Genomic DNA, 55,923 nt, shown 5'->3' with positions numbered 1-55,923 from the left:
CTGCGTCGACGGCGGCGCCCGGCGGCGTCACCGACAGGACGACATCGGCGACGGCCACGGCGTCCGCGAGGGTGGGCAGCACCTCCAGGCCGGCCGCCTCGGCCAAACGGCGTGACCGCGCCGACCGGCCCTCAAGCGTGGTGACCACCCGCGCTCCGCCGCCGAGCAGGGCCGTACCCAGCCCCGAACCCATGAAGCCGGCACTGACGATCGCGACCGTGGTCATCGACGGCCCGCCTTTCATTGATCACACAGCTGGCTGACAGCTCCAACCTAGGCCGCTCTGATTGCCTTGATCCAGCGCGCGGCCCGGCGCCCGGGTCAACCGAACCCAGCCCGGTCCCGGGCCGCCCGCTGCGGACCGCGCCACGCCACACCGACCCAGCCGACCCCCGGGCCGCGCGCCGCGGCCCCCGCCCGCCGGAGTCACCTCAGCCGCGGCAAGTAGGCGGACCACACCTTTTTCGGCACGACCATGCGCCACGCGTCGAGGACCAGCTCGGTCATCCGCTCCTGGTCGAGCCGGGCCATCCAGGCCTGGACCCAGTTGAAGCGCAGATCCGACTCGCGCGGCAGGTGGAAGATCTCCGGCTCGGCGGCGACCAGCGCCGCCCGCTCCTCCTTGGGAAAGCCGAAGCCCATGACCGTCTCGTCGCGGGTGAACGCGACATAGACGATCGCCCCGACCCGGAACTTCACCCGGTCGTGAATCAGATGCTCTGAGCTGCGGGGCAGGTCGCGCGCAACCTGCCGCACGTCGTCGACGGTGACCATGCGCCGACCCTACGGCGGGGGTACGACATTTCAGGGCCGGCGACGCGGCTTCGGCACCGACACCGCGGTCGTCTGCTCCTCGGGCTGCGGCACCTTCGCCCGGAACACCCGGTCCGGCGGCAGCAGGTACGTCTTGGCCTGCACCAGCTCATCCGGAACGGTATGCCGCCCGGACGACACCGGCTTGTCATCGGCCAACGGCACGTCGGCCGAAGCGGCCACTGACGGCTCGGCCGGAACGTCGGAGGGCGGACCCGGCGGAACGGCCGGCCGTGGCGCCGCGAAAGGCCGAGGAGCCGGGAACGGCTGATAGCTCACCCCGCCGACCGCCCCCGCTTCGGGCCGGACGTTACGCGGCGGCGGTGGCGGCACCGGAAAACTGGCCTGCGAAGGCGCCGCCGGCCTCGGCGCCGGAGCCGGCTGCGGTGAAGGCCCGGCAGCCGCCCGAGCCGCCAACCGGAACGCCTTCTCGTACCCCTGCCGGTAGGCCTCGACCCGTTCCCGCCCCGCCTGCCGTTTCTCTTGGAGCCTCCCGGCGGCATAACCGCAGCACGCGAAGAACACGGCCACCAGAATGAAGATCAGCACAGAGTCGCCGGGCGCGGTCATGTACTGATTGTGACCAAAAGGATAGACCGGAAGCTATGGCCCGTTTGACCTACCCCAATCGAATTAACTGGAAGGCTCAACTTCCGAAACCGGCCCGAGCAGGGCGGCCGCACAGGCCCGAACCTCATCCACGAAAAGCGATGGCTGCTCGAAGGCGGCGAAATGACCGCCCCCCGGCAGCCAATACATCATCAGGTCGCCTCCACCGCCGCGCGCTCCCGCGCGTCGACCGGCGGCAGCGGCGCCACCAACGGCGGCATCAGGTGCAGCCCGATCACCCGGGACGGGTGCCGCAGCCCCAGCGCGGTACTGATGCTCGTGCCCCAGTCGTGGCCCTGGGCGATGAACCGCTCGTAGCCCAGGTCGCCCATCAGCGTGGCCCACGCGCCGGCCACCCGCTCGACGCCCCACCCGGCCTCCGCCGGGCGGTCGCTGAAGCCGTACCCCGGCGATGACGGGCAGACCACGTGGAACGACGAGGCGAGCTGCGGTCGAGGGCTCGGGCCACCTGGTCCGCCGCAGTCGAGCCCGCAGATCGCCGACGGCCCCGGCGTCGTACGCGATGGTGAACGGCGTCATGTCAGCCGCCGATCGTCGTGCCCGCGGCCACGGCCTCCTGCAGGCCTCGCGCGGCCAACCGGTCGGCGCGCTCGTTCTCGGGGTGCCCGGCGTGACCTTTCACCCAGTGCCATTGCACGTCGTGCTGACGGACAGCCTCGTCGAGGCGCTGCCACAGGTCGACGTTCTTGACCGGTTGCCTGGCCGAGGTCTGCCAGCCGTTGGCCTTCCAGCGCGGCAGCCATTTCGTGATGCCGTCCCGCACGTAGATGCTGTCGGTGTAGAGCTTGACCGTCATCGGCGCCCGGTTCAGCGTCTCCAGGGCCCGGATCGGCGCCATCAGCTCCATCCGGTTGTTCGTCGTCGACTCGGCCGAGCCCCCGCACAGGTCCTTCTCCTTGGCGCCGTAGCGCAACACCGCCCCCCAGCCGCCCGGCCCGGGGTTCGGGGCGCACGCCCCGTCGGTGTAGATCTCCACGACGCTCATGGGAGCACCTTAGTAAAGAGTGAGCACGGCCATCCTGATCGCGGGTGCGGCCGAGCCGGTGAAGCCCGGGACGTAAGGTAGGGAAGTTGCGCTGAGTGAGGGCGGGCGGTTTTGACTGACGACGCGGTCCAGGTACGGGACGTGGTCGTGCGCTACGGCGACACGACCGCGGTCCACGGTGTGTCGTTGACCGTGCCCCGCGGCCGGGTCCTGTCGCTGCTCGGGCACAACGGCGCCGGCAAGACCAGCCTGCTGCAGGTCTGCGAGGGCTTCCGCCGGGCCGACGGCGGAGAGGTACGGGTCCTCGGCCTCGACCCGATCGGCGACCACGACGCGCTGATGCCCCGCCTCGGCATCATGCTGCAGTCCGGCGGCGTCTATCCGTGGGCCACGGCCGGCGAGATCCTGCGCCTGTTCGCCAGCTTCGCCGCCCAGCCCCTGGACGTCGAGATGCTGCTCGACCGTCTCGGTTTGCGCAAGTTCGAGCGTACGAGGTTCCGGCGCCTCTCCGGCGGCGAGCAACAGCGCCTCTCGCTGGCCATCGCCCTGGTCGGCCGCCCCGAGCTGGTCTTCCTCGACGAGCCGACGGCCGGCATGGACACCGAGGCCCGGCACACCACCTGGGAGCTGATCGAGGAGTTGCGCGCCGACGGTGTGTCGGTGCTGCTCACCACGCATCTGCTGGACGAGGCCGAGCGCCTGGCCGACGAGGTGGTCATCATGCGCAACGGCCTGGTCGCCGCGACCGGCACCCCGGCCGAGCTGACCGCCGCCGCGGGCATCGACCTTCTGGAGGTACGGGCTGAGCCCGGCCTCGTGCCCGACGGCCGCCTCGCGCATCTCAAGGTCACAGAGTCCAGCCCGGGGGAGTACGCCATCGCCGGCGCCCTCGACGCGGCCGCGATCGCCGAGGTGCTCGGCTGGTTCGCCTCCGCCGGCGCCACCGTGACCTCGCTGAACACCCGCCGGCGAACCCTCGAGGACGTCTACCTCGCCCTGACCAAAGCGGAAGCGTACAGATGAGCACCTTCGCACCGGCGCCGGGCCGGGCGCCCATGCGTACCGTCCTGTCCAGCCAGATCAAGATGGAGCTGGTGCTGACCGCCCGCCGCGGCGAGGCGGTCGTGCTCGCCATGGGCGTGCCGCTGCTCGTGCTGCTCGGCGCCGGCCTCACCAAGGTCACCAACGTGCCCGGCGACGACCGGCTGGCCTTCGTCGTGCCCGGCGTGCTGGCCTTGACCGTGATGTCCACGGCCTTCACCGGCCAGGCGATCACCACCGGCTACGAGCGCTCGTACGGCGTGCTGAAAAGACTGGGCGCGTCCCCGCTGAGCCGCCCCGGCCTGCTCTTCGCCAAGACCGCCGCCGTGCTCGGCCTGATCGTGCTGCAACTGCTGGTCCTGGCCCTGGTCGGCGTCGCCGTCGGCTGGCGTCCCCACTTCGGCCAGATCCTCCCGGCGCTCGGCGTCACCGTCCTCGCCACCGCCGCGTACAGCGGCCTGGCCCTGCTGCTGGCCAGCATCCTGCGCCCCGAGACGACCACCGCTGCCGCCACCCTCATCTACGTCCTGATGCTGGCCGCCGGCGGCATCATGTTCGCCGCCCCCGCCCTGGGCACCTTCGGCTGGTTCCTGCTGCCCCTGGCCGCCCATGCCGAGGCCCTGCGCGCCACCCTCTCCCACGACTCGTCGATCCCGCTCTCGATCTGGCTGAGTCTGGCCCTCTGGGCGGTCGTGTGTGTCACCGCCGCCGCCCGCACCTTCAAGTGGGAGTGACCCCGGACCTTCGGGGCCATCGCGTTGTCAGGGGGCCTGATGTCGCCAGCTTCATGCGAAATCCCAGGCTGCGACAGGCCTCGGCGGAAGCGGGGGTGGTGCGAGTCGCACTACAGCCGATTCAGGGCGACAGGGAGTCCACTCTCCAAGGGCCGGACCGTTCTGGCCGCCGAATGCGCGGTGGCTGAGTGCGCGACCAAGCCCGTCGCCAAGGGCCTCTGCCGAAAGCACTACTACCAAACCCCTGATCAGAAGCAGAAGGCGGCGGATCGCGCGCTGCGGGTCAAAGAGTCGAACGCTCGGGCGCTGGCGGCTACGACCCCACCGCCACCCGGTCTCGCCTGCGCGGTGATCGGTTGTCGGCGGGAGAAGCAGTCGAAGGGCTACTGCGACCATCACTATCGACGGATGCGCCTCACCGGTGAGCCCGGACCGGCTGAGGTCAAGTCGGTGCGGCCTCCTGGCGACCACGTGGCGTGTTCGGTCGGCGGGTGCGCCGATCGCGCGCTTGTCCGGGGTTGGTGCGGCGCTCATTACCAGCGCTGGCGCCGCTTCGGAGACCCGCTGCACTTTCCGGAGCCCATGGACAGGACCTGTTCCATCGACGGATGCGGGCGGATGTCGAATGCGCGCAAGCTTTGCGCGGCTCACTATCGGCGCTGGCAGCTATACGGCGACCCGCTGATCACCCACTGGTCGTCGCACACGGCCAAGGACGGGGACCGGCGCTGTGCCGTGACCGACTGCGACCGCAGGACCTATGCGCCCGGCGTCGAGTTGTGCAACATGCACTACCAGCGCAAACGCAAGCATGGCGACGTGAACATCCGCAGTGTGCCGCGAGTCGCGACGTGCGTGACCTGTGGCATCCGATTCGATCCGGGCGAGGGACGCGCTCGAAAATACTGCGGTCGGGCGTGCAAGCCGAGCGGGCGGATCGCGGGAAGCGTGAACATGCGTCGCTGGGTCGACAAGCTTGGCGATGAAGAGGGCTGGAAGTGTTGGTTGTGCGGCGAACCGGTGGATCCGGGTCTCTTCTGGCCGCACCAGTACGCGGGCTCGGTCGACCACGTCATTCCCGCGTCGCGCGGTGGCACCGATGAACGCCGCAACTTGCGGTTGGCCCACCTCACCTGCAACTGCTCACGAAAGGACAAGGCCATCGCGGAGAGCGACTGAGCCGAGGTCGCCCCCCGACATTGCTGCGGCGGCGTCCATCGATCGGTTGACAGCCGTTGACGGCCGCTCGGTCGTATCGATCAACCCCTTCGGGGCGACACCATCTAAGGCATGAACGCCATTGAAGTACGGGGGCTTCGCAAGTCCTACCGCGGCCAGGAAGTGGTCCGCGGGATTGATCTCGAGGTGGCCCGGGGTGAGGTGTTCTCGCTGCTCGGCCCGAACGGCGCCGGGAAGACCACGACCACCGAGATCCTCGAGGGGCACCGCAAGCGGGACGGCGGCGAGGCGCGTGTGCTCGGCGCCGATCCGGCCACGGGGGGCCGGGAGTGGCGGGCCCGGATCGGCATTGTGCTGCAGGACGCCGACGACGCGGCGGATCTGACCGTCGCCGAGATGGTGCGGCACATCGCCGGCTTCTATCCGAGCCCGCGCCCGGTGGCCGAAGTCATCGACCTGGTCGGCCTGGCCGAGAAGAGCAAGAGCCGCATCCGGCAGCTGTCGGGCGGGCAGCGCCGCCGGCTCGACGTCGCGCTCGGCATCGTGGGCCGCCCGGAGCTGCTGTTCCTGGACGAGCCGACGACCGGGTTCGATCCGCAGGCCCGGCGGCAGTTCTGGGATCTGATCCGGGAGCTGGCCGCCGAGGGCACCACGATCATGCTCACCACGCACTACCTGGAGGAGGCCGAGGCGCTGGCCGACCGGCTGGCCGTGCTGGCCGAGGGCCGGATCCTGGCCGAGGGCACGCCGACCACGCTCGGCGGCGGCGCCAAAACCACCAAGGTGTCCTGGCGTGAGGGCGGTGTCCTGAAGACCGAGCAGGTCGAGGACCCGACCGAGCTGATCCGCAAGCTGGTCGCGACCGAGGCCGACCTGCGCACCCTGACGGTCACCCGGCCCACTCTCGAAGACGTCTACCTGAACCTGATCAAGGGGAACAAATGAGCACCGTGAGCCTGGGGGCCAGCCGTGGCCACGTCGAGCTGCTGCAGTTCCTCCGCGACCGCACCGCCGTCATCTTCACGTTCGCCTTCCCGGCGATGCTGCTCCTGCTGTTCGGCACGATCTTCGGCGATCAGTACACCGACGCCGGGGTCAGCGCCAGCAACGTCTTCTCGGCCAGCATGATCGCGTACGGGATCCTGTCCACCGCCTTCGTCACGATGGGGGCCGGCCTGGCCATGGATCGCGAGGACGGCACGCTGAAGCGGCTGCACGGCACACCGATCACCGCTACGTCGTACGTCCTGGGGAAATTGATCCTGGTCTTCGCCCTCAGCATCGCCGAGGCGGTCGTGCTGATCGGCGTGGGCGTGCTGGTCTTCGACATGGACCTGCCGGACGCGTCACACTGGGTGACCTTCATCTGGCTCTTCCTGCTCTCCGTGACGACGTGTTCGTTACTCGGCATGGCGGTCAGCGGGATCGTCAAGCACGCGCGTACGGCCGGGGCGATCTTGAATGTGCCCGTGGTGGCGCTCCAGTTCATCTCCGGCGTCTTCATCTACCCCGTCACCCAGCTGCCGTCGTGGCTGATCCAGGTCGCGTCCATCTTCCCGGTGAAGTGGATGGCGCAGGGCTTCCGCTACGTCTTCCTGCCCGACGTCATGAAGGATCAGGAGCCGGCCGGCCAGTGGGAACTCGGCCGTATCGCCTTGGTCCTCGGCGCCTGGGCTGTGATCGGATTGGTCCTGTGCCTGATGACGTTCCGCTGGAGCCGCGACAAGTGACGCCCGAGGCTCATAACGGCTACCCCGGGGTCTGGGAGATCTTCCTCGGGGTGGTCACCGTGGTCGTCTCACTCGCTGTGCTTCTGTCGTACGGGTTCCCGCTGTGGCAACGCCTCGTAGCGGTCGGCGCGGTGACCGCGATCGTCGTCCTTCACCTGGTGTGGGGCCGGGCCGTCATGCGCGGCGACCGCGGCCACCTGCCCCTGCTGACCGCCGAGCTCGTCCTGTTCGCGATCGCCATCGTCGTCGTACCGGTCACGAACTGGCTGCTCTTCGCGATCATCCCGCTGATCTTCCAGATGGTCCGGCTCCGCCAGGCCGTCGTCGCGATCATCGTGATCGTCCTCGTGCCGCCGGTGGCCGACCTGTTCCTGCGCCCCGAGCAGGTCATCGGCGACCTGATCATCGCGACCATCTCGGCCGCCTCCGGCATCTGGCTCGGCGTCTGGATCACGCGGGTCATCGAGCAGAGCCTCGAACGCCGGCAGCTGATCGCCGACCTCGAGGCGAGCCGCACCGAGATCGCCCGGCTCTCTCGCGAAGCCGAGCGCACCCGCATCGCGGCCGAGATCCACGACACCCTGGCCCAGGGCTTCACCAGCATCATCACCCTGCTGCAGTCGGTCGACCCGGAGCTGCGCGACGAGCGGCTCGCCCTGGCCGTCCGGACGGCCCGGGAGAACCTGGCCGAGGCCCGGGCCCTCGTGGCGGCGCTGTCACCCTCGGCGTTGGCTTCCGCTTCACTGCCCGAGGCCGTACGCCGCCAAGCGTCCCGCTTCGCCGAGGAGTCCGGCGTCCCCGCCACCTTCCGCACCAGCGGCGACGAACGCACCCTGCCGACCGCCGTGGAAGTGGTGTTGTTGCGCGCGGCCCAGGAGGCGCTGACCAACGTCCGCCGCCACGCCGCCGCCCACGAGGCGGCCGTGCTCCTGGCCTACACTCCGTCCCGCGTCCGCCTGGTCGTCCGCGACGACGGCTGCGGCTTCACCCCCGGCGCCGCCGACGGCTTCGGCCTGTCCGGCATGCGCCAGCGCGCCGAACAGGTCAGCGGCTCCCTCCACGTCCGCAGCGACCCGTCCGCCGGAACAACAATCGAGCTGGAGGTCCCAGCGTGATCCGCATTGTGTTGGTCGACGACCATCCGGTGGTGCGGCACGGGCTGCGCGGCATGCTCGAAGCCGAGCCCGACCTGACCGTCGTGGGCGAGGCCTCCTCCGGCCCCGAGGGTGTCGAGGTCGCCCTGGCCGAGCACCCCGACATCGTCCTGATGGACCTCCGCATGCCCGGCGGCGACGGCGTGGCCGCCACCGAACAGATCGTCACCCGCGCCCGCGACGTCCGCGTCCTCGTCCTGACCACCTACGAGTCCGACCGCGACATCCTCCGCGCCATCGAGGCCGGCGCCGGCGGCTACCTCCTGAAGGACGCCTCCCCCACCGAACTGGCCGACGCCGTCCGAGCCGCCGCCTGCGGCGAGACCGTCCTCGCCCCCAGCGTCGCCTCCACCCTGGTGCGCCAGGTCCGCAAACCCGCCCCACCGAGCCTGTCCGCCCGCGAGACCGAAGTCCTGCGCCTGGTCGCCAAGGGCCTGACCAACGCCGACATCGGCCGCACCCTCTACATCTCCGAAGCCACCGTCAAGACGCACCTGCTCCGCACCTTCGCCAAGCTGGACGTCACCGACCGCACGGCCGCAGTGACCACCGCCATGAATCACGGCCTGCTCTGAGCAGACAGGTTCTTCACGCGCCGGGGCCTGGCCGCACACGTCGAAGACCTGATTCACACGTCGAAAGCCTGGCGGAAGTGGTCGAGCGCCTTCCCGGAGTCGCCCGAGGCCCAGCCCTCGAGCGCGACCACGCCCCCGTAGCCGAGTCGGTGGAGAGCGGCCGCCACGGCCGGGTAGTGGATCTCCCCGGTGCCCGGCTCACGCCGGCCGGGCACGTCCGCGACCTGGATTTCGCCGATCAACGGCAATGCGCGCTCGACGAGCTGGATGAGATTCCCCTCGCCGATCTGCGCGTGGTAGAGGTCCAGATTGAGCCGCAGATGCGGGCTGCCGACGGCCTCGACCAGGGCCATCGTGTCCGAGGCGCGGGCGAACGGCGTGCCCGGGTGGTCGACGGCAGTGTTCAGGTTCTCCAGGGTGAAGACCCGGCCGGCGCGCTCGCCGAGCTCGGCCAGACGCTCCAGGGTGCGCATCGCGGTGAGCCACATGCGAGGCGTCACGACGGCGGCCGGCGCGACCGGCAGGCCCGCGTCGTCCAGGCCGGTGCCGTGGACGTTCAGCCGGGGGCAGTCGAGCCGCTCGGCGACCTCGAGCGACAGCCGCGCGGTCCGCAGCAGCTCCTCGGCGCCGTCCGGGTCGGCCAGCGTTCCGGTGAGATAGCCGGTCATCGACGAGACCGTGGCGCCGGTCCGGGCCAGCGCGTCGAGGTCCTTGCCGGCCCAGCTCCACATCTCGGCCTCGAAGCCGAGCTCGGCGATGCGGGCCACCCGCTCGGAGAACGGAAGGTCGAGAAAGACCATCTCGGCGCAGACCGCCAGCCGGAAGCCGGTCATGCCGCCACCCGCACCGGGCGGCCGGTGGAGGCGGACTCCGCGGCCGCCAGCGCGATCGCCAGGGCCGCCCGCGCATCCTCGCCGGTGGCCACGGGGGCACGCCCGGGCGCGGGTTGGCCGCCCTGGACCGCGTCGGCGAACGCGGCCAGTTCGGCCACGTAAGCGTCGCCGAACAGTTCCTGGTCGCTCTGCATCGTCGCCACGCCGCGGCCGGCGGCCGAGGAGAAGACCATGGCCGTACGGCGGGCGTCCCCCACGGTCGCCGCGCCGGCCGAGCCGAAGACCTCGGCGCGCACGTCATGCCCGTACGCCGTCTCGAAGCACGCCTCGGCGAAGCCGGTGGCCCCGTTGTCGAAGCGCACCAGGACCGCCGCCGTGTCGCGCAGGCCGCGCTCGCGCCAGGACGGCTCGACCAGGGCGTCGGCCGTCGCGTAGACCTCGATCGCGGTCGCGCCGGGGTTCAGGTACCGCAGCACGTCGAAGTCGTGGATCAGCGTCTCGAAGAAGATCGTGTCCGGCGGGACGCGGGCCGGGTCGAACCCACCGGGGTCGCGGGTCAGCGACCGCAGCAGCCGGGGCGAGCCGATCTGGCCGCCGTCGAGCAGGGCCCGGGCCGCGGCCCAGTCGGGTGCGAGCCGCCGCTGGAAGCCCACCTGCAGCACGACTCCGGCGTCGCGGGCGGCGGCGATCGCACGGTCGGCGGCGGCCAGGTTCAGCGCCATCGGCTTCTCACAGAACACGTGCTTGCCGGCCCGGGCCGCCGCCACGACCAGCTCGGCGTGGAACCGCGCGGGTGCGGCGATCACCACTGCGTCGATCTCGGGGTCGTCCCATACCTGGGCGGCGTCGGCGTACCAGCGGTCGGCTTCGGCTCCGGCTTCGGCCGCGTCGGCCGCAGCGGCATCAGCCCGGCCGGCCACAGCGACTCCGGCCGCCCCGGCCGGGTCGGCAATGGCGGTCAGCCGGGCGCCGGGCAGGCGCCGGCTCAGGGTCTCGGCGTGAAACAGGCCCATCCGGCCGGCTCCGATGACAGCAAACCTGGAACGTTCCATAAGCGCATCCTGCCGGTTGGCCTTGGAACGTTCCAGCCCTACGATGTGCACATGGCGAACACCGGGTCCCGGCCCACCCTGTCCGACGTGGCCACTCGCGCCGGCGTGTCCAAATCACTGGTGTCGCTGGTGATGCGCGACGAGCCGGGCCCGAGCGCCGAGACGCGACAGCGGGTCCTGACAGCGGCCGACGAGCTCGGCTACCACCCGGACAGCCGGGCCCGCCTGCTGCGCAGCGGGCGCAGCCGCCTGCTCGGCGTCGTGTTCGGCATCCAGCACGCCTTCCATGTCGACCTGGTGACCGCCCTGTATTCGGCGGCCCGCGACTCCGGCTACGAGCTGGCCCTCAGCGCCGTCACCCCGGATCGCGACGAGGCCGAGGCCACCGCGAGTCTGCTCGCCGACCGCTGCGAAGCCCTGATCATGTGCGGTCCGGTCACCCCGGCGACCGGCCTGGCCCGGCTCGCCACCCGGCTCCCAACGGTCGTGCTGGCCCGGGACGCCCGCGGCGCCGACGTCATCCGTACCGCCGACGCCGAGGGCCTGCACCAGGCCGTCGACCACCTGACCGGGCTGGGTCACCGGCGGATCGCGCACATCGACGGCGGCCGCGCGCCCGGCGCCGCCGAACGCCGCCGGGGCTATCGCGATGCCATGGCCGCCCACGGTCTCGGCGACCACGTCCAGGTCGTCGGCGGGGGCCTCACCGAAGAGGAGGGCGCCACCGCCGCCCGCGCGCTGGTGCGGCAGCGCACACCGCCGACCGCGATCACGGTCTTCAACGACCGCAGCGCGACCGGCGTGCTCGACGTCCTGGCCCGCGCCGGCCGGAAGGTGCCCGAGGACATCAGCGTCGTCGGCTACGACGACAGCAACCTGGCCCGCCTGGCCCACGTCGACCTGACCACGGTCGCCCAGGACGTCACCACCATGACGAAGCTGGCCGTGGCCCGCGCGGTCGACCGCATCGACGGCGCCGAGGTCACCCGGCGCGCCCAGATCGTGCCGCCCCACCTCGTGATCCGCTCGACGACCGGCCCCGCGCCGGCCTAGCCCTCACAGGAAGCGCCAAGCAGCGCCACAGGTCAGGGCGAGGCGGAACCCGCAAGGTGGTTGAGGTGTCAAGCAACAGGGAGGCCTCATGAAGCGGGAGACGGGACTGCGGCGCACGGCGCTGCTCACCGGTGTTCTGGTGGCGGCGTCGGCGGTGGGGACCGCGGCCGTGGCCGCGGCTGCCTACGCGTCTGACAACAGCGGCCAATCGACGACGGTCACCGACAATTCGGGCTCATCGAGCGGCGACTCGTCGGCTGACAATTCGGGCACAACGACCGGCGACTCGCCGTCGCTGTCCACCGACAGCGGATCGAGCGACAGCGGCAGCAGCGGCGCTACCTCGGGCGGCTCGTGATGCCTCTCGTCGAGACACTGCCGATCGGCGCCGACACTGCACAGTGGACCGTCTGGGGCACCGTGGCCCGCGTCGTGATCACCGAGCCCTCGCTCATCGATGACGCGGCCGCGCTGGTCCGTGGCGAACTGGCCGCCATCGACCTGGCCTGCAGCCGGTTCCGGCCCGATTCCGAGCTGCGCCAAGCGTCCACCGGCCGGCCCACCGAGATCAACCCTCTGCTGACCGAACTCGTCGCCGCCGCACTGAGGGCCGCCCGCGACACCGACGGGGACGTCGACCCGACGATCGGCGCCGCCCTGAGCGGCCTCGGCTACGACCGCGACTTCGCCGCCATCACCGGCGAGCGGACTGCCCCGGCCGTACGCGTTTTCGCCGCCCCCGGCTGGCGCGCGATCCGCCTGCGCGACAACCGGTTGACCGTCCCTGACGGCGTACAGCTTGACCTCGGCGCGACGGCGAAGGCCGTGGCCGCCGACCGCTGCGCCGCCCTGATCTCCGAGCGCCTCGGGGCCGGCGCGATGGTCGCCCTGGGCGGCGACATCGCCACGGCCGGCCCGGCCCCCGACGGCGGCTGGCGGGTCCTCGTGCGGGACAAGCCCGGAGATCCGGACCAGGCCGTACGCCTCCCCGCCGGCGCCGCCGTCGCGACCTCCAGCACCGCCAGCCGTACGTGGGGACACCTGCACCACATCCTCGACCCGCGCACCGGGCTGCCCGCGCCGACGGTCTGGCGCACGGTGTCGGTCGCGGCGTACTCCTGCCTGCGTGCCAACACCCTGAGCACGGCCGCCGTCGTCCGCGGTCACCGCCAGGGCGGCCTCCTCCGCGGCGTGCCGAGCCGCCTGGTCACGCCCGGTCTCGACGTGGTCCGGCAGGGCGGGTGGCCGGCATGACCGACGCCCTCTGGTACTTCGCCCGCGGCAGCGGCGTGGTCTCCCTGGCGCTGCTGACCGTCGTGGTCACCCTGGGCGTCGGCGCGCGTTCCGGGCGTACGGCTTTCCATCTGCCCCGCTTCGCCGTGAACCTGTTGCACCGCAATGCCGCCCTGCTGGCCGTGGTGTTTCTGATGCTGCACGTGGTGAGCCTGCTCTTCGATCCGTACGCGCAGTTGAGGGTCTTCGATCTGGTCCTGCCCTTCGTGGGGAATTACCGCCCGTTCTGGCAGGGGCTGGGCACGCTCGGTTTCGATCTGATGATCGCGATCGTGGTGACCAGCCTGTTGCGGCAGCGGCTCGGCGCCCGCACCTGGCGGGCCGTGCACTGGCTGGCCTATCTGTGCTGGCCGGTCGCCCTGATGCACGGCCTGGGCACCGGCTCCGACAACGGCACGGTCTGGCTCTGGATCGTCTCGATGCTCTGCGCCGCCGTCGTGCTCGCCGCCGTCGTCTGGCGCCTCACCCCGAATTTCACCCGTTTCCCGCACCGCGCCGAGCGCCGCGTCGCGTCGCGCCTGCACCCCGCTCGCGACTTGGAGAAGGTTCGATGATGTCGCGCTTTTCGCGTTCCCTTGGCGGTTCGATGGTCCCGTGCTCTTGGCGCTCCCTCCGCGGACCGATGGTCCCGTGCTCTTGGCGCTCCCTCCGCGGACCGATGGTCCCGTGCTCTTGGCGTTCCCTTGGCGGTTCGATGACTCCGTGCTCTTCGCGTTCTCTGGAGGTTCGATGACCAGCGTTGCTGAAGCGCCCACCGGTGGTGCGGTGCAGCGCCGGCTGCTGGCCGGGGCCGGGGACGGCCGGCTCGAGACGCATCTCGCCGAGCACGGGCGGCTGCCCACTGTGGACGCCAGCCAGCTCGTCGGGATGGCGCGCGACGCCGGCCTCACCGGCCGTGGCGGCTCCGGATTCCCGTTGTGGCGCAAGCTCAACGCGGTCGTGGTCTCCGGCCGGCCACCGGTGATCATCGCGAACGGCGCCGAGGGGGAGCCCGCCTCCGGCAAGGACAAGGCTTTGCTCGCGTACCAGCCGCACCTGATCCTGGACGGCCTGCAGCTGGTGGCCCGGGCCGCCCGTGCCGGCACGGCGTATCTGTACGTGCCGCGCCCGTCCGCCTTCCGGGCCGCGCTGGACGCGCGCCGCTCGGCCGGTCTGGACGCCGTGCCGGTGACCCTGGTCGCCGCGCCCGACGCCTTCGTCGCGGGGGAGGAGTCCGCAGTCGCCTCGGCTGTCGCCGGTCGAGGCGCGGTCCCGGTCGACAAGCCGGCCCGGCTGCCCGACACCGGCACCCTGGTGCAGAACGTCGAAACCCTCGCCCACCTGGCGCTGATCGCCCGCTACGGCGCGGGCTGGTTCCGTACCGCCGGGACCTATGACGAACCCGGCACCTTCCTGGCCACCGTCACCGGCGCGGTGGCCGCCCCCGGCGTCCTGGAAGCCGGCTACGGCGTCACCCTGGGCGAGCTCATCGCGGCCGCCGGCGGCCCCACCACCCGCCTGTCAGCCGTCCTGGTCGGCGGCTACCACGGCGCCTGGGTCCCCGCCGACCCCGCGCTCCCGATCAGCCGCGCCGCCCTGGCCCCCTACGGCGCGACCCCCGGCGCCGGCGTCGTGATGGCCCTGCCCGCCGGCGCCTGCGGCCTGGCCGAGACCGCCCGCATCGCCGGCTACCTGGCCGACCAGTCCGCCGGCCAGTGCGGCCCCTGCGTCAACGGCCTGCCCCGCCTGGCCGCCACCCTCAGCGACCTGGCCGCCTTCCGCGCCCGCCCCGGCCTCCCGGCCGAGGTGGACCGCCTGACCCGCCTGGTCGCCGGCCGCGGCGCCTGCCGCCACCCCGACGGCACGGCCCGCCTGATCGGCAGCGCCATGCGCGCCTTCGACGCGGACGCGGCCGCCCACCTGACGGGTCGCTGCCTGGCGATGAAGACCCCCTCATGACCCGCCTGCACATCGACTGGACCGCCTGCGACGGGCGCGGCCTCTGCGCCGAACTCGTCCCCGAGCTCCTCACCGAAGACGACTGGGGCTTCCCGATGGCCCGCGACGGCAACCCCCAGCCTGCCGTCCCACCCCAGCTGGAGCCCTCCGCCCAGCGCGCCGTCGATCGCTGCCCGATGCTCGCCCTGCGCCTGCTCCGCGACACCGAACGGCCTTCCGGTCGTCCAGGATTCTAGGACCGCCGGCTGTGGGTGGCCGAGGTTGTCCACAGGCCCGCGCGTTGTCCACAGGCCCGCGCACGATCTTGCGGTTTTTGGGGAGGATGGCTGTAGAGGCGGGGGCCCCCTGGGAGGGCGGGCGGCCGGTGCGGCGTTTCGTCCGGGTTGTGGGGAGTCCTTAAGATCGGTCGATGCTGAGGGTGGTGCGGCTGGTCTTGGCGGTGCTGGTGAGCGCGGCCGCCCTGCTCGGCGCCGTTCGCCTGGTCGCGCCGGCTGACGGCGATTCGGGCGTACGTCGGCAGTTGGCTTTTCTGCGGCAGCAGCTGGAGTCGGGCGCGGCCGAGGACGCGCAGCGGCAGTTCCCCGAGGGTTACTTCTTCCTGTACGCGCTGTACGGCCTGACCGCCGTCGACCTGGACCGGGTGGGGGACGCCCGGTGGGCCCTCGCCCGGCTCGAGACCGACGCCGGCCGGGCGCCGTTCGCCGGCGACATGCCCCTGAGGTACGGCGTCTTCTACCGCGGCTGGGTCAACTGGCTGCGCGGCGGCATTCTCACTCTGGAGCGCGACCCGGCCGAGCTGAGCCGTTTCGAGGCCGACTCGGCGGAGATCGCCGCCGCGTTCGACGCCTCGCCGACGCCTTTCCTCGCGTCCTATCCCGGCCGGGCCTGGCCGGTCGACTCGACCGTGGCCATGGCCTCGCTGCGTCTGCACGACAAGCTGCTCACCCCGGCCTACGACGCGACGGTGATCCGCTGGGTGGCCAACGTTGAGGCCCGCCTCGATCCGGCGACCGGCCTGATGCCGCACACGGCCGACGCCGACACCGGCGCGCCGACTTCCGGCGCTCAGGGCACCTCGCAGAGCATCATCCAGCGTTTCCTGGCCGAGATCGACCCGTCGTTCGCCCGCCCGCAGTACGACCTGTTCCGCCGCTGGTTCCTGGCCGCCCCGCTCGGCCTCGGCCCGACTGTGCGCGAGCACCCGGTCGGCACGGACGGCCCGTCGAACGTCGATTCCGGCCCGCTCGTCCTCGGCGTCAGCCTTTCCGCCACCGTGGTGACGATCGGCGCGGCCAAGCTGCAGGGCGACGAGTCGCTCGCCGACGGCCTGGCCAACTTCGGCGAGGTGGCCGGGCTTGCGATCTACACCCCTGGGACCAAGCGGTACGCCCTGGGCGCCGCCCCGATCGGCGACGCGTTCCTGGCCTGGTCGAAAACTGCCCGTCTATGGGTTTCTGATGATTATTCGTCGCCAAAGCGCCAGATATCCGTTTGGTGGCGGCTGCCGCTCCTAGCCCTCTTCCTGGCCGCCGGAGTTGCTCCGTGGCTGGTCAGAGCGATGTGGCGACGGCGCTCTTCGATGCTGTGATGCGCTCTTCAGGCCGATTTAACCCGAAAAAAGCGTTCCGCCATTAACGGGTCGATACGCCGGTTAGATTACGGAAGGCGCTACCTCACGCGCTGCTCAGACCGGCTTGGCCGGTCCCTCCGAGCCGCCCTCAGGTGCGGTGCCCGAACAGGCAAACCCGTCGCAAGGCGGGGACGCAAAGCCAGGGGCCTCCCCCGACGGAGGCAGCCCAGCCGCCGAAGGAGAAAGAAAGACATGCGCTCTTCCACAGCCCATGCAGCCACGAGCGGCTCGGTTCCGTTCATGCTGCGCGGCCCCAAGTCCGCCCGGCGCATCCTAGCGATCGCCGTAGCGGGCGCGATCGGCTTCGCGCCGGCCGTCATCGCCACCTCGCCCGCCTACGCCGCTCCCGGCACCATCACCCGGGTCGGCACCGGCGACATCGAGGTGACCGAGGGTGGCAAGATCGAGATCAGGCTCAGCCGTGAGACCGGCGGCGCGGTCACCGAGCAGGCGGTGAACTGGACGGCGACGGGCGGCAACGACCCCAAGGCCGACTCCGACGACGTCACCGCGATGAGCGGCTCGGTCACGTTCCCGGCCGCCGCCAGCGCGACGTCGCCGCAGACCCAGACCGTCTCGATCCAGACGGTCAACGACACGATGGACGAGTTCGACGAGAACCTGGCCGTCACCGTCAACCTGCCGGGCGGCGGCACGATCGACGTCAACGCGCTGATCAAGGACAACGACGCCGCGCCGACCTACAAGCTGATGGTCGACGACGCGAGCCCGGACGAGGGCGCCGGCTCGGTCAAGGTGTCGGCCATGCTCGCCGCTCCGTCGGGCAAGCCGGTCACCATCCCGATCACCACCACGCCGGGCACGGCGAAGGCGGGCACCGAGCTGGACTACGTCCAGGTCGCGGACGACGCCGCCCTGGAGGTCGCGCCCGGCGACTACGACAGCGGCACGCCGGTCTCCATCGCGATCAACGACGACCACCTCTACGAGGAGCCGGTGCAGTCGTTCACCGTCAAGAGCCTGACCGACCAGTCGGTCACCGGCACGCAGACGGCGACGGTCGGCATCCAGGACAACGAGGACCAGCCCACCATCAATGTCTCGGTGTCGGCCGCGGCCGTCGAGGGCGCCGACCTCAGCTACGACGTCGCGCTCAGCGGGCGCTCCGAGCGCCCGGTCACCGCGACCTGGACCACCGCCGACGGACCCGGATCGGACTACACACCCGACCCGGCCCACCCGGAGGGCCGGGCGACCGCCGGCGACGACTACAACGGCGGCACCGGCACGGTGACGTTCCGGGCGGCGACGGCCGAGGACGACAACACCGGGGGCAACATCGCGCAGACGGTGAAGATCCGCACGCTGCGCGACTCGATCGACGAGGTCGACCCCGAGGACCTGCACCTCACGCTCTCGAAGCCGATGATCGGCAAGCTGGGCGACGACACCGTGGCCACCGGCCGGATCACCGACGACAACGACCCGCCGGAGGTGCGCCTGCTGCCCGCCACCCGGTCGGCAGCCGAGGGCAACTCCGGGATGGTCAAGCAGACCTTCACCGTCCGGCTGGACAAGGCCTCGGGCCGCAAGGTCGTCGTCTCCTACATGACCAGCGATGACACGGCCGTGCAGGGCTCCGACTACATCTCGGCTTCCGGCAAGCTGGTCTTCCTGCCGGGGGAGACGGAGAAGACCTTCTCGGTCAACGTCGTCGGTGACACGGTGAACGAGGCCGACGAGACCCTCAAGGTGACGCTGGGCGTCACGGGCGGTGTGGCCACGCTGGCCAACCCTTCCGCCACCGGACCCCAGACTTGGACGATCAAGAACGACGACACCGTGCCGACCTACTCGGTGTCGCCGCTGACGGTGAAGGAGGGCAACGAGGGCAACATCGCCGCGCTGCCCATCAAGCTCAGCGCGCCGACCGCCACGAGCGCGGTCTTCGAGGTGACAGTCCCGGTGGTGACGCCGGGCCAGGGCGTGGCCACGTCGTCCGGGACCGGCCTCGGTGACATCGACTACGTCGAGCCGAACGCCCAGGTCATCATTCCGGCCGGCCAGACCACCGGCTGGGCCTACTTCCTGGTCAACGGGGACACCGTCTTCGAGGGTGACGAGTCGCTCACCATCAAGGTCACGCCGGACACCGACACGGCCCTGATCGTGAACGGGACCGACAAGACCGCCCGGGTGACGATCACCGACGACGATGCGGCGCCGTCGCTGAAGCTCAACGACGTCGACGCCGAGGAGGGCGACGACGTCCAGCTCACGGCGACCACCATGGGTGCGGCCCAGTACGACGTCAACTACAACGTCACGCTCAAGGGCGGCTCGGTCAACGGCAGCACCGCGGCCTCGGCGAACGACTTCACCGACCCGGGCACGATCGGCGTGACGATCGACGGTGGCACCATCTCCGGCACCACGCAGAACGTGGGCCAGACGGTCGCGATTACCGACGACGAGGCCAAGGAGCCGGCCGAGACGATTCTGCTCACCGGCAGCGCCTTCGGCACCGCCGGCAAGGTGGAGCCCGGCACGCTGACCATCGCGGCCAGCGACGGCGACGAGACCCCCGAGCAGCCCGGCCAGGGCGGCAAGCCCACCATCATGGCCCCGCCCAGCCGCAACGGCTCCGGCCCGGTGAGCATCACCGGTATGGCCGGCAAGGACGCGACGGTCGAGCTCTGGGGCGCCCCGGTCGGCGGTGGCAAGCTGGAGTGGATCGCCAACACCAAGGCGAGCGCGACCGGCATGTACTCCTTCTCGCGGACGATCTCGCAGGGCATGCGGTTCGTGACGCAGTCGATGGAGAAGAACTCGGATGAGGTCAAGGTCTGGGTCAACCAGTGGCCGACCCTCACCGCGAGCTCGCCGTCGAAGGGCCGCGTCACGGTGCTCGTCAAGAGCAACCCGAACGCCGCCGGCAAGAAGGTCGTGGTCCAGCGCTGGACCGGCCCGAACACCTGGACCAACATCCTGGTGAGCAAGGCCAACGTGAACGGCGCCTACACCGCGACGACGACCGCGCCCTCGGGCACGGTGGCCCTGCGGGCCTGGATCGACGGTGACCCGGAGATGGGTGTCAACGGTGGCTGGTCGGCCATCGTGCGCCCGGTCATCAAGTAAGCACGAGCGGTAGAAAGACGGGGGCGGCCGATCGGCCGCCCCCGTCTTGCTAATCCACTTCGGCGACGGCCTGGGCGAACTGGGCCGAGTACAACCGGGCGTAAGCCCCGTCGGCCGCGATCAGTTCGTCGTGGGTGCCCTGTTCGACGATGGCGCCGTTCTCCATCACCAGGATCACGTCGGCGTCGCGGATGGTCGACAGGCGGTGGGCGATGACGAAGCTGGTCCGGCCCTCGCGCAGGGTGGCCATGGCCCGCTGGATCAGCACCTCGGTGCGGGTGTCGACCGAGCTGGTGGCCTCGTCCAGGATCAGGATGCTGGGCTCGGCCAGGAAGGCGCGGGCGATCGTGATCAGCTGTTTCTGGCCGGCGCTGACGTTCGAGCCCTCCTCGTCGATCACCGTGTCGTAGCCGTCGGGCAGCATCTTGACGAACGCGTCGACGTGGGCCGCCTCGGCCGCCTCGCGTACTGAGTCCATGTCGAACGAGTCGGCTCCGTAGGCGATGTTCTCGGCGATGGTGCCGCCGAACAGCCACGTGTCCTGCAGGACCATGCCCATGTGCTCGCGGAGTTGCTCGCGGGGCATGGTGGCGATGTCCACGCCGTCGAGCGTGATCCGCCCCGATGTCACGTCGTAGAACCGCATGAGCAGGTTCACCAGCGTCGTCTTGCCGGCCCCGGTGGGGCCGACGATGGCGACCGTCTGCCCCGGGCGTACAGCCAGGGAAAGCTCCTCGATCAGGGGCTTGTCCGGCAGGTAGCGGAACGAGACCTTCTCGAAGGCGATCTCCCCGCGCACCCGGCCCAGGTCGACCGGCGCCGGGTCGGGGGTCTGCTCGGGCGCGTCGAGCAGCGCGAAGACCCGCTCGGCGGAGGCCACGCCCGACTGTACGAGGTTGGCCATGCTGGCGATCTGGGTGAGCGGCTGGCTGAACTGGCGTGAGTACTGGATGAAGGCCTGGACCTCGCCCAAAGTCAGCGCGCCGGACGCCACCCGCAGGCCGCCGACGACCGCCACCAGCACGTAGTTCAGGTTGCTGATGAACATCATGGCCGGCTGGATCAGCCCCGACATGAACTGCGCCTTGAACGAGGACGCGTACAGCTTGTTGTTGTGCTCCTCGAAGGTCTCCCGGGCCTCGTCCTCGCGGCCGAACACCTTGACCAGCGAGTGCCCGGTGAACATCTCCTCGATGTGGCCGTTGAGGCGACCGGTGGTGGCCCACTGGGCGACGAAGTTCGGCTGCGAGCGCTTGCCGATCCGGGTGGTGACCAGGATCGACACCGGCACGGTGATCAGCGCGATCAGCGCCAGCATCCAGGAGATCCAGAACATCGCCGCGAGGACGCCGACGACCATCAGCAGCGCGGTCACGAGCTGGGCGAACGTCTGCTGAAGGGTCTGCGCGATGTTGTCGGTGTCGTTGGTGGCCCGGCTGAGCACCTCACCGCGCGGCTGCTGGTCGAAGTACGACAGGGGCAGCCGGGCCAGCTTGGCCTCGACCTGGTTGCGCAGGCGATAGACGGCGGTCTGTACGACGTGGGCGGTGATCCGGCCCTGGAGGACGCCGAACAGCCAGGCCACCACGTACAGGACGGCGACCCAGGTCAGCAGGTGGAACAGCTTGTCGAAGTCGATGCCCTGGCCGGGCACGAAGTTGATCGCGGAGAGCAGGTCGGCCTGGGTGTTCTCGCCCCGGGCCCGCATGGCCGCGATGGCCTGCTCCTTGGTGACGTCGCCGGGGATCGACTGGCCGATGAAGCCGGCGAAGATGATGTCGGTGCCCTTGCCCAGCAGGTACGGGCCGAGCACGGAGAGCACGACGCTGCACGCGCCGAACAGCAGCACCAGGCCGACCAGGGCGCGCTGCGGTTTGAGCAGGCCGAGCAGGCGCTTGGTCGAGCCCTTGAAGTCCTGCAGCTTCTCCGGCGGCCCACCGGCCGCCATCATCCGGGCCGCCGGCGGCCCACCCATGGGAGGCCTTCTGACGGGCGCGGTCATGCGGCGGCCTCCTGCTCAGTGAGCTGGGACAAGACAATTTCCCTGTACGTAGCGTTGGTGTCCATGAGTTCGGCATGGGTGCCCGTCCCGACGACCCGGCCGTCGTCGAGCACGATGATCCGGTCGGCGTCCCGGATGGTGCTGACCCGCTGGGCCACGATCACCACCGTGGCGTCGGCGATGTGATCGGTCAGCGCGGCCCGTAGCGCCGCGTCGGTGGCGTAGTCGAGCGCCGAGAACGAGTCGTCGAACAGGTAGATCTCCGGCCGGTGGACCAGCACGCGGGCGATGGCCAGGCGCTGCCGCTGCCCGCCGGAGACGTTCGTGCCGCCCTGCGCGATCGGCGCGTCCAGGCCGCCCTCCATCCGCTCGACGAAGTCGCGGGCCTGCGCGACCTCCAGGGCCTCCCACAACTGCTCGTCGGTCGCGTCCGGGTTGCCGTACCGCAGGTTGGATCCGATCGTGCCGGAGAACAGATAGGGCTTCTGCGGCACGAGGCCCACCGTCTTGGCCAGCAGCGCCGCGTCCAGGTCGCGGACGTCGACCCCGTCGACCAGTACCCGCCCGCCGGTGGCGTCGAACAGCCGCGGCACCAGGTTGAGCAGGGTCGTCTTGCCGCTGCCGGTGCTGCCGATGACCGCCGTGACCTCGCGCGGCCGGGCGGTCAGGGCGACACCGCTGAGCACGGCCGCCTCCGCCCCCGGGTAGTGGAAGTCGACGTTCTCCAGCTCCAGATAGCCGTGCCGGCTGAGCTCGGTGACCGGCTGGGCCGGCAGCTTCACGCTCGACTCGGTGCCCAGCACCTCCTCGATCCGCTCAGCGCACACCTCGGCCCGCGGAATCATGACGAACATGAAGGTCGCCATCATGATCGACATCAGGATCTGCATGAGGTAACTGAGGAACGCGGTCAGCGCGCCGACCTGCATCGAGCCCGAGTCGATCCGGTGCCCGCCGAACCACAGCACGGCCACGCTGGACAGGTTCACGATCAGCATGACGGTCGGGAACATCAGCGCCATCAGCTTGCCGGCCTTGAGCGACACGTCGGTCAGCTCGTCGTTGGAGGTCTCGTAGCGGTCCCGCTCGCGCTCGTCGCGGACGAACGCGCGGATCACCCGGATGCCCGTGATCTGCTCGCGCATCACGGTGTTGACCCGGTCGATCTTCTTCTGCATCGAGCGGAACAGCGGCCGCATCCGCACGATGATCAGCGCGACCACGCAGACCAGGACCGGCACGATCACCAGCAGCATGGCCGACAGCGGCACGTCCTGCTTGAGGGCCAGCACGATGCCGCCCACGCACATGATCGGCGCCGACACCATCAGGGTGAAGGTCAGCAGCACCAGCATCTGGATCTGCTGCACGTCATTGGTGGTCCGCGTGATCAGCGACGGCGCGCCGAACTGCCCGACCTCGCGGGCCGAGAACTCCTGCACCCGCCCGAAGATCGACGCCCGCACGTCGCGGCCCACGGCCATCGCCGTACGGGCCCCGAAGTAGACCGCGACGATCTGCGCGGTGATCTGCGCCAGCGTCACCAGCAGCATCCACCCGCCGATGCGCATCACATAGCCGGTGTCGCCCTTGACCACGCCGTTGTCGATGATGTCGGCGTTCAGGGTCGGAAGATAAAGAGTCGCCAGGGTCTGTACGAACTGGAACAGCACCACCAGCCCGATGGCGCCCTTGTACGGCCGTAAGTGGCCGCGAAGCAGTTGGATCAGCACTACTACTGCGCCCCCCGTGTGAGTAATCCGTCGAGCAGGAGCGAAACCGTCTCCGCCCCGCTGAAGTTGGCCGGGTCGCCGAACGGCCCGAACGTGTTGGCCCCGCAGAACATCAGAAGCAGGGTCGCGACGGTCCCCGCCGGCTTGCGCAGCCGGTCGGCGTCCGCCCCGATGACCGCCACGATCGCCTCGTGCAACGCCTCCCGCCCCGCCGTCATCCGCTTGACGGTGTCGGGATCCTGCGCCGCGATCACGAGCTTGCGCGCCGCCGTCATCAGTTGCGCGTTCTTGGCGAACCGCACATGCACCAGATCAGCCGCGACCGCCAGCCGCTCCCGCAACGGCGCCGCCGGGTCGATGGCCCCCAGCGCGGCCACCGTCGGCTCCGGATCCAGCGCCTTGATCACCGAACACACGACCAGTGACGTCTTCGTCTCGAAGACCCCGAAGATCGTCCCCTCGGCCACCCCCGCCGCCTGAGCGATCTGCCGGGTGCTCACATCCACCCCGTGCTCATGCAGCAACGGAATGGTCGCCGCGATCAACGCGGCCCGTCTCTCCTCCGGCGCCAGCGCCGGCACCCGTCGTCGCCGTCCTTCCACGCCGCCACCTTACTGAGCGAGCACTCACTCATCCACTGACATTTGTCATGGGTCAGCCGAGGAGCAGACGGCCGGGCATGGCGTCCGGCAGGCGCGCGGCGTCGACTGAATCACCCGATCGGATGGTGATTCAGGGGAAGGGTGGAGGTCATGACCAGCGGCAGCGTCGGAACGCTGTGCTATCGCTCTTGAGCAGGCGGGCTACATCGACCCCGACACCAAAAGCGAGTGGATGTCCGTCACGGCACCCCGGCTGGCAGTGCGGTTCGGATGGAGCGACCGATACCAGGCTCTGGAGGGGGCGCGGTGCGTGAAGCCGCGAAGGTTTCTCTCAGGTTGCCGGGGGGTTGGACGATCGGTGCGGCCGTGCGACGGATCGGGATGGATGACCACACGGCTGAGTACTGGGCGCGGCAGCTGCGCATCGGTGCTGGGATCGCGGTCGTGGTCACTGCTATCGGTGGGCTTCGGATTGCTCTGGCCTGGGCGCCGGAGGATCGGTGGTGGCTGATCCCGGTCGCGGTTGCCGTGGCGGTGCAGACGGCGGCGTTCTGGGTGCCCTGGGCCCGGATCGCGCGGGACGACCGTAAGCGGGGCCGGTTGCTGCTCTGGTGGTTCGCCGAGCTGCCGGTGCTCCTGCTTTTCGGATGGGCCGACCCGGCCGGGTGGCTGCTCTACGTTCCCGCCGCGGTTCTCCTGCTGATCTCCGGGATGGCGCTCTGGTCACCGAAGGTGGTGATCTGGCTGGGCGTGGTCGCCGTCGTCGGCTACGCGAGCCTGTTGCCGACGAGGGGCCACGCTGATGCCGGCACGACCCTTCTGCTCATCGCCATGATGGCCTGCCTGGTCGGCCTGACCGCGATCGGCGCGCAGAGCCGGCGGCGGTTCGACGGGCGGCGGCAGGCGGCCGAGCGCCGGTCGGAGACGCTGCTGAACGCCTCGGCCGACGCGGTGCTGGCGATCGGGCGGGACGGGCGGCTCAAGTACGTCAGCCCGTCGGTCGAGCAGCTTCTCGGGCACAAGGCGGGCGATCTGATGGGCCGCCGGCTGGACGAGGTCATGTCGGCTGATCGGCGGCTGCACGCGCAGGCGTTCTTCGCCGAGGTGGAGGGGCTGCCGACCGGGCAGAGCAGGCGGACCGAGGCGCAGTTCGGCGGGGTGGACGTCGACATCATCGCCACCAACTGGATCAACAGCCCGGATCTGCAGGCGGTCGTGGTCAGCCTGCGCGACATCAGCGCCCGGCGGGAGCTGGAGCGGCAGCTCAGCCGGCAGGCGTACACCGACTCGCTGACCGGCATGCCGAACCGGGCGAAGTTCCGGGAGCGGCTGGAGGAGGCCGTGGGCGAGGGGCTGCCGGTGACCGTGCTGCTGCTCGACCTGGACGATTTCAAGCTGGTCAACGACAACCTGGGGCACAGCGCGGGTGACGAGCTGCTGAGCACGATCGCCGACCGGTTGCGCCGGCACGTGCGGCCGGACGACCTGCTGGCCCGGCTGGGTGGGGACGAGTTCGCCATTCTGCTGCGCGATGTCCGTGCGGGCGATGCGGCCCCGCTGGCCGAGCGGCTTCTGGGGGCCGTGCGGGAACCCGTACGTCTGGGCAGTCGTGATGTGACCTGCTCCTTGAGTGTCGGCATCGCGAGCGCGGCGGAGGGGACCGACGCCGAGCAGTTGCTCGGCAATGCCGATCTGGCCATGTACGCGGCCAAGCGGGCCGGGCGCAACGGGTTCGCGGTGTTCGACCCGACGATGACCCTGTCCGTGCTGGAGGAGGCCCAGCTGCGGGCCGACATCGAGCACGCGCTGGAGCACGAGGAGTTCGTCGTGCTGTACCAGCCGGTGGTCGACATGCAGACGCAGCGGCTGACCTCGGTGGAGGCGCTGGTGCGCTGGCAGCATCCGCGGGACGGCCTGCTCGGCCCGTACCACTTCATCGCCGACGCCGAGGCGAACGGCCTGATCGTGCCGCTGGGCCGGTGGGTGCTGCGGCAGGCCTGCGCGCAGCTGGCGAGCTGGCGTGCGGCCTCCCCGGAGGCGGCCGGCCTGCACGTCAACGTGAACCTCAGCGCCCGGCAGTTCCAGTACGAGGGTCTGGTCGACGACGTGGCGAGCGCGCTGGCCGACGCCGGCCTGGACGCGGCCAGCCTCACCCTGGAGATCACCGAGTCGATGCTGATGGCCGACATCGAAAGCGCCAAGCAGACCCTGCACGCGCTGCGTGAGCTGGGTGTCCGGCTGGCCATCGACGACTTCGGCACGGGGTATTCGTCGCTGAGCTACCTGAAGCAGCTCCCGGTCGACGTCATCAAGATCGACAAGACGTTCGTGGACGAGGTGGACGTGGACGCCGACGACGTAGCCCTGGTGGACGCGGTGGCCGGGCTCGGGCAGGCGCTGAAGATGAAGACCGTGGCCGAGGGGATCGAGACCGACGCCCAGTGGGCCACGCTGCGCAAGCTCGGCATCGACCACGGCCAGGGCTATCTGTTCGGCCGCCCGGCCGGCGCCGGCGAGATCGTGTCCCTGCTCACCCGGGCGGCTGACCTGGCCGCTTGAACCGTTGTGGCTCAACCGCCGTGTACCGGAGAGCAGGTACGTTACGGCGGTAAGGATCCCCATGAAGTACGCGCGCCGGGTCGGCGGCACAGCGCTCACTGTGTTCGCCGCCCTTCTCGTCTTTCTCGCCCTGGTGCTCCCGGACCAGATCACCCGGCTTCCACCGGGCAACTTCTGGGGCACCGCGCTGCTGCGGGTGCCGATCGAGGCCCTGGTCGCGATCGCCGTGCTGCTGGTCCTGCCCGAGCGGGCCCGGCGGATCACCGCCACCGCGCTCGGCGTGGTCCTCGGCATCCTGACCATCCTGAAGATCATCGACATCGGCTTCTTCGCCGTGCTGGCCCGCCAGTTCGACCCGGTCCTCGACTGGGTGCTGTTCTCCGACGGCTACCACTTCCTGGAGGATTCGATCGGTTCCGGCGGCGCCTTCGGCGTCGCGGCGGTCGCGGTGGTGGTCGCCCTGGGTGCGCTGGTCCTGATGACCCTGGCCGTACGGAGACTCAGCCGCGTCCTGGCCGCGAACGTGCTCCCCACGAGGATCGTCGTCGGGACCGCGGCCGCCGCCTGGCTGGCCCTCGCGGCCCTGAGCTTCCAGCTTGTCGGCGGCATCCCGGTCGCCTCCACGAGCGCCTCCGAGCTGGCCCGCGACACCGTGCTGGCCGTGCCCAAGGACATCGCCGACCGCAAGGCCTTCGAGAAGGAGGTGCAGGTCGACGCGTTCCGGGCCATGCCCCAGGACCAGCTGCTGGGCGCGCTGCGGGGCAAGGACGTGATCATCGGCTTCGTCGAGAGCTACGGCCGGGACGCGGTGGAGAACCCCTCGTTCAACCAGCCCGTCCTCGATCAGCTGGCGGCCGACGACGCTTCGTTGAAGAAAGCCGGATTCAGCGCGCAGAGCGGCTTCCTGACCTCGCCCACGTTCGGCGGCGGCAGCTGGCTGGCCCACTCGACGTTCCTGTCCGGCCTGTGGATCGACAACCAGAACCGCTACCGCAGCCTCGTGTCCAGCGACCGGCTCACCCTGACCAGCGCGTTCAAACGCTCAGGGCACCGCGCGGTCGGCTTCGAGCCCGGCGTCACCTACGCCTGGCCGGAGGGCGACTTCTACGGCTACGACCAGGTCTACGACTCGCACACCCTCGGCTACCACGGCCCGTCGCTGAGCTGGTCGACGATGCCCGACCAGTTCGTGATGAAGCAGGTCCAGGCGTACGAGCACGGCAAGGCCAAGCGGCCGCCGCTGCTGATGGAGGTCACCCTGACCTCGAGCCACACCCCGTGGACGCCGGTGCCGAAGACGCTGCCGTGGGACCAGGTCGGCGACGGCTCGATCTACAACTCGATGGTCACGAACACGGAGAGCCCGCAAAGCCTGTTCAAGGACGCCAAGCGCGTCCGGCAGGCGTACGCGGGCTCGATCGCCTACTCGGTCGACAGCCTCACCTCGTACGTCGAGAAGTACGGCGACGACAACACGGTCCTGGTCATGCTCGGCGACCACCAGCCCAACTCGGTCGTCGTAGGCTCGAACGCCAGCAAGGACGTGCCCATCTCGATCGTGGCCAAGGACCCCAAGGTCCTCCAGCGCATCACGAGCTGGGGCTGGACCACCGGCCTGAAGCCGTCACCCACGGCTCCGGTCTGGCCGATGAACGAGTTCCGCGACCGCTTCCTGACCGCCTACAGCCCCCAGGGCGAGCCCCACTGAGCCGCCCCGTCACCGCCGGGAGACGGGCAGCCCAGAGCTGAACGTCTCCCCGGTCCGGACGTCGGTGACCTCGGCCCGGCTGAAAACCCGCTCACCACCGGCCACCTTGACGCCGGTGAAGTGCAACCGGACCGGCGTACGCCGGTAGTTGCCGGCCGCGCAGTCGGGCCGGCACGTATTGACGCCGCGGGTGGCCGTGGCGTCGCCCGTGGTCGCGTTCAGCCTGGTCCAGCGCACGTTGGTGTAGACGACGTCCTTGTACGGCCGGAAGGTCTTCGGCATGATCCCCACGACGCCGCTCGCGTAGTCGACCACGACGCCGGGCTTCGCCGGCACCGCCGCCACCGGCAGCTTGGTTGTGCTCGTGGCACGGGTCTCGAGGTCGGTGACCCGGACGAGGCTGAAGACGCGACGGCCGTACGAAGCCACGACGGTGGTGAAGTGGAGCTGGACCGGCGTACGCCGGTAGTTGCCCGCCGCGCAGTCCGGCCGGCAGGTATTGACCTCGCGAGTGGCCGTGGCGTCGCCCGTGATCGAACTCAACGCGATCCAGCGCACCTCGGTGTAGGTGACGTCCCGGAACGGCTGGAAGCTCTTCGGCTTGACCTGCACTGTGTGGCTCGCGTAGTCGACCACGATGCCGGGCTCAACCGACGCCGCCTGTGAGGGGCCAGCGGTGGTAAGACCGGCGAGGCCCATGGCAGCTGCCATGGCGACCAGGCCGAGGCGCGTCCCGTTCTTCATCATGACCCCTCTCGGCGGCACATCTCCGCCGATAAGCTGATCACGGTGGGTGCAGGCCCCGCGGGAAGTCGCCGAGCTTGGCGGTTAGCTGGCCCAGCCGGCGTTGTGGCAGGCCTTGAGGAGGGCGTCGCCGGCGGATTTCCACTCGGTGCTGGACTCGTTGGCGGCGTCGCCGACGCGGAGGGCGGCGTCGGAGATGGCGTCGTTGCCGGTTTTCATGGTGGAGGCGCTGACCTTGTCGGCCAGGGCGAGGCGGGTGCTTTCGCTGCGGGCCTTGGCGTAGCCGGCGTTGAAGTCGCTGCAGGCCTGGGCGGCGGGGGAGTCGAGCTCGCCCGGGCCGTCGCCGCCGTCGCGGCCGCGGCTCACGACCAGGGCGATGATCACCAGGCCGGCCACCGCGAGGACGGCGATCAGCCGTTTGTTGACCTTCAGCTTCAGCGCCACACCACCGATGCTAGTCGGACACGACGGGTGAAAGCGGCCTTCACTCACGAAGAGGGGGCGAGCGCCCGGGACCGGCGCTCGCCCCCGGCGGGGGTTTAGTCGATCGTCCGGGGCAGGGACTGGGCGGCCTTCAGGGCGGCCGCGGCGCCGGAGTACGGGTTGTAGGTGTACGTCCGGGACGGGGTGCCCGGGATCGTGAAGTACGCGGCGGCCAGCTTGGCCGGGTCGGTGGCGATCTCGCCGCGGGCCGGCACGTCGTTGCCGTCGTCCCAGCCCCACGGGGCGTTCGCCGAGTTGGTGCCGCAGCCGTACGTGCCCTGGCCGCACCCGCCGGTGGTGTCGCCGGCGAAGGTGCCGAGCGAGGCGAACAGGCCGGCGTTGGCGCGCTGCGCCCACAGGCCGCCGCCGGCGAAGATGTCGATCAGCTGGTACCGCACGTCGCGGTCGTTGGTGCTGCTGGGCGACTCGGAGACGGTGGCCGACGGGTAGTAGACGATGCCGTCGCCGTCGATGGTGTACTGCGGGTACGCCTTGAGGCCGTGCCCGCCGCGCTCCTGCGCGGTCACCGGGTGCTGGAACGAGTCGTGCGGCGACGACTGCAGCTGCAGGGTGCCGTCGATCGTCTCGCCGCCGTTCTTCCAGGTGCTGCCGCTGGGGGCGTACGAGTAGAAGTCGCTGTGCGCGACCGTCACCGCGGCTCGCAGCGTGCCGTAGGTGGAGCCGTCCTTCTCGACGACCTCGAGCACCCCTTCGCCGTCGTTCTCGTGTTCGGTCTCGAAGAGCGGGTGGTCGATCCAGTCGCGCGGGTGGAAGAAGAAGTACGTCAGGTAGTAGTGCGTCGAGGTCTCGAGCACCGAGTAGTAGACCGCGGCGTCAGTGTTCTGCCCGGCGTTGTCCCAGTTGTCCCTGCCGTTCAGGTTCCCGTCGAAGTCGTATCGGGTGATGTAGTCGGACTTTCCGCCCAGGGCGTGCGCGCCCGTCGCGTCCACGTCCTGGTAGTGGATCGGCGCCCATCGCAGCGCCACCTCGGCTCGGGACGGCGCCGCCTCGGCGGGCGCCGCGAGGCCGATCGCCACCAGGGCGCCGGCCAGTCCGAAAGCTACCTTGCGCATGCCTCTTCCTCTCATAGACACGCGTCTATGTAAAGGGAGCCGGATGACCGCCCGGCCAATCGGAGGTGGCCGAGCGACTACTCTTCTCTGGTGTTCAAGGTCGATCTGGGCGGCGGCGCCGAGTTGCGCCCTCTGCAGCCGTGGCAGGCCGGGGAATTCCTCGCTCACATGGACCGGGCGCGGGCGACCGTCGATCCCTGGATCCCGTGGGCCAGCATCAGCGCCGACTTGCCGTCGGCCCGGAAGACACTTCAGCGGTACGCGGACAAGCAGGCGGCCGATGCGGCGAGCATCTACGGCATCTGGCTCGAGGGCGTGCTCGTCGGCGGCGCGATGTTCGTGTCCTTCGACGCCGGGTCGGGTGTGGGTGAGGTCGGCTGCTGGCTCGAGCCCGCCGGAACCGGGCGCGGCCTGATCACCCGCGCCATCGGGGTGCTGCTCGACTGGGCGTTCACCGAGCGCGGCCTGCACCGGGTCGAATGGCACTGCCGCCCCGACAACGTGGCCAGCTCCAACGTGGCCCGCCGGCTCGGGATGACCCTGGAGGGGACGCTGCGGGCCAACTACCCGTGGAAGGGCGTCCGCCACGACACCCAGATCTGGGCCGTCCTCGCTCCGGAGTGGAAGTCGCCCTCGTGGACGAGCCCGAGCTGACCCGGCGCGACGAGGACGGCCAGGCCCTGCCGGCGCTGGTCTGGCGACTGCCGTTGCCGCTGCTCGGTGTCTCGTCGGCGGTGCTGGGTGGCGGCATCGGCTCGTCGTCGTGGGTGCTCAACGCGACCGTGCCCATGTCGTACGACCGGGACGACCCGGCCGTGCACCTGTCGGCGCTGGCCGATGACCTCGGGCTGAAAGGCCGCGGCGTCGGGCTGATGACCGGGGTCGACGTGGCCGAGGTGGTCCGCGTGGCCGACGGGGGAGTGCGGCTCTGGGCCACGGTCGGGCTGGGCACGCCGATCCAGGCCGCCTCGGCGGAAGCGCCCGCGCCCCGGGTGGGGACGGTCAACGTCGTGGCCTGGGTGCCGCAGCGGCTCAGCGAGGGCGCGCTGGTCAACGCGGTGGCCACGGTGACCGAGGCCAAGACGCAGGCGATCCGGTCGCTCGGCTTCGACGCGACCGGCACGGCCACCGACTCGGTGACCGTCCTCTGCCCACCGGACGGGCCGGCCGCCGCCTACGGCGGACCGCGGTCGCAATGGGGTTCGCCGCTCGCCCGCGCCGCCTACGAGGCGGTCCGTAAAGGCTCGGCCCGGACCCACTAGACCGCGGGCCCGGCTACGGGCCGGACCCGCTGGACCGTCGGACCGGCCTCGTTTCAGTCCGGCGAAAGCGCTGGTCCGGGCTGGGCTTCGGCCGCGCGGCGGGTGGCGCCGGCCAGGAGGTCGGCCACCTGTACGCGGGCGTCGTCGCGGGAGTCGGCCATCACCAGGCCGGCCAGGGGCGAGATGCTGTCGGCGCCGGCCAGGGCGCTCTGCAGACGAACCAGACGGCCGGCCGTGAGGGCGCTCTGCTCGTCGTGGGTCACCAGCACCTGGCGGTGGCCGGCGCTCCAGAACAGGACCGTCTCGGCCAGCGCCGGCAACAGCGGCTCCAGCGGTGGCGGGACCGAGGGATCGTTGCTGTCGAGCCGCTCGGCCGCGGCCCGCAATTGGTCCGGGTCGAGGCCGCCGAGCTTCTCGCCGGCCGCCACGAAACGCCGGCCGGCCTGATGCGGCCGGCGGCGCTTGCTCTTGCCGAGGTCGACGAAGGCGCTGAGGAAGGCGTGCCAGTCGTCGCCGGCTGTCCGGCCGGTCTCGTACAGGGCCTGGGCGGCGGGGCGGTTCCGCTGGGCCACCCGGGTGCCGGCCGCGTAGGAGGGCTCGCCCAGCATCAGGTCGACTATCCGGGTGACCAGGAAGAACTCCTTGTTGACGACGTGCACGTACGAGCGGCCCTCGAGCGCGGCCAGGAACCACTGCAGGGCCGGAGGCTGCCGGAGGACCTGGCCGGACTTGAGCTCGTACGGCGAGAAGCGGAACCGCGCCCGCAGCTCGGCGATCAGAGCGACCGCCTCGGCCCCGCTCAGATCGACACTGGCGTGCGTGATGACCGGGCCGGCCGGGTCGAGCAGGTTGGTGCCGGAGAAGCCGGACTCGTCGCAGGCGATCTCCACGACCGCCCGGCGCAGCGTGCCCGCCGGCAGCAGCCCGCCCTGCAGAGCCCGCGCCATGCCGACCATGCTCGCCCGGCGTCATCGCCGGGACAACTCAGTTTGTCAATGCGATCTTGCCGCGGCGCGATCCTTGCTCGATGCTCCGGTGAGCGGCGGCCGCCTCCGCGAAGGGGAAAGCCGCCTCGATCGGGACGGTGAACCGGCCCTGCTCGAACAGCTCGGCCGCGGCTGGCAGGCCGTGCCCGCCGTCGGGCTCGCCGGCCAGCCGGCCCATGGTCAGGCGGACGCCGTGCCCGGCGGCGGTGAAGTCGGCCAGGGTCACCACCGCGGCCGGGTCGCCGGTCACCTTCACCAGCTCCGGCAGCGACCCGGCGCCGGCGACATCCAGGGCACGGTCGGCGTGGGCGGTGGCCCTCTCCTCGTACACCAAGGGTGTGGCTCCTAGCCCTGACACGAAGTCGTGGTTGGCGGCGCGGGCCGTGCCGAGGACCCGGACGCCGCGGGCCGTGGCGAGCTGGACGGCGAGGCTGCCGACCCCGCCGGCGGCCCCGTCGATCAGCAGCGTCATCCCCTCCTGGAGGCCGAGCAGGTCGAGAGCGCGGGTGGCGGTCTCGACGCCGGAGCCGGCCGCGCCCGCCTGGACCCAGGGCATGGCGGGTGGTTTGGGCGCCCAGAGCTGGAGGACCGCGAACTCGGCCGTGGCCCCGCCGAGGCGGGCGATGTCCACGATGCCGAACACCTCGTCGCCGGCCCGCACCCCGCCTACACCCGCGTCGATCTCGTCGACGACACCCGCAGCATCGACGCCGGGGATGTGCGGCAGTTTCAGGCGGGCGCTCATGGGCGTACGGCCCGATCGAAGCCCGGCGTCAGCCGGCGCGACCCCCGCCGCCCGGACGCGGACCCGGACCTCACCGGCCCCCGGGTGTGGCGCGCCGGCCCGGCCCCGGTGAAGGACCTCGGGACCGCCGAAGCGGTCGTACTGAACAGCGAACATGCGGCTACCGTAAATTCGGAACCTCCGGCACCGGGCGAAGTGAGAAGGGCAGCGGCCGACAATGCCTCAGATGCAACGGGCCGACGCCCGCGCCAACCGCTCCCAGATCGTCGAGGCGGCCCGCGACACCTTCGCCGCCCACGGCCTCGACGCGCCGATGCGCTCGGTCGCCCAGCGCGCCGGCATCGGCGTCGCCACCCTCTACCGCCACTTCCCGACCCGCACCGACCTGGTCAGAACCGTCCTGGCCGACCGCGTCGAGGCCTGCACCCGCCGCGTGCAAGCCGCCCTCGCCGACCCCGACCCGTGGCGCGCCCTGGCCGCCACGGTCCTCGACTTCGCCGACAGCCAGATCCGCTACCGCGCCCTCAACGAGGCCCTGCTCAACTCCTTCGCTCCCGAACGCCGCGCCCATGCCGCAGCCCTCGACACCCTGGTCGCCCGGGCCACCGCCGCCGGCACCCTCCGCCCCGGCGTCGACAGCGGCGACGTCCGCGCCGGCCTGGTCGCCCTCGCCGCTTTGCGAAACCGCCCACCCCAGCTGATCACCAAACTGGCCGACCTTGTCCTCGCCGGCCTGAAAGCTCCGTCACCCCTGGCCTGATCCCCGCGTTCGTCCTTGCGATGACTGATTCGGAGCACCTGAAGACCCGCCCCGGCTGCCTGTGGTGGCTGATCACCCTCACCGCCATGCTCGCCGGTTGCGTGGGCCTGGCCGCCGTCGTGGAGACCATGCCCACGCAGTGCCGCGGCGACCACCACTTCACCCTTGCTTGCGCCTCCCGCGTGGCCGCCCACCTCACCGGAGACTGACCGGGCCACACCATGTGATCGGCGTGCCGGATGCGGATGATCGGGCCATTGACCAGGGTTTCGGGGGCTCGCAGGCTGGACGGGTGAGCTGGATCCGATCGCGTGATCGGCGGACCGCTCAACGGCTCGCCGTCGTGGACGGCTACCGGTTCACCGCCGGTGTCCGTCATCGTTTCGCCGTGGAGCACGGCGACCTCGACGCGGCGGGGGTCGCCCTGGTCGAGGATGCGATCCGCCAATGGTTCCGGCTGACCGCGCGCCGGCCCCGGGCGCGGCTGTCCATGCCGTCGGTGGCCGTCGACGAGCTGTGGAACGCGATGGTGCTCGACGCCCGCGACTACGCGCAGTTCTGCGACAAAGCCTTCGGGCACTTCCTGGCCCACACCCCCGAGTCGGCCCTGACTGCCACCGCGGTCGCCGCCCACCGCACCGGCCACCTGGCCGACACACTCCGGCTGGCTCAACAGGACGAGGGCTGCCGCCCCGAGATGCTCCCGCTGATCTTCCGCGTCGACCGGCAGCTCGACATCAAGGCCGGCCGCCACTACCTGGCCGACTGCGGCGGCCGGGGCGAGTGCTACGAGGTGCCCGGCGCCCTCTGCCTGCGCCACGTGGCCGGCATGGAGAACCCGAAGCGCTGGCGCCCGGACCGCCGGGGTGGCGGCCCACCCGCCGACGGCCTGATCACCGGCGGCAGCGGGATCGGCTGCGGCGGAACCGGTTGCGGCGGCGGAGGTTGTGGTGGTGGGAGCTAAGGGCCGGCGACTTGCTGTCGACCGCGGCCGCCACACGCCGAACATGGAAGGGCCGCTCAGCGGGGGAGATGACCGCCGCTCGGACGGCCGCGGCCACGACCGGGACTGCCGCTATCAATGCGAAGAGCTTTCAGCTGTTTGCTTTAAGTAGACACAATCGCAGGATGGCTGCTGGACAGAGTGCGGAGATTGCGAGAAAGGCCGGCGCTCAAGCCCTCGGCGCCGGCATCGGTCTGGCCGTGGGCGGGCCACCCCGGGGCGCTCATCGGCGCCGCCTCCGTCCCACTCATCGAGCTCCTGGTCGCGCGCAATGACCGTGGCGCGCGAAATCTGCAGATCTTCGCCGACGAATTGGCCACCATTTCCGGCCTCTCCCCGGAGTCCGTGGCGGTATGGGCGCGCCACAGCGAAGACCGCGAGGATCTCGTCACCCACGCGCTGGAGGTCGCGTTCGCCGCCCGGGCTCGGCGCAAGGTCGAGGCCCTGGCCCGGGTCGTTGCCGACAACCTGCACGACGATGCTCGGCTCGACCTCAGCCAGATGATCGTGGCCGCTCTTGGGCAGCTGGAGAACCCTCACGTGCGGGTCCTGCACGTCCTCGTCCACGAAAGTCCCGAAGGCGCCAAGACCTGGCACTGCGCCGGCCTCAAAGAGCGACTCCCGGGCCTGTCCGACGGCATCATGCCGCTCGTCGCCACGCTGTTCCGCCAGGGAATGATCACGGAGAGCGCCGAGTCCGTGAACGAGACCTTGGCCTGGGAGCCGACCCGGTTCGGGGTGACCTGCCTCAACTACGTCAGTGGGACGACTCGGGCGCCAGGATGAGCCAGTCGTGGGCGGGCACGGTCCCGTCGAAGGAGCCGTCCACCGGGTGGAGGCCCTCAAGGTCCACATCGAAGCCGTACGGGTCGTCGCCCGTGTTCAGCAGCGTGACGAGCCGGTGGCTGCCGTCGGTCGACGTCAGGGCCACCGCCGTGTTCGTCAGGTGGGTGGCGGTGGTGTGCGCGTGGGCCAGCCACGCGTGCCGCCGCCGGACGCTGATGAGCTGCTCGTGCAGGTGATAGATCGGCCAGCCGTACGGGGCCAGATCGCCCGGCGAATCCGGATAGGGCGGCCGGATCTCGTCGTCACCGCCCAGCCGGTCCTCTTTCACCCCGCGGTAGCCCTGCTCGTCGCCGTAGTAGATGCTCGGCACGCCGCCGACGGTGAAGAGCACGGCCAGGGCGTGCCCCAGATGCCGCGAATCGGTGAGCTTGCTGGCGATGCGCGTGACGTCGTGGTTGCCGACGAAGGTCAGCGGCGCGCCGCTCTCGAGGAACTTGTTGTGCCGGTCCAGGGCCCACGCCAGCTCATAGAAGTTGCCGTCGTTGATGCTGCTCCAGATGGCCTTCCACAGCTCGTACTGGGTGATCGAGTCGAGCCCGCTGTCGCGCAGGTAGCCCACGTAGTCGCCCTGGATCACCTCGCCCACGAACCACGCCGACGGGTGATCCTTGCGAACCTCACCGAGCGTTTCCTGCCAGAAACGCGGCGGCACGGCGTACGCCGCGTCGAGCCGCCAGCCGTCGGCCCCTCGATCCAGCCAGTGGTTCATCACGCGGATCACGTAATCCCGTACCGCCGGCGAATCATGATTCAGCTCGACCAGCCCGGAGTGGCCCTCGAAGACCGTGCCGCGCAGGAAGTCGGGCGAGGGCGCCGAGAAGCCCCGCCCGACGTGGTTGAACACGCCATCCAGGAGCACACGCAAACCCCGGGCCCGGCAGTCGGCGACCAGCGCGTCGAAATCCGCCGAGGAGCCCAGCCGCGGGTCGATCTCGAAGTGGTCGAGCGTGTCGTAACCGTGCGACTCGGACGTGAAGACCGGCCCGAGCTGCAGCCCGTTGACCCCCAGCTCGACCGCGTAATCCAGCCACCCGCGCAGCTTGTCGAGTCGCCCGAAGCCCAGCGGATAGACGTGCCACCAGATCGCATGATCAACCCACTCGCGCATGCGCCCCACTATCCGCTACGCACGGTAGGAGCGCACCTCGGTCGCCTTCACGCTCGCCCACACGGCCCGCCCCGGTTCGAGACCCAGATGGACGGCCGCGGCAGGCGTGACGTCGGCCGCCACCGCGACCGGCCCGGCGATCTCGACCCGCAGCGCGTCGCCGTGCCGGGCCACCGACGTGACGGTCCCTGCCCATGTGTTGCGCGGGCTGCCGTCCGGCCGGCTCGCGTAGAGCGCCACCGCCGACGGCGCGAACGCCACGAACGCGTCCCCGTCCTCCATAGCAGCGGCCGTGACCAGCGGAAACCCATCCGGCAGGAAGACCGTGCCACCGCGGGCCCGCCCCCGGTAGAGGTTGAGCCCGACCAGCCGGGCCACATAGTCGGTCCGCGGCTGCGCGGTGATCGTCGCCGCGTCACCGGTCTGCACGATCCGCCCCTCCTCGACGATCACGAGCCGGTCGGCCAGCATCAGCGCATCCAGCGGATCATGCGTGACCAGCACCGTCGCCCCACCGAAGTCCGCCAGGTGACGCCGCAGCTCAGCCCGCGTATCCAGCCGCGTCCGCGCGTCCAGGGCCGCCAGCGGCTCATCCAGCAACAACAACTTCGGCTCGGCCGCCAGCGCCCTCGCCAGCGCCACCCGCTGCGCCTGCCCCCCGGACAACTGCCGGGGCTTCAGCCGTACGTGGTCAGACAGCCCCACACGAGCAAGCCAGACCGCCGCCTGCTCACGCGCCTCCCGCCGCGGCACCCGCCGGCACCGCGGCCCGAACGCCACGTTGTCGAGCGCACTCAAATGCGGAAACAACAGGTAGTCCTGAAACACCACCCCGATCCGCCGCTTCTCCGGCGGCTCCCGGTCAATCCGAACCCCATCGAGCACCACCCGCCCCGAGTCGGGAATCAGCCCAGCCAGCGCCCGCAGCGCCGTGCTCTTCCCAGCCCCGTTGGGCCCCAAGACCGCCACCACTTCCCCGGGCGCAGCAGTCAGCCCCACCCGCAGCGAGAAGGTCCCCCTTTCAACGGATATATCCGCATCCAGCCCGCCACCAGCCGAGCCTCCGACGGCACCGCGCAGGCCGACCAGCCCAAGCCCATCCCGGCCGAGGCCAGGCCCACCAGAGCCCGGCGCGGGCGTGGCGGAGGCGGGGCTCGGCGTGGCGGGACCTGGCGCAGGGGTGGGGCCGGGTATAGCGAGGTCCGGCGCAGCGGCGGTGGGGGTGGGGTTCGGCGCGGCGGAGACGGGCGTGGCCGGGCCGGGCGCGGCAGGGTTGGGCGGGGCCGGGGCCGGGGCCGGGGCCGGGGTGGCGGGGTTCGGTGTGGGTGGGCCCGGCGGGGTGGGGTTGGGGGTGGGCTGGTCCGAGGTCATGCGGTCACCCACCGATCGCGGAGGGTGGCGAGAATGGTGATGCTGACTACCAGGAGGAGCAGGCTCAGGACTATGGCGGCGTTGACGTCCTGTTCCAGGGCCAGGTAGACGGCCAGCGGCATGGTTTGCGTACGGCCGGGGAAGTTGCCGGCGAAGGTGATGGTGGCGCCGAACTCGCCTAGGGCGCGGGCCCAGCAGAGCACGCCGCCGGCCAGGACGCCGGGGGCGATCAGGGGCAGGGTCACCCGGCGGAAGGCCGTCCAGCGGGACGCGCCGAGCGTGGCCGCGGCCTCCTCGTAGCGGGCGTCGGCGCCGTGCAGGGCGCCCTCGACGCTGATGACCAGGAACGGCATGGCGACGAAGGCCTCGGCCAGCACCACGCCGGCCGTGGTGAACGGCAGGCTGACGCCGAACGTCGCGTCGAGCCACCCGCCGAGCAGGCCGCGCCGGCCGAAGACCAGCAGCAGCGCGACCCCGCCGACGACCGGCGGCAGGACCAGGGGCACGGTCACCAGCGCGCGGACGATCCGGCGGCCGGGGAAGTCGGTTCGGGCCAGGACCCAGGCCAGCGGTACGCCCAGCAGCAGGCACACGGCCGTGGCGATGGTGGCTGTTACCAGCGACAACCGGAGGGCGGCCAGGATGCCGGGCTCGGTCAGCCGCTCCGGGAGCGTCGACCAGGGGGCGCGGATCAGCAGCCCGGCCAGCGGCAGGACCAGGAAGGCCAGGCCGGCTGCGGCCGGGATGGCGAGGACGAGAGGAACTCGGGAGCGGCTCAGGGCTTCTGGAACCCTGCGTCGGTGAGCACCTTGATCTCCGGCTCGGTCTGCACGAAGGTGACGAACGCCGCGGCCGCCGTCGGGTTCGGGGCGTCCTTGAGCGCCACGATCGGGTAGTTGTTGATCGCCTTCGCCGACTCCGGGAACTCGACGCCGTCGACGTCGGCCGAGGCCGCCTTGGCGCCGGTGCGGTAGACCAGCGCCGCGTCGACCTCACCCAGCTTGACCTTGGCGAGTGCCGCCTTCACGTCCTGCTCCAGGGTGACCGGGGTGAGCTTGACGCCGGCGGCCTCGAGGGCGGTCTTGGCGGCCGCCCCGCAGGGCACCTGCTCGGCGCAGAGGGCGACCTTCAGACCCGGCCTGGTCAGGTCCGTCAGCGAGGCGATCGCTGACGGATTGCCCTTGGCCACGGCGATGACCAGCTGGTTCTTGACGAAGACGGCGGGGGTGCCGGTGGCGTCGCCGGCGTCCACGACCGTCTGCATGTTCTTCGGGCTGGCGCTGGCGAAGACGTCGGCCGGGGCGCCTGAGGTGATCTGCTGGGCCAGGGCGGAGCTGCCTCCGTACGACACCGTGACCTTGACCTGGGGGTTGACCTTCTTGAAGTCCTCGCTGATCCGGTTGAAGGGCTCGGTGAGCGAGGCGGCAGCCAGGATGGTGACTGTGCCGCTGATTCGACCGGCCGACGCTTGGCTAGATCTGTCCGGTTTGTCGCCGCAGGCGGACGTGGCCAGGACGGCAACCGCGGCGAGGCCTGCCAGTATGCGTCTCATCTGTCGTCTCCCCGCTCCACGACCACCGTGGTCGACTTGATGACGGCGATCGCCGTCGAACCCACCTCGAGCCCCAGCTCGTCGACCGCCTCGCGGCTCATCAGCGACACCACGCGGAACGGCCCGGCCTGGATGTCCACCTGGGCCATGACCGTGTCCCGGGCGATCGCGGTGACGATGCCCTTCAACCGATTGCGGGCCGAGGAGCGACCGGCGCCCGGGTCCGGCTCGTCGCCGCTCTCCCGGGCGAACGCGGCCAGGTCGGCCCCGCCGATCGACCGGTGCCCGTGCTCGTCGCGGTCGGCCGGCAGCCGCCCGGCGTCGACCCACCGGCGCACGGTGTCGACGCTGACGCCGAGCAGCTCGGCGGCCTCACCCATGCGGTACGTCGTCACGAGAACACTCTAGGACCGCACATGCCAGGATCTCCAGCCGAACGACCTAGCAGATGCGGGGCTCACACCGACGGATCTCCTCCGTGGCGAATGTTGCCCCCGTCACAGATCCACATGCATGCTGTGTTCGTGCCCGAAAGGATTGCCGAGGTCACCGCGTTCCTGGCGGACGTCCTGACCCCCCGAGCCCCCCTCACCGTGATCGTCGACGGTGGTGATCACGGTGCCGCGGCCACGTTCGCCGCCCGCCTGGCCGCCGCCTTCCCGCCCTCGGTCCGCGCGTGGAGCGTCGACGCCGTGCTCGGCCTGACCGGCCCCGCCGGCGGCGGGCAGGACTCGGCCCTGAACGTCCTCGAGCCGGCCGCCGACCGCGTCCTGGTCTACCTGCGCACGGGCGCCCGCACCGGTAACGGCCAGGGCGAACGCCGCGCCCAGATCGTCATCGACCACCACGACCCGCAGTGGCCGGTGATCCGCCGCGTCCACCCGCGTCTGGCCGACCCGGCCCGGTGGTACCTCGCCGAGAGCCGCGCCTTCTTCGCCCCCAAGGCCGCCGGCTGGGACCAGCGTTTCGGTGACGACCTCCCCGCGTACGCCACCGCCGTCGCCGTGGCCGCACCCGCCGCAGGTGACCTGGCCCTCGACGTCGGCTGCGGCACCGGCCGCGCCCTGCCCGCCCTCGCCGCCGCCGTCGGCCCCACCGGCCGCGCCCTCGGGCTCGACTGCACGCCGGAGATGCTCGCCCAGGCCCGCGCCCGGTCCTCGGCCGACCTCATCCAGGCCGACGCCCTGCACCTGCCCGTACGCTCCGCCGCCGCGTCCGTCGTCTTCGCCGCCGGCCTGGTCCACCACCTGCCCGACCCGGCCGCCGGCCTGACCGAACTGGCCCGCGTCACCAAGCCCGGCGGCCGCCTCCTGCTCTTCCACCCGAGCGGCCGCCAGGCCCTGGCCACCCGCCACGGCCGCACCCTGTCTCCCGACGAGCCCCTGAGCGAGAAGGTCCTACCCACTCTCCTGACCAGGACCGGCTGGACCCTGACCCGCTACGAGGACCCGGAGGATCACTTCCTGGCCCTGGCCGTCCGAACCGCACAATGAGAAAGGCGCGGCCGCTCCTCGAGCGCCACGCCTGATTCTCATCTCACGTCCCACCACCGCCCTTCTCCGACGGAGCGGGCGGTGCCTGTTCCAGCTGCTCCTGATCCGCAGGAGCGGCGACGACTTCGGGATCGTCTCGGTCGGCGTCAACCTTCGCCGAGAACTTGATGCGGAACATGCCGACGGCAATCTCCACCAAGGCCTCGCCACGCCTGCGCAACAGTCCTCTCACCGTGTAAAAACCGAGGCCAAGCGCCAGAAACCCGAGGGAGAAGAGGAACGCCGCGGCCATGAACACCGCGGGATCCCCCACCTTGGGCGGTCCTAGTAGTCAAGAACGGGCCGCATGCGAACCCTCTCTTCGAAGTGGTCGGGGAGGATGAGTAGCGCCCTCTCCTGATTCCTTTCCGGAGTTGTTGCCGAGGGCGCACTGTGATTCTTGTGTGTAACGGAGGGCCGCCGGGAAAGGCTTATTTAAGAAGGCGATTGTGTCACCATGCGGATTGTCCGGTCCGTGGATGACGGCCGGACTACGCCGGCAGCCGCATAGGCCGCGACGGTACTCGCCTTCCCTTTGCGCGGAACCTCCTTCGGACCCCGAACGCGGGACACGCGCGATGACAAGGAGACTGCGGTGAGTCAGCGCCCTCATCGTCTCGAATGTCCTGCCTTCGAGGGAGATCGCGTTTAGCGCGTGATCTCGAAGCCTGACGGCCGTCGCCCGGCAATGGCACAGGCTGGCCTGGGCCACCAGTGTGCCTGACCCGGACCCTTGATCAGAAGACAGCAAGCAGGGTTGTAGACGGGATGGAGGACGAGGTGAGGTCGAGTCCGTATCCCATCAGCGTGCGCGAAGCGGTTGAGATGCCAGGTCGAGCCGTCAGCGATCGCCGGCGGTCAGGGGGAGGTTGAGCAATTCCAGGCCGGTCACCCGGTGGAAGCCGAGGGACGTGTAGAGGGTCAGGGCGGCGGCGTTGTCCGTCTCGGTTTGCAGGGAGAGGCGTAGGGCGCCGGCCGTGCGGGCTTCGGTGATGACGTGCGCCAGGAGGAGGCGGGCTGCGCCCTGGCGGCGGTGAGCCGGGCGGACGTACAGGTCGCGGATCAGCCAGGCCGTGGACAGGCGCAGGGAGGCGGGCTGGACGGCCACGGTGATGAAGCCGGCGGGGAGGGTGGCGTAGGCGAGCAGGCGGCCGGTGGTCAGGTGCTCCTCGAGCCAGGCGGTGGTGCGGGCCGGGAACGGGGGCTCGCCGTAGTGGGCGCGGTACTCGTCGAACAGGGGGGTCAGGGCCGCGGCGGAGGGGCGGGTGATCTCAGAGGGCATCCAGGTGCTCCAGCTCGGACTCCAGCAGCGTGGTGACGTAGGTCTGGCGGTCGTGGGTGGCGGGGATGCCGCGGCTCGGGCCCTCGGTGAGCATCAGCGTGTAGAGGTGGATGCGGTAGAGAGACAGGCGGATCAGGGCCGAGCGGTCGAACGGAGCGGGGGCGTAGCCGGTCAGGAAGGGGTGGCCGGGCTCGTCCTCGATGCGGTGGAAGAGGGCGGGGGAGACCAGGTCGAGCAGCGGGTCGCCGTAGAGGTGGCGCTCGCCGTCGACCAGGCCGCTGAGCGAGCCGTCGGGGGCGACGAGGACATTGCCGTCCCACAAGTCGAAGTGCAGCAGGGCGGGAGTGGTCGCGGCGGCCAGGGCGGACGCGTGGCGTTCCACGGCGCCGGTCAGGGCCGGCGGGAGGGTGACCTGGAAGGCGGCGGCGTCGGCGTAGAGGGACTTCATCATCGCGGTGAAGGCGGTGGGCCAGTCGGGGCCGGTGGGGCGGTCACCGGTGTAGCCGAAACGGTCGCCGGTGACGGTGTGGATGCGGCGGACGGCGGCGCCCAGCTGGTGGCGGGCTGCGGCCGAGTCGGCCGACGTCAGCGGGTGGCCGGGGAGCAGGCTGGTGATGATCCAGCGCGGGGAGACGGCCAGCACCTCCGGGACCGGGGCCAGGCCGGCGACCAGGGTGAAGTACACCGCCTCGGCCGGGATCAGCTCACGCTCGTACGCCAGAAGTCGAGCGGAAGCCGGCGGCGCCACCTTGACCACCACCTGACGGCCGTCGGTGAGCGAAGCGAGCCAGACGGACGCGAAACCGCCACCGCTGAGCTCGGACGCGGTGGCGGTTTCGGTGCCGAGGGCCTCGCGGGTGATGGCGTCGATCTCGGCGACGGTCAGGACGGGCTGCGTGGGGCTGCGCATCCGGCGAGGCTAGTGGGTGGCGGCCCGAAAAGGTGTCCCGGACCGAAGCGGCACGGCGCGGTGCTCGGCGAAGACCCGGTAGCGCCACAGGGCGACGAAGAGCCAGCTGAGGCTGATGGCGGCCAGGATGACGTACGCCCACGTGCCGCCGAAGGTGTCCCAGCAGGTGTGCAGGACGACGGCGCCGGCGAAGGTGCCGATGAACTCCAGGACGTGCTTGACGTTGGGGGTGGCCATCAGCGCCCACAGCGCGCCGGCGGTCAGGCCCGTCCACGCGGTGTGCCCGGCCGGCGAGGTGAGGCCCCGGATGAACAGGGTCTCCTCGACGCTGCCGATGTTGCCGCCGGAGGAGAGCAGCGCGGTGAACGCGTAGCCCATCGTCTCCAGGGCGGCGAACCCCATGCCCGAGGCAACCCCGATGATCAGGCCGTCCGACGGCAGGCGGCGCTGGTGACGGGCCAGTACGGTGATCATCAGGATGAGCGGGACGATCAGCTTGGCGGACTCCTCGATGATCGCGACCAGCACCATCGGCAGCATGCCGAGGCCGCGCAGCGTGTTGTACTCGAGGGTGCCGGCGACCACGATGCCGATCACCCCGCCGAAGAACGCCGAGACGACCAGGGCCGAGGTGGGCACCTGCCAGCGGCCCGTGCGGGCCTGGGCAAACGTCAAGAACGAGAGAGGTACGACCGTGGCGCCCAGCAGAATCAGGGCGGGCACGAGGTTCGGGTTCTGCGTGTGAACAACGGTCCGCAGCACTGTGATGTAGAGGGCCAAGCCGATGACTAGGACTCCTAGCCACGCCCACCGGCGGGAGAGATCGCGCATGGCGGCCCGGTACCCGGCCCTCCAGATCACGTCACGGAAAAGCGACGCGCGTCGCTGTCAGTGTGCTGCGACCAACACCGGCTCGCCCGTTTCGACGGGCAGCGTGCGGGGCCGTACGACCAGCCCCAGCACCACGTTGGCGGCGGTCATCCCGGCGAAGACGACGACGGCCATGCCGGTCGAGCCGTTGCCGAGGACGCCGACCAGTGGGGCGGCCAGCGCGCCGACGCCGAACTGGATGGCGCCGAGCAGGGCGGCGGCGGTGCCGGCGGCCTCGCCGTGGCGGGACAGGGCCAGGGCGGGGGCATTCGGCATGGCCAGGCCCACGGCGGCGAGCACGATCCAGAGCGGTACGAGCAGGCCGGCCAGGCCGCCGAAGCCGGTCTCGGCCACGATCAGCAGTGCGACGCCGCCGGCCGCGCCGATCATGAGGGCGGTGCTGAGGATCTGGGCCGGCTGGAAGCGGCGCAGCAGGCGCACGTTGAACTGGGTGGCGCCGATCAGGCCGACCGCGCCGCCGGCGAAGACGTACGCGAACTGCTGCTCGCTCATGCCGTACTCGTCCTGGAAGACGAACGCCAGAGCCTTGACGACCCCCGCGACCGGGTCGGGCCCGGCGCGTTCGCCGGGCCCGCCCCGAACTGATATCAGTCGATGGCGTATGCCCGTAGCACGGTTTCCGTGACCGTGTTCCCGGCGGTGTCGACCGCGGTGACGCGCAGGGACATGTAACCGGATGGCGGGTTGGCCACATGCAGGATGCGCTGGTTGCCTCGCCCTGTGACGGTGGCCGGGTGCCACGTCGTGCCGTCGTCGGTGGAGAACTGGGCGGTCAGGGTGCGGTTGGGGGCCGCGGGTGACCCGGCTGTGCGTTCCACGGTGACCGGGACGGTGAATGATCCCTTTTTCGCGGTGTTGTTCGTGTCCAGTCGTGGGCTGAACCGCACGGTGGATATGGGCAGCTGAGTGTCACCGTTCTTTGACACGAAAGTCCAGGCCGCGCCGGTCGAGGTACTAAGCCGGGACGGCGAGGGACGGTTGGCGGACATCTCGAGGCGGTAGTTCGCTCCAGCTGCGGGTACGGAGAACGTTCCCTCAGCGTCGCCCAGGTCGCCGATCATTGTGCCGTTGGCGTAGAGCGTCGTGCGGGCGGAGCCGTCCGACGGGAGGACGCTCTTGCCGGTGCCGTCGGTGAACAGCGGCACGCTCGCCGTTATCTGGTTGCCGTCGCGGACGGCCACCGGGGTGGCGCCCGCCGCCGAGGGTGCGAACACTGCCTTGTTCCATTCCTGCTGCTGTACGGTGCCGGGTTGCAGGCGCAGCCCTTCGACGGCCGATTGCGAGATTGTCGTAGGGGGCAGGTCGTCACCGGCTACGACCTGTTGGCTGAACTCGCTCGTCCAGTCGGTCACGCCGGGGGTCCCGCCGATGTAGACGGTTCGTTCGAAGGGGAGTGAGAACGGCAGTCGGACGCTGTAGCCGGTGTTGTCCCCGAAGGTGGCCCAGTTGTAGGCCAGACCGGTGACGCCGTCCGCTTCGCGGGCGAAGTGTTGTTTCAGCGTGGTCAGTTCGGAGGGCAGGATGCGTTTGGCAAATCCCGTGTAGAACGTGCCGTTTCGCACGTAGTTGGTCTCGTAGGTCCAGGGACTGTCGGCGAAGCCCTCTTGGTCGTTCTTCCATTTGGCGAAGACGCTGGTGATCGAGCTGACGAAGCCGGCTCGCGCTGTCGCCGGCCCGATCTGGGCGGTGTACAGGTCGCCCGGGATCGGCGATTCCGTCGACCAGCCGGCGGTGGTGTTGCCCAAGGACCAGTTCGCGCCGACTTTCGCCGTCGCTCGTTTGGCGTCGCCGCGGGGCGGGGTGATAGCCACCGGTTTGCCCTGCCGAGCGTCCAGGGTGATCGTCTTCGCGGCGTCGACGATGACGACGGTCTGTACCAGCATGGTTGTGTCGGCTGGCCCGAAGAGGGTGCTGACCAGTCCGTAGGTGCCTCTGGGAACGCTGATCGTTTCGGCTTCCTGGCCGAGGTAGTACTGGTAGCTTCCGGTCCCGTCGAGTCCGATCAGGGCGGTGAAGTAGTTCGGGTTGGGTTGTCCGTCGCGGCCGATGTGGCGGAGCGTGACGTTGTGTGTCTCGATCATGCGGTCGATGCCGAGGGGGGTGTCGACCCGGAGGCCACCGGGAGCGGTGGCCACCACCCAGGCGCTCTTGAGGCCGTCGGCGCCGGCGCCGCTGGTGTCGGCGGTGACGGTGGTGTTCGCGGTGCCGCCGGCCGGTACGGTCAGACTGGTCGCGCCGACGGTGAACGTGTCGGTGTCACCTTGCACGGCGAGGGCCAGGGTGACGGGCGCGGTGCCGCCGTTGCGGTAGGTGATGGTCTTGGTGATCGGGGTGTCGTCGGTGTGTGGCCACCGCTGTTGGCCGAAACTGACGCTGCCCTGATCCACGGAGACGGCCTGGCTGACCGCGCGGGCCACGTCGAGCCGGCCGGCGCCCTGGTCGAACGCGCCCGCCGTAGCGGTGGGCTGGGCGGCGCCCATCAGCAACGTCTTGCGCTGACGGGCCGACCAGCCGGGGTGCTGCTCGGTGACGATCGCGGCCGCCGCGGCGACGTGCGGGGTGGCCATCGACGTTCCGTCCATGCTGACATAGCCGTCGGTCACCGGCGTGCCCTCGGTACCGTTCGCGGCCCGGGCGGCGACGATCCCGACGCCGGGCGCGGTGATGTCCGGCTTGATCGCCTGGTCGTCGCCGACCGGGCCCCGTGCGGAGAAGTACGCGACCTGGTCGTTGGCGTCGACCGCACCGACCGTCAGTGCCGACGGCGCGTCGGCCGGCCATTGCACCGAGCCCGGGCCCTTGTAGCCCTCGTTGCCGGCCGAGATCACGAACAGGGTGCCGTCGACCTCGCTGAGCTCCTCAATCGCCTGCGAGATCGGATCCGGGCTCTCCACCGGGTAGCCGTTGAGGCTGATGTTGACCACGGGTGCGATCGGCGCGGCCCACTGCATGCCGGCCAGCAGTGCCGACTCGTCGCACGTGAGCGTGCAGACCTTGCCGACCGCGAGCTTCGACCCGGGCGCCACGCCCTTGTACTTGCCGCCGGACTTCGCGCCGGAACCGGCGATGACCGAGGCCACGTGGGTGCCGTGACCGAGCGCGTCGTCGATGCTGGCCGCGTCGGTGAAGTTCGCGCTCGCCGCGATCTTGCCGGAGAGGTCCGGATGAGTGGTGTCGATGCCGGTGTCGAGGACGCCCACCGTCACACCGGTGCCGTCCAGTCCCTGCTGCCAGGCGGCTGGCGCGCCGATCTGCGCGTTACTGACATCGTCGCTGGGCTGGAGTCGGCCGTCCAGGTAGATGCGCTCGATTCCCTGCTGAAACGTACGGGCGGCGTCGGTGCCGCCGGTCAGAGAGGTCCACAGGTCGGCCCGGGCGGTGGGCGCCTTGTGGATCGCGAGCATGCCCAGTCTGGTCAGGTCGCGGTGCACCCGGGCTTTTCCGGTGACCGCGGCCCGCGCCTTGCTCGCACCTGTCTTCGGGTACTGCACCAGTAGTGGCAGATCGTGGCCGCTGGTGTAGCCGAACCGTTGCAGTGCGGTGACGTCGAACAGCCGCATGTCCAGCCGCCCGGCCCGCAGCAGGGGCAACGCGTCGATCGGGATGACGTACTGGTTGCTGCCGGTGTTCTGCTGCACGAACCTGATGCCGGTCCGGCCCGGGGCGCGGTCGACGGCGGTGCCATGCGGGGATACGGTCACCGTATCGCCGGTGATCAGGGTGACGCTGACCGGTTGGACCGCACCAGCCGGCGCGTGCGTGGCCGCCACGGTGTCGGCCATCGCCGTGCCACTCATAGGCGCGACTGCGGTAACTGCCACCGCCATTCCCAGAGCCGACCACGCGGACCAGCGTCTTCTCGCTTGCATGTTCAGGGGTTTCTCCTCATGAATGCGGGATTCTCGGCGATCTATCGACCCCTGGCGGTCGATGAGGGCGAAGGATTCCCGATCGTTCGGTGGCCAGGCCGCGTCTGACCTGGCCAGCTACGGGAAAGCGGAGGCTAGGACGGCGTGGCCTGGAGTGGTGACAGCGGGCCGTGAAGTCTCGTCCGTTCGCGTTCCACAATGGGCTTACGTATCAGCGCCTCGATCCATTTACCGCTGAGCGAGAAACTTTCCCGAACGAACCGGCGCGTGCTGGGTAGGGCCGGCCGGCGGTCATGCCTCGGGAAGGCGCAGTGGGCTCGGGCGCTCGTCAGCGCGCCCGTCGGGCCCGCGCTGCGTGCCTCGGATGGCTACGAATCCGAAACATCGTCGTAAACGTAACGGATCATCGACTAGTTATTGCACGCCGTCAAAAAATAGGGTTAGCTCGCCGCTTGTGGAGGTGAGGCCGTCTGCCGAGCCCCCGGATGTCGCTTGCGAAGGGGTCACTGGAATGAACTACCGAAGGACGCCGGCATGGCGTCGGGCCGCGGCGGTGGGCGTGGCTACCACCCTCGCTCTCGCCGCGGCGAGCTGCTCCTCGTCGGATGGGGACGGGCAGAGTGACGAGGCCGGCGGGACCGTGACGATCTGGAGTTGGAAGGGCCCGACGCAGGGGTTGCAGGAGGCGGCGAAGGGCTACCAGCTGGCCCACCCGGAGGTGAAGATCGAGGTCACCGACGTCGGCAACCCGGCGATCTGGACCAAGATCACCACGGGTATGGCCGCCGGGGGCGCTGGTCTTCCCGACGTCATGAACATCGGCGTCGACTACATCGGCAGCTACATCGAGAAGTTCCCGACCGGCCTGGAGGACCTGTCCGCGAAGGGCGCCGCGAAGCTGGAGCCGGACTTCGCGCCGGGCGCCTGGGCCAGCGGCACGGGGGCGGACGGCAAGGTCTACGGGATTCCGTACGAGGTGAACCCGGCGGCCACGTTCTACCGCACCGACCTGTTCCAGAAGGCGGGCGTGGACATCGACGCGATCGGCAGCTGGGACCAGCTCATCGAGGCCGGCAAGACGATCAAGGCGAAGACCGGCGCCTCGCTGTTCGCCCTGGACAAGTCGGCCACGACCAGCGCCGCCAACTACTTCCAGACCCTGATGGCGCTGCAGGACACGTTCTATTTCGACGAGGCCGGCAAGATCACGCTGGACGGCGAGAAGCAGGTCAAGGCCCTTGGACTGCTGAAGAAGGCCAACGACCTGGGCCTGGTCGCGAACGTCTCCGGCAACGACGGCGCGCAGATCCAGACCGGCAAGGTGCCCGTCGCGACCATGGACGGCCCGGCCTGGATGGCGGGGTCTCTCCCGGAGTCGGCGCCGGAGATGAAGGGCAAGTGGGGCATCCGCAAGGAAATCCCGGTCGAGACGGGCGGATCATCCTCGGCCATCGTCGGTGGCACGTACCTGAGCATGTCGGCCACCAGCAAGCACAAGTCCGCGGCTTGGGACTTCATGCAGTACGCCCTCGGCACCAAGGAGGGTGAGCAGGCGCTGTACAAGGGAGGCGGCCTCTTCCCGGGCTACCTGCCCCTGCTGGAGGACCCGTCGTTCTCGGCCCCCGACGCCTACTACGGCGGCCAGAACCCTAAGCAGTTGTTCGCCAGCGAGCTGAAGGCGAAGTCGGCCAAGCTGAACTACACCTCCGACTACGCCCAAGCGCTCAAGGCGTACGACGACGCGCAGACCGCCGTCCTGTTGAGGAACGCGGATCCGGCCACCGAGCTGCAGAAGGCCGCCAAGCTGGTCGCGACCCAGACGGGGCGGGAACTGGCGAATGGCTGAAAGCACCACCACCCTGGCGCGCGGAGCGGTGAAGGTCCGCTCCGCGCGCCGGGGGCGCTTGGAGCGCCGTCGCGCGCGGGTCGCCCTCACCTTCGTGGCGCCCATCGTGGTCCTGTTCGCCGTGTTCAAGGCGTATCCGTTCGGGTACGCGTTCTACCTCAGCCTCACCAAGAACAAGGGCGGCGTCACGACATTCGTCGGGGCGGACAACTACAGCCGGCTCATTCATGACCCGTTGTTCCGCAAGGCGCTGAGCAACACCTTCCAGATTCTGCTGATCCAGATGCCCGTCCAACTTGTCCTGGCGCTGGTGATCGCCACGGCGCTCAACTCGGGCCTGCTGTGGCTGCGGGGCGTTTTCCGTACGGCGTATTTCGTGCCGATCGTCATGGGCCTGGTCGCCTACGGCGTTTTGTTCTCGTCGCTGCTGAATCCGCAGTACGGCGCGGTCAACGACCTGCTGGGCCACATCGGGATCGGGCCGGTGCCGTGGCTGGACGACCCGTTCTGGGCCAAGGTCGCGATCGCCATCGCGATGACGTGGCATTACACCGGGCAGACGGCCGTCATCTACCTCGCCCAGATGCAGTCGATCCCCAAGGAGCTGTACGAGGCCGCGAGCGTCGACGGCGCCGGCGCCTTCCGCAAATTCCGGGCGGTGACCGTGCCGGGGCTGCGGCCCGCGATCGTACTGAGCGTCATCCTGTCCACAATCGGGGCGCTCCAGCTTTTCGACGAGCCGTTTGTGCTGACCAACGGCGGGCCGGAGAACGCCACCGAGACGATCGGGCTCTACCTGTACCGCAACGGCTTCCAGTTCTTCGACTTCGGCTACGCGTCGGCGATCGGCTACGGGCTGACGGCGATCATCGTGTTGATCTCGCTGATCCAACTGGTCGTGCTCGAGAGGCGTGAACGATGACGCGTCTACCCGCCCGCCTCGCCCTGAACCTCGTGGTCGCGCTGGGCGCGCTGCTGATGGTGGCGCCGTTCGTCTGGCTCCTGTCGGCGATCACGCTGTCCTCCGCGGGGATCCGCGCCGGCGGAGCGTTCCTCGTTCCCGGCGACCAGCTGGCCCACAACCTGTCGCAGCTGTTCAATACGACCGGCTTCGGGCGCTCGCTGCTGAACTCGGTGCTCATCTCCGCGATCTTCACCCTGCTCGCGGTCGCCGTGTGCAGCGCCGCCGGGTACGCCTTCGCGAAGTTCCGCGCCTGGTGGCTCAGCGCCCTGTTCGGCGTGGTCATCGTGACGCTGGCGCTGCCCGGTCAGGTGACGCTGGTGCCGTTGTTCAAGATGATGGTCAGCCTCGGCTGGCTCAACTCGTACCAGGCGCTCATCCTGCCCAACCTGGCCCTGCCGGTCGGCATCTTCCTGATGCGCCAGGCGATCCTCTCGGTGCCCGACGAGCTGCTCGACGCCGGCCGGGTCGACGGCGCCGGCGAGTACCGCATCTTCGCCCAGATCGTGCTGCCCGTCGTCCGGCCGTCGCTGGCCGCGCTGGCGATCTTCGCCTTCCTGACGACGTGGAACGACTTCGTGCTGCCGCTCGTCGTGCTCCGCGACCCCTCGTCCTACACGGTTCCGGTGGAGATCGCCACGATGCAGACGGTCAACGGCACGGACAGCATCTCGCTGATCATGACCGCGACCGCCATCTCCATCCTGCCCGTGCTGGGACTGTTCCTGCTACTTCAGCGCCAGTTCATCGCCGGCCTGCTCGGCAGCGCGGTCAAGGGATGAGCCGTGAAGGGATGACCATGAACGAGACCGAGGTATGGATCCCGGGCGCCCGATCCGATGCCGTACGCCGGGTGATCGACCTCGGCCCGGAGGACATCACCGCCGTTCTGGTCGGCGAACAGGCCGCGGGCGTTGACGTACGCCGCGTCGACGGCGCGGCGGAGTTGCACGTCGACCGGTCGAACCTGCACAACAACGTCGCCATCGAGCTGACCTTCGCCATCGGCGACGCGACAGCCCTGTGGACACCGGGACGCCCGGGCACGGCGGGCCGGTTCCCGCCGTCCTGGCGGGACGCGGAGAACGTGTCCGCGCTGAACGGAATCGCCTTGTGCGCGCTCGTCGACGGCCAGAACAACGCGCTCGTGACGGTCGCCGCCGAGGCCGGCCCGGGAGCGCTGGCCTTCCGCTGCGGGGCAGTGGAGGAAACGGGCCGGCTGTTCGTCGCGGTCGAAGCCGGCCCCGGGACCGGCCCGCTGGTGGTCAGGTGCGGCGCCCCCGGCCCCTTCTCGACCGCGGTCGCCCGGGCGGTCGACTGGTTGTGGGGCGACGGCGCGGAACTATCGGCGGGCAGCGTCCGCCCGGTCTTCTGCACCTGGTACTCGATGCACCTCGACGTCACCCAGGACGAGGTGCTGCGGCAGGCCGAGGCCGCAGCCCGCCTCGGCTTCGGCACCGTCATCATCGACGACGGCTGGCAGACCGCCGAGCGGGTACGCGGCTACGCGACGGCCGGCGACTGGGAACCGAGCGCAGCCAAGTTCCCGGCCCCGCGAGCCCTCATGCGGAGCCTGCACGAGCTCGGCCTGCGCGGGATGTGGTGGGTCGGCACGCCGTTCGCCGGCGACCGCTCGCGGCTGGCCGCGCAGGGCGTTCCCGTCCTGCGGCGGCTCGAAGAACTTGAGACGTCCGTGGTCGACGTCCGCTCGCCGTCGAGCCGAGCCCATCTCGAACAGCGCGTCCTCACTCTCGTCCGGGACACCGGCGCCGACGGCGTGAAGATCGACTTTCTCGAGCACTTCGCCGATCCGGCCGACGTCGAGGAGGCCGCGCTGTCGCTGCTGCGCTCGGTTCGCCGCGGGCTGGCCGACGTCGTCACCGACCCGCTGATCGAGTACCGCCAGCCCTACACCGGCCCGGCCATCGCCGGTCTGGCCACGATGGTCCGGGTCGGCGACTGCCCACTGGGCGACCTGGACAACCGGCTCGGCGTCATCGACCTGCGCCTGACCACGCGCGGAATCGCCGTACACGGCGACCCCATCATGTGGGCACCCGGCGCGTCGGCCGGCCGGGTCGCACAGAGCCTGATCAACTCGTTGTTCGGCGTACCGCAGGTCTCGGTCGACCTGGTAGGCCTGCCGCCACACCAACGCGACGCGCTGCGGCACTGGCTGAGGTTCTGGAGCAGCCATGCCGATGTGCTTCTTGGTGGCACGCTGACGCCCCACCGCCCCGACCTCGGCTACCCGGTCGTCGAGGCGTCGGCCGGAGGGACCACGATCGTGGCTCGCTACTCGCCACACCCGGTCGCCGTGGCCGTCGCCGGCCTCCGGGAGCTGCTGGTGGCGAACGCGGACCACTCCGAGGTCGTCGTGCATGGCCTGCACGACCTCGGAGTGGTGGACGTGTCGATCGTCGGGCCGACCGGGGAGCGGTACGCAACCTGGACGGCCCGCCGGCTCGGGACTCTGGAGGAGTTCGACGTGCCGGTAGGCGGCCTGCTCAGCGTGCGCCGGTGGCCAGGCTGACGGTGCCGCCGGCCGGGAGGTCGACGGTGACGTCCCGGCCGGCGGAGCGCACCCGGCGGGACTGATCCCGGGTGGTCCGGTTGTGCAGCGTGACCTCGACCGGAACGCCACCGCTCCACCTCAGGCCGACCACAAGCCCGCCGCGGGCCCGTAGGCCGCGCACCTCACCCTCGGCCCAGTCGGCGGGCAGCGCGGGCAGCACCTCGATCGCCGTCGCCGAGCTCTGCACCAGCATCTCGGCGACGGCGGCGGTGAGGCCGAAGTTGCCGTCGATCTGGAACGGCGGACCGCTGCTGAGCAGGTTGGGCAGCAGTCCGCCGTACTCGTAGCCGTCGATCTTGCGGGACGCCCCCGTGGCGTCGAGGAAGGGCTGGGTGGCCTCGTCGAACAGCGCGAGCGCCGTCTCGGCGTCCCTCAGCCGCGCCCGCAGGGCGATCTTCCACGACCACGACCAGCCCATGGCGCCGCCGCCGCGACGGTCGAGCAGCGCCTCGACGGCCCGGGCCTCGCGGGGCGAATCGTCGAGGGTGAACTCGTCGAGCGGGTAGAGACCGGCCGCTGGGGAGACATGCCGGTGGTGCGGCTCGGGCTCAGCCTCCGGGCGGTCCCATTCCAGGATCGCGCCGTCGGGCCCGATCCGTACCTCAGGAAGGGCTTGAAGCAACGCCGTCATCTCGTCCCGGATCGGGTCGGTCACGCCCAGGACGGCCATGGCCTCGAGCGACCGGACCAGCAGGGCCCGGGTCAGCGCGCGGTCCATCTCGGAGCTGGTGGAGAAGGCTTGCGGGCGGCCGTCGCGCAGGAACACGTTCTCCGGCGACGTGGACGGGCGGGTCAGGCGGGTGGCCGAGGTGGGGTCGGCGATCCACCAGTCGAGCAGGAAGAGCACGGCGCCGCGCAGCACCGGCCAGATCCGGGCCAGGTACTCCTCGTCGCGGGCGAAATCCCAGTGGTCCCAGAGGCTCTGGCACAGCCAGACGCCGCCCATCGGCCAGATCGCCCAGTTGACGTCGCCGTGTCCCATGCCCACCGGAGCCGTCCAGCCCCACAGGTCGGTGTTGTGGTGCGCGACCCAGCCCCGGGTGCCGTACAAGCTCGCCGCCGTTGTCTCGCCCCGGCGGGCGATCAGCTCGAGCAGGTCCACCAGCGGGTCGAAGCTGCCGGGCACGGCCGTGACGTCGGCCGGCCAGTAGTTCATCTGCGTGTTGATGTTGATCGTGTAGTTCGACGACCAAGCCGGTCGCGGGTCGTGGTTCCAGATGCCCTGCAGGTTGGCCGGCGGGCCGCCGGCGCGGGAGGACGAGAGCAGCAGATAGCGGCCGTACGCGACCAGGATCGTCGCGCGAGCGTCCGAGCCGAGCCGGTCGGTGACGTTCCAGCGCGCGCCCCGGCGGGCGCCGATCCGCAGGCGGAACTCCCGCAGGCGCGGCTCGGCGTCGGCCCGGTGCCGGCGCAGCAGATCGGTGGCGCCCCGGCCGAGCGCCTCCCGCGCCCGGCGCAGGGCCACCGCCTCGATGTCGGCCCGGGAGAAGGCCTCGGGGTCGTCGCCGCTCCACCAGATCTCGGCGCGGGTGGCCGTCGACACGACCAGCAGAGCCCGGGTGGCGCCCTGCATCCGCAGGCCGCCGGCGGTCACCGTGAGGACGCCGTCGGTCGACGCGGTCATCGCCGCGGCGCCGTAGGGGTCGTACCCCTCGCCCGGCTCGCGCCATCGGTGGTCGGGTTCCTGGGGCTCGTGCAGTGGCGGGCCGTCGATCGGGAGCGGGATGCCGGCGATCAGGGCGCCCTCCTCGACGCGGCCCGGCTGCGGGCGCAGGACTGCA

The 55,923-nt window shown here is 70.6% G+C and carries 54 protein-coding genes, 1 pseudogene and 1 riboswitch (2 of these 56 running past the window's edge); of the genes and pseudogenes, 28 read left to right on the top strand and 27 right to left on the bottom strand.

From position 1 onward, the window contains the following. The 5 genes from AB0J66_RS17330 to rnhA form a co-directional block, all read right to left on the bottom strand. Nucleotides 1–226 carry the beginning of a DUF1932 domain-containing protein gene (locus AB0J66_RS17330; RefSeq protein WP_364661053.1) on the bottom strand. 794 nt of this gene lie to the left of the window's left edge, so 226 of the gene's 1,020 nt are visible here — the first part of the coding sequence; the start codon lies at nucleotides 224–226; the stop codon falls past the left edge of the window. Nucleotides 227–426: 200 nt separating this feature from the next. Beyond that, a complete protein-coding gene (locus tag AB0J66_RS17325; protein ID WP_364661051.1) occupies nucleotides 427–774 on the bottom strand; it encodes an MmcQ/YjbR family DNA-binding protein in 348 nt (115 codons plus the stop codon). Between the two features lie 30 nt (nucleotides 775–804). Then, the gene (locus AB0J66_RS17320; RefSeq protein WP_364661049.1) at nucleotides 805–1,383 is read right to left on the bottom strand and encodes a hypothetical protein; all 579 of its coding nucleotides are present in this window, start codon (nucleotides 1,381–1,383) and stop codon (nucleotides 805–807) included. Between the two features lie 191 nt (nucleotides 1,384–1,574). Further along, entirely contained in the window at nucleotides 1,575–1,850 is a 276-nt protein-coding gene (locus AB0J66_RS17315) for an alpha/beta fold hydrolase (RefSeq protein ID WP_364661047.1), read from the bottom strand. Between the two features lie 113 nt (nucleotides 1,851–1,963). Next, a complete protein-coding gene (rnhA, locus tag AB0J66_RS17310; protein WP_364661045.1) occupies nucleotides 1,964–2,428 on the bottom strand; it encodes a ribonuclease HI in 465 nt (154 codons plus the stop codon). A gap of 111 nt (nucleotides 2,429–2,539) precedes the next feature. On the opposite strand from rnhA, the gene AB0J66_RS17305 reads away from it, so the two are divergent. The 7 genes from AB0J66_RS17305 (at nucleotide 2,540) to AB0J66_RS17275 (ending at nucleotide 8,841) form a co-directional block, all read left to right on the top strand. Beyond that, complete coding sequence (locus AB0J66_RS17305) at nucleotides 2,540–3,451, top strand: ABC transporter ATP-binding protein (RefSeq protein WP_364661043.1); 912 nt, start codon at nucleotides 2,540–2,542, stop codon at nucleotides 3,449–3,451. Continuing rightward, nucleotides 3,448–4,203 carry an ABC transporter permease gene (locus AB0J66_RS17300; RefSeq protein ID WP_364661040.1) on the top strand — a complete coding sequence of 252 codons (756 nt, stop codon included), beginning with the start codon at nucleotides 3,448–3,450 and terminating at the stop codon, nucleotides 4,201–4,203. Before AB0J66_RS17305 ends, AB0J66_RS17300 begins: the two co-directional genes overlap by 4 nt. Before the next feature lie 180 nt (nucleotides 4,204–4,383). Continuing rightward, complete coding sequence (locus AB0J66_RS17295; protein ID WP_364661037.1) at nucleotides 4,384–5,382, top strand: HNH endonuclease; 999 nt, start codon at nucleotides 4,384–4,386, stop codon at nucleotides 5,380–5,382. Nucleotides 5,383–5,493: 111 nt separating this feature from the next. After that, nucleotides 5,494–6,327 carry an ABC transporter ATP-binding protein gene (locus AB0J66_RS17290; RefSeq protein WP_364661034.1) on the top strand — a complete coding sequence of 278 codons (834 nt, stop codon included), beginning with the start codon at nucleotides 5,494–5,496 and terminating at the stop codon, nucleotides 6,325–6,327. Further along, a complete protein-coding gene (locus tag AB0J66_RS17285; RefSeq protein WP_364661032.1) occupies nucleotides 6,324–7,112 on the top strand; it encodes an ABC transporter permease in 789 nt (262 codons plus the stop codon). Before AB0J66_RS17290 ends, AB0J66_RS17285 begins: the two co-directional genes overlap by 4 nt. Then, the gene (locus AB0J66_RS17280; protein WP_364661029.1) at nucleotides 7,076–8,227 is read left to right on the top strand and encodes a sensor histidine kinase; all 1,152 of its coding nucleotides are present in this window, start codon (nucleotides 7,076–7,078) and stop codon (nucleotides 8,225–8,227) included. Before AB0J66_RS17285 ends, AB0J66_RS17280 begins: the two co-directional genes overlap by 37 nt. Then, nucleotides 8,224–8,841, top strand: coding sequence for a response regulator transcription factor (locus tag AB0J66_RS17275; protein WP_364661027.1), 618 nt, complete (start codon nucleotides 8,224–8,226; stop codon nucleotides 8,839–8,841). Before AB0J66_RS17280 ends, AB0J66_RS17275 begins: the two co-directional genes overlap by 4 nt. Before the next feature lie 53 nt (nucleotides 8,842–8,894). Here AB0J66_RS17275 and AB0J66_RS17270 read toward each other — a convergent pair whose 3' ends face one another. Next, entirely contained in the window at nucleotides 8,895–9,674 is a 780-nt protein-coding gene (locus AB0J66_RS17270) for a TIM barrel protein (RefSeq protein ID WP_364661024.1), read from the bottom strand. Next, nucleotides 9,671–10,726: a Gfo/Idh/MocA family oxidoreductase gene (locus AB0J66_RS17265; protein WP_364661022.1), complete on the bottom strand. Its 1,056-nt coding sequence runs from the start codon at nucleotides 10,724–10,726 to the stop codon at nucleotides 9,671–9,673. Before AB0J66_RS17265 ends, AB0J66_RS17270 begins: the two co-directional genes overlap by 4 nt. 51 nt (nucleotides 10,727–10,777) lie before the next feature. On the opposite strand from AB0J66_RS17265, the gene AB0J66_RS17260 reads away from it, so the two are divergent. The 8 genes from AB0J66_RS17260 to AB0J66_RS17225 all read left to right on the top strand — a co-directional run bounded on the left by AB0J66_RS17260 (nucleotide 10,778) and on the right by AB0J66_RS17225 (nucleotide 19,739). Then, complete coding sequence (locus tag AB0J66_RS17260) at nucleotides 10,778–11,779, top strand: LacI family DNA-binding transcriptional regulator (RefSeq protein WP_364661019.1); 1,002 nt, start codon at nucleotides 10,778–10,780, stop codon at nucleotides 11,777–11,779. Nucleotides 11,780–11,867: 88 nt separating this feature from the next. Then, nucleotides 11,868–12,137, top strand: coding sequence for a hypothetical protein (locus AB0J66_RS17255; protein WP_364661017.1), 270 nt, complete (start codon nucleotides 11,868–11,870; stop codon nucleotides 12,135–12,137). After that, on the top strand, nucleotides 12,137–13,033 hold the full coding sequence (locus AB0J66_RS17250; protein WP_364661014.1) for an FAD:protein FMN transferase: 897 nt from the start codon (nucleotides 12,137–12,139) through the stop codon (nucleotides 13,031–13,033). Before AB0J66_RS17255 ends, AB0J66_RS17250 begins: the two co-directional genes overlap by 1 nt. Further along, the gene (locus AB0J66_RS17245) at nucleotides 13,030–13,626 is read left to right on the top strand and encodes a ferric reductase-like transmembrane domain-containing protein (protein WP_364661011.1); all 597 of its coding nucleotides are present in this window, start codon (nucleotides 13,030–13,032) and stop codon (nucleotides 13,624–13,626) included. The genes AB0J66_RS17250 and AB0J66_RS17245 overlap by 4 nt, the downstream gene beginning before the upstream one ends. Before the next feature lie 175 nt (nucleotides 13,627–13,801). Then, a complete protein-coding gene (locus tag AB0J66_RS17240) occupies nucleotides 13,802–15,010 on the top strand; it encodes an NADH-ubiquinone oxidoreductase-F iron-sulfur binding region domain-containing protein (protein ID WP_364661008.1) in 1,209 nt (402 codons plus the stop codon). Continuing rightward, nucleotides 15,007–15,246 (top strand): ferredoxin, encoded by a 240-nt coding sequence (locus AB0J66_RS17235; RefSeq protein WP_364661005.1) that lies wholly within the window; start codon nucleotides 15,007–15,009, stop codon nucleotides 15,244–15,246. The genes AB0J66_RS17240 and AB0J66_RS17235 overlap by 4 nt, the downstream gene beginning before the upstream one ends. A gap of 173 nt (nucleotides 15,247–15,419) precedes the next feature. Further along, entirely contained in the window at nucleotides 15,420–16,598 is a 1,179-nt protein-coding gene (locus AB0J66_RS17230) for a hypothetical protein (protein WP_364661002.1), read from the top strand. Between the two features lie 140 nt (nucleotides 16,599–16,738). Then, nucleotides 16,739–16,818, top strand: a riboswitch (cyclic di-GMP riboswitch). 14 nt (nucleotides 16,819–16,832) lie between these two features. Further along, nucleotides 16,833–19,739: a Calx-beta domain-containing protein gene (locus tag AB0J66_RS17225; RefSeq protein ID WP_364660999.1), complete on the top strand. Its 2,907-nt coding sequence runs from the start codon at nucleotides 16,833–16,835 to the stop codon at nucleotides 19,737–19,739. 49 nt (nucleotides 19,740–19,788) lie between these two features. Here AB0J66_RS17225 and AB0J66_RS17220 read toward each other — a convergent pair whose 3' ends face one another. The 3 genes from AB0J66_RS17220 to AB0J66_RS17210 are packed head-to-tail and all read right to left on the bottom strand — an operon-like array spanning nucleotide 19,789 to nucleotide 24,076. After that, entirely contained in the window at nucleotides 19,789–21,741 is a 1,953-nt protein-coding gene (locus tag AB0J66_RS17220; RefSeq protein ID WP_364660996.1) for an ABC transporter ATP-binding protein, read from the bottom strand. Then, entirely contained in the window at nucleotides 21,738–23,474 is a 1,737-nt protein-coding gene (locus AB0J66_RS17215; RefSeq protein ID WP_364660993.1) for an ABC transporter ATP-binding protein, read from the bottom strand. The genes AB0J66_RS17220 and AB0J66_RS17215 overlap by 4 nt, the downstream gene beginning before the upstream one ends. 2 nt (nucleotides 23,475–23,476) lie before the next feature. Next, a complete protein-coding gene (locus AB0J66_RS17210) occupies nucleotides 23,477–24,076 on the bottom strand; it encodes a TetR family transcriptional regulator (protein WP_364660991.1) in 600 nt (199 codons plus the stop codon). 381 nt (nucleotides 24,077–24,457) lie between these two features. Between AB0J66_RS17210 and AB0J66_RS17205 the strand changes: the two genes are divergently transcribed. Both AB0J66_RS17205 and AB0J66_RS17200 read left to right on the top strand, forming a co-directional pair. Then, nucleotides 24,458–26,635, top strand: coding sequence for an EAL domain-containing protein (locus tag AB0J66_RS17205; protein ID WP_364660988.1), 2,178 nt, complete (start codon nucleotides 24,458–24,460; stop codon nucleotides 26,633–26,635). Between the two features lie 61 nt (nucleotides 26,636–26,696). Continuing rightward, entirely contained in the window at nucleotides 26,697–28,343 is a 1,647-nt protein-coding gene (locus AB0J66_RS17200) for a sulfatase-like hydrolase/transferase (protein ID WP_364660985.1), read from the top strand. 9 nt (nucleotides 28,344–28,352) lie between these two features. Here AB0J66_RS17200 and AB0J66_RS17195 read toward each other — a convergent pair whose 3' ends face one another. The 3 genes from AB0J66_RS17195 to AB0J66_RS17185 form a co-directional block, all read right to left on the bottom strand. Next, complete coding sequence (locus tag AB0J66_RS17195; RefSeq protein ID WP_364660983.1) at nucleotides 28,353–29,087, bottom strand: hypothetical protein; 735 nt, start codon at nucleotides 29,085–29,087, stop codon at nucleotides 28,353–28,355. Nucleotides 29,088–29,171: 84 nt separating this feature from the next. Further along, nucleotides 29,172–29,531, bottom strand: coding sequence for a hypothetical protein (locus AB0J66_RS17190; protein ID WP_364660981.1), 360 nt, complete (start codon nucleotides 29,529–29,531; stop codon nucleotides 29,172–29,174). Between the two features lie 95 nt (nucleotides 29,532–29,626). Continuing rightward, a complete protein-coding gene (locus AB0J66_RS17185) occupies nucleotides 29,627–30,643 on the bottom strand; it encodes a hypothetical protein (protein WP_364660979.1) in 1,017 nt (338 codons plus the stop codon). 90 nt (nucleotides 30,644–30,733) lie between these two features. Here AB0J66_RS17185 and AB0J66_RS17180 point away from each other — a divergent pair, with 90 nt between their 5' ends. Then, complete coding sequence (locus AB0J66_RS17180) at nucleotides 30,734–31,297, top strand: GNAT family protein (RefSeq protein WP_364660976.1); 564 nt, start codon at nucleotides 30,734–30,736, stop codon at nucleotides 31,295–31,297. After that, a complete protein-coding gene (locus AB0J66_RS17175; RefSeq protein WP_364660973.1) occupies nucleotides 31,279–31,905 on the top strand; it encodes an adenosylcobinamide amidohydrolase in 627 nt (208 codons plus the stop codon). Before AB0J66_RS17180 ends, AB0J66_RS17175 begins: the two co-directional genes overlap by 19 nt. 53 nt (nucleotides 31,906–31,958) lie before the next feature. Here the strand turns inward: AB0J66_RS17175 and AB0J66_RS17170 are convergent, their stop codons facing one another. Beyond that, nucleotides 31,959–32,852, bottom strand: coding sequence for a hypothetical protein (locus AB0J66_RS17170; protein ID WP_364660971.1), 894 nt, complete (start codon nucleotides 32,850–32,852; stop codon nucleotides 31,959–31,961). 37 nt (nucleotides 32,853–32,889) lie between these two features. Then, nucleotides 32,890–33,792, bottom strand: a complete 903-nt coding sequence (locus AB0J66_RS17165) for an NADP-dependent oxidoreductase (protein ID WP_364660968.1) — start codon at nucleotides 33,790–33,792, stop codon at nucleotides 32,890–32,892. A 70-nt stretch (nucleotides 33,793–33,862) separates the two neighbouring features. Between AB0J66_RS17165 and AB0J66_RS17160 the strand changes: the two genes are divergently transcribed. The 4 genes from AB0J66_RS17160 to AB0J66_RS17145 all read left to right on the top strand — a co-directional run bounded on the left by AB0J66_RS17160 (nucleotide 33,863) and on the right by AB0J66_RS17145 (nucleotide 36,185). Continuing rightward, entirely contained in the window at nucleotides 33,863–34,396 is a 534-nt protein-coding gene (locus tag AB0J66_RS17160) for a helix-turn-helix domain-containing protein (RefSeq protein WP_364660966.1), read from the top strand. Between the two features lie 20 nt (nucleotides 34,397–34,416). Continuing rightward, nucleotides 34,417–34,605 carry a hypothetical protein gene (locus AB0J66_RS17155; protein ID WP_364660964.1) on the top strand — a complete coding sequence of 63 codons (189 nt, stop codon included), beginning with the start codon at nucleotides 34,417–34,419 and terminating at the stop codon, nucleotides 34,603–34,605. 83 nt (nucleotides 34,606–34,688) lie between these two features. After that, nucleotides 34,689–35,360 carry a hypothetical protein gene (locus tag AB0J66_RS17150; RefSeq protein ID WP_364660962.1) on the top strand — a complete coding sequence of 224 codons (672 nt, stop codon included), beginning with the start codon at nucleotides 34,689–34,691 and terminating at the stop codon, nucleotides 35,358–35,360. 189 nt (nucleotides 35,361–35,549) lie between these two features. Then, nucleotides 35,550–36,185: a hypothetical protein gene (locus tag AB0J66_RS17145; protein WP_364660959.1), complete on the top strand. Its 636-nt coding sequence runs from the start codon at nucleotides 35,550–35,552 to the stop codon at nucleotides 36,183–36,185. Here AB0J66_RS17145 and AB0J66_RS17140 read toward each other — a convergent pair. The 5 genes from AB0J66_RS17140 to AB0J66_RS17120 form a co-directional block, all read right to left on the bottom strand. After that, nucleotides 36,157–37,353 carry an alpha-amylase family protein gene (locus tag AB0J66_RS17140; RefSeq protein ID WP_364660957.1) on the bottom strand — a complete coding sequence of 399 codons (1,197 nt, stop codon included), beginning with the start codon at nucleotides 37,351–37,353 and terminating at the stop codon, nucleotides 36,157–36,159. The genes AB0J66_RS17145 and AB0J66_RS17140 overlap by 29 nt on opposite strands. 15 nt (nucleotides 37,354–37,368) lie before the next feature. Beyond that, nucleotides 37,369–38,397 (bottom strand): ABC transporter ATP-binding protein, encoded by a 1,029-nt coding sequence (locus tag AB0J66_RS17135; protein ID WP_364661218.1) that lies wholly within the window; start codon nucleotides 38,395–38,397, stop codon nucleotides 37,369–37,371. A gap of 323 nt (nucleotides 38,398–38,720) precedes the next feature. Then, nucleotides 38,721–39,503, bottom strand: coding sequence for an ABC transporter permease (locus AB0J66_RS17130; protein WP_364661215.1), 783 nt, complete (start codon nucleotides 39,501–39,503; stop codon nucleotides 38,721–38,723). Then, on the bottom strand, nucleotides 39,500–40,276 hold the full coding sequence (modA, locus tag AB0J66_RS17125) for a molybdate ABC transporter substrate-binding protein (protein WP_364660954.1): 777 nt from the start codon (nucleotides 40,274–40,276) through the stop codon (nucleotides 39,500–39,502). The genes AB0J66_RS17130 and modA overlap by 4 nt, the downstream gene beginning before the upstream one ends. Beyond that, nucleotides 40,273–40,671, bottom strand: coding sequence for a TOBE domain-containing protein (locus tag AB0J66_RS17120; RefSeq protein ID WP_364660952.1), 399 nt, complete (start codon nucleotides 40,669–40,671; stop codon nucleotides 40,273–40,275). The genes modA and AB0J66_RS17120 overlap by 4 nt, the downstream gene beginning before the upstream one ends. Before the next feature lie 129 nt (nucleotides 40,672–40,800). Here AB0J66_RS17120 and AB0J66_RS17115 point away from each other — a divergent pair, with 129 nt between their 5' ends. Further along, nucleotides 40,801–41,769, top strand: a complete 969-nt coding sequence (locus AB0J66_RS17115) for a methyltransferase domain-containing protein (RefSeq protein WP_364660949.1) — start codon at nucleotides 40,801–40,803, stop codon at nucleotides 41,767–41,769. 43 nt (nucleotides 41,770–41,812) lie between these two features. Here the strand turns inward: AB0J66_RS17115 and AB0J66_RS17110 are convergent, their stop codons facing one another. The 6 genes and pseudogenes from AB0J66_RS17110 to AB0J66_RS17085 form a co-directional block, all read right to left on the bottom strand. Further along, a complete protein-coding gene (locus tag AB0J66_RS17110) occupies nucleotides 41,813–42,067 on the bottom strand; it encodes a hypothetical protein (protein ID WP_364660947.1) in 255 nt (84 codons plus the stop codon). A gap of 582 nt (nucleotides 42,068–42,649) precedes the next feature. Then, nucleotides 42,650–43,090 carry a GNAT family N-acetyltransferase gene (locus AB0J66_RS17105; RefSeq protein ID WP_364660945.1) on the bottom strand — a complete coding sequence of 147 codons (441 nt, stop codon included), beginning with the start codon at nucleotides 43,088–43,090 and terminating at the stop codon, nucleotides 42,650–42,652. Continuing rightward, on the bottom strand, nucleotides 43,080–44,000 hold the full coding sequence (locus AB0J66_RS17100) for an aminoglycoside phosphotransferase family protein (protein ID WP_364660942.1): 921 nt from the start codon (nucleotides 43,998–44,000) through the stop codon (nucleotides 43,080–43,082). Before AB0J66_RS17100 ends, AB0J66_RS17105 begins: the two co-directional genes overlap by 11 nt. A 9-nt stretch (nucleotides 44,001–44,009) precedes the next feature. Next, nucleotides 44,010–44,831, bottom strand: a complete 822-nt coding sequence (locus AB0J66_RS17095; protein WP_364660939.1) for a PrsW family intramembrane metalloprotease — start codon at nucleotides 44,829–44,831, stop codon at nucleotides 44,010–44,012. Between the two features lie 57 nt (nucleotides 44,832–44,888). Continuing rightward, nucleotides 44,889–45,410: pseudogene (locus AB0J66_RS17090) on the bottom strand (Bcr/CflA family drug resistance efflux transporter); the annotation flags it as partial. Nucleotides 45,411–45,478: 68 nt separating this feature from the next. Then, nucleotides 45,479–48,688 carry a S8 family serine peptidase gene (locus tag AB0J66_RS17085; RefSeq protein WP_364660936.1) on the bottom strand — a complete coding sequence of 1,070 codons (3,210 nt, stop codon included), beginning with the start codon at nucleotides 48,686–48,688 and terminating at the stop codon, nucleotides 45,479–45,481. A gap of 631 nt (nucleotides 48,689–49,319) precedes the next feature. On the opposite strand from AB0J66_RS17085, the gene AB0J66_RS17080 reads away from it, so the two are divergent. From AB0J66_RS17080 to AB0J66_RS17065, 4 genes are read left to right on the top strand one after another with little or no spacing between them, the layout of a single operon-like run. After that, the gene (locus AB0J66_RS17080) at nucleotides 49,320–50,606 is read left to right on the top strand and encodes a sugar ABC transporter substrate-binding protein (protein ID WP_364660933.1); all 1,287 of its coding nucleotides are present in this window, start codon (nucleotides 49,320–49,322) and stop codon (nucleotides 50,604–50,606) included. Continuing rightward, complete coding sequence (locus AB0J66_RS17075; RefSeq protein ID WP_364660931.1) at nucleotides 50,599–51,528, top strand: sugar ABC transporter permease; 930 nt, start codon at nucleotides 50,599–50,601, stop codon at nucleotides 51,526–51,528. Before AB0J66_RS17080 ends, AB0J66_RS17075 begins: the two co-directional genes overlap by 8 nt. Next, nucleotides 51,525–52,349: a carbohydrate ABC transporter permease gene (locus AB0J66_RS17070; RefSeq protein ID WP_364660928.1), complete on the top strand. Its 825-nt coding sequence runs from the start codon at nucleotides 51,525–51,527 to the stop codon at nucleotides 52,347–52,349. Before AB0J66_RS17075 ends, AB0J66_RS17070 begins: the two co-directional genes overlap by 4 nt. 17 nt (nucleotides 52,350–52,366) lie before the next feature. Beyond that, nucleotides 52,367–54,100, top strand: coding sequence for a glycoside hydrolase family 36 protein (locus tag AB0J66_RS17065; protein ID WP_364660925.1), 1,734 nt, complete (start codon nucleotides 52,367–52,369; stop codon nucleotides 54,098–54,100). Here AB0J66_RS17065 and AB0J66_RS17060 read toward each other — a convergent pair. Further along, a protein-coding gene (locus tag AB0J66_RS17060; RefSeq protein WP_364660923.1) for a glycoside hydrolase N-terminal domain-containing protein crosses the window boundary here: on the bottom strand, nucleotides 54,075–55,923 show its 3' portion. It continues 518 nt past the right edge of the window; 1,849 of the gene's 2,367 nt are visible here — the last part of the coding sequence; its start codon lies beyond the right edge, outside the window — the gene reads right to left on this strand; it ends in the stop codon at nucleotides 54,075–54,077. The genes AB0J66_RS17065 and AB0J66_RS17060 overlap by 26 nt on opposite strands.

The sequence above is a fragment of the Actinoplanes sp. NPDC049598 genome, assembly GCF_040675435.1.
GTDB lineage: Bacteria > Actinomycetota > Actinomycetes > Mycobacteriales > Micromonosporaceae > Actinoplanes.
This window is presented reverse-complemented; position numbering and strand designations above follow the sequence as displayed.

What these genes read in the sequence shown, in the direction of transcription:
- AB0J66_RS17290 (WP_364661034.1), top strand. Translation starts at nt 5,494, where the DNA reads ATGAACGCCATTGAAGTACGGGGGCTTCGCAAGTCCTACCGCGGCCAG.
- AB0J66_RS17200 (WP_364660985.1), top strand. Translation starts at nt 26,697, where the DNA reads ATGAAGTACGCGCGCCGGGTCGGCGGCACAGCGCTCACTGTGTTCGCC.
- AB0J66_RS17245 (WP_364661011.1), top strand. Translation starts at nt 13,030, where the DNA reads ATGACCGACGCCCTCTGGTACTTCGCCCGCGGCAGCGGCGTGGTCTCC.
- AB0J66_RS17095 (WP_364660939.1), bottom strand. Translation starts at nt 44,831, where the DNA reads ATGCGCGATCTCTCCCGCCGGTGGGCGTGGCTAGGAGTCCTAGTCATC.
- AB0J66_RS17235 (WP_364661005.1), top strand. Translation starts at nt 15,007, where the DNA reads ATGACCCGCCTGCACATCGACTGGACCGCCTGCGACGGGCGCGGCCTC.
- AB0J66_RS17205 (WP_364660988.1), top strand. Translation starts at nt 24,458, where the DNA reads ATGGATGACCACACGGCTGAGTACTGGGCGCGGCAGCTGCGCATCGGT.
- rnhA (WP_364661045.1), bottom strand. Translation starts at nt 2,428, where the DNA reads ATGAGCGTCGTGGAGATCTACACCGACGGGGCGTGCGCCCCGAACCCC.
- AB0J66_RS17065 (WP_364660925.1), top strand. Translation starts at nt 52,367, where the DNA reads ATGAACGAGACCGAGGTATGGATCCCGGGCGCCCGATCCGATGCCGTA.
- AB0J66_RS17260 (WP_364661019.1), top strand. Translation starts at nt 10,778, where the DNA reads ATGGCGAACACCGGGTCCCGGCCCACCCTGTCCGACGTGGCCACTCGC.
- AB0J66_RS17155 (WP_364660964.1), top strand. Translation starts at nt 34,417, where the DNA reads ATGACTGATTCGGAGCACCTGAAGACCCGCCCCGGCTGCCTGTGGTGG.
- AB0J66_RS17165 (WP_364660968.1), bottom strand. Translation starts at nt 33,792, where the DNA reads ATGTTCGCTGTTCAGTACGACCGCTTCGGCGGTCCCGAGGTCCTTCAC.
- AB0J66_RS17265 (WP_364661022.1), bottom strand. Translation starts at nt 10,726, where the DNA reads ATGGAACGTTCCAGGTTTGCTGTCATCGGAGCCGGCCGGATGGGCCTG.
- AB0J66_RS17220 (WP_364660996.1), bottom strand. Translation starts at nt 21,741, where the DNA reads ATGACCGCGCCCGTCAGAAGGCCTCCCATGGGTGGGCCGCCGGCGGCC.
- AB0J66_RS17100 (WP_364660942.1), bottom strand. Translation starts at nt 44,000, where the DNA reads ATGCGCAGCCCCACGCAGCCCGTCCTGACCGTCGCCGAGATCGACGCC.
- AB0J66_RS17250 (WP_364661014.1), top strand. Translation starts at nt 12,137, where the DNA reads ATGCCTCTCGTCGAGACACTGCCGATCGGCGCCGACACTGCACAGTGG.
- AB0J66_RS17105 (WP_364660945.1), bottom strand. Translation starts at nt 43,090, where the DNA reads ATGCCCTCTGAGATCACCCGCCCCTCCGCCGCGGCCCTGACCCCCCTG.
- AB0J66_RS17160 (WP_364660966.1), top strand. Translation starts at nt 33,863, where the DNA reads ATGCAACGGGCCGACGCCCGCGCCAACCGCTCCCAGATCGTCGAGGCG.
- AB0J66_RS17325 (WP_364661051.1), bottom strand. Translation starts at nt 774, where the DNA reads ATGGTCACCGTCGACGACGTGCGGCAGGTTGCGCGCGACCTGCCCCGC.
- AB0J66_RS17225 (WP_364660999.1), top strand. Translation starts at nt 16,833, where the DNA reads ATGCGCTCTTCCACAGCCCATGCAGCCACGAGCGGCTCGGTTCCGTTC.
- AB0J66_RS17070 (WP_364660928.1), top strand. Translation starts at nt 51,525, where the DNA reads ATGACGCGTCTACCCGCCCGCCTCGCCCTGAACCTCGTGGTCGCGCTG.
- AB0J66_RS17300 (WP_364661040.1), top strand. Translation starts at nt 3,448, where the DNA reads ATGAGCACCTTCGCACCGGCGCCGGGCCGGGCGCCCATGCGTACCGTC.
- modA (WP_364660954.1), bottom strand. Translation starts at nt 40,276, where the DNA reads ATGAGACGCATACTGGCAGGCCTCGCCGCGGTTGCCGTCCTGGCCACG.
- AB0J66_RS17140 (WP_364660957.1), bottom strand. Translation starts at nt 37,353, where the DNA reads ATGCGCGAGTGGGTTGATCATGCGATCTGGTGGCACGTCTATCCGCTG.
- AB0J66_RS17170 (WP_364660971.1), bottom strand. Translation starts at nt 32,852, where the DNA reads ATGGCGCGGGCTCTGCAGGGCGGGCTGCTGCCGGCGGGCACGCTGCGC.
- AB0J66_RS17320 (WP_364661049.1), bottom strand. Translation starts at nt 1,383, where the DNA reads ATGACCGCGCCCGGCGACTCTGTGCTGATCTTCATTCTGGTGGCCGTG.
- AB0J66_RS17285 (WP_364661032.1), top strand. Translation starts at nt 6,324, where the DNA reads ATGAGCACCGTGAGCCTGGGGGCCAGCCGTGGCCACGTCGAGCTGCTG.
- AB0J66_RS17075 (WP_364660931.1), top strand. Translation starts at nt 50,599, where the DNA reads ATGGCTGAAAGCACCACCACCCTGGCGCGCGGAGCGGTGAAGGTCCGC.
- AB0J66_RS17185 (WP_364660979.1), bottom strand. Translation starts at nt 30,643, where the DNA reads ATGCGCAAGGTAGCTTTCGGACTGGCCGGCGCCCTGGTGGCGATCGGC.
- AB0J66_RS17230 (WP_364661002.1), top strand. Translation starts at nt 15,420, where the DNA reads ATGCTGAGGGTGGTGCGGCTGGTCTTGGCGGTGCTGGTGAGCGCGGCC.
- AB0J66_RS17255 (WP_364661017.1), top strand. Translation starts at nt 11,868, where the DNA reads ATGAAGCGGGAGACGGGACTGCGGCGCACGGCGCTGCTCACCGGTGTT.
- AB0J66_RS17085 (WP_364660936.1), bottom strand. Translation starts at nt 48,688, where the DNA reads ATGAGTGGCACGGCGATGGCCGACACCGTGGCGGCCACGCACGCGCCG.
- AB0J66_RS17270 (WP_364661024.1), bottom strand. Translation starts at nt 9,674, where the DNA reads ATGACCGGCTTCCGGCTGGCGGTCTGCGCCGAGATGGTCTTTCTCGAC.
- AB0J66_RS17240 (WP_364661008.1), top strand. Translation starts at nt 13,802, where the DNA reads ATGACCAGCGTTGCTGAAGCGCCCACCGGTGGTGCGGTGCAGCGCCGG.
- AB0J66_RS17195 (WP_364660983.1), bottom strand. Translation starts at nt 29,087, where the DNA reads ATGAAGAACGGGACGCGCCTCGGCCTGGTCGCCATGGCAGCTGCCATG.